Origin of the sequence: Trichococcus paludicola, from assembly GCF_003052295.1 — a bacterium.
In the GTDB taxonomy this organism is placed as follows: Bacteria; Bacillota; Bacilli; order Lactobacillales; family Aerococcaceae; genus Trichococcus; species Trichococcus paludicola.
The window spans coordinates 288,358-346,028 of sequence record NZ_QBLC01000003.1 but is presented as its reverse complement, the minus strand read 5'-3'; the positions used below and the strand labels follow the sequence as shown (position 1 = coordinate 346,028).

The following is a 57,671-nucleotide window of genomic DNA, read 5'->3' as shown; positions in this document are numbered from 1 at the left end:
GAAAGAATAGGATAGGAAAAAATGTTCAAAAGAACGCAAAAAAGCGAAGACGATCAGCATGCGGATGCTGTTCGTCTTCGTTTTTTGCGTGAAATGAATAAATTCCATGTTGTTGTCCAGTTTCCGCGTCTCACCATTGCGCTTTGAACATTTGGATCAAATGTTCGAAGGTTGTCCGATAACGTCGATGAATCGGACAACCGCTGCACGTTCGGTTCGATGGTTGTCCGATAACACCCATTAATCGGACAGCCAAACAACCCAGGCTGCTTTTACCAAAAAAGCAGGAGCTGCTGCCTCGGAATGAGGCAGCAGCTCCTGCTAGTGTTCAACATTCTGTTATTTGGCTATGCCGGCAGTCCATTCTGCGACTAGATCCGGATTGGCTTCAACGAAGGCTGCAGCAGCGTCTTCGGCTGATTCGCCTTCATAGATTTGAAGCATCAAGGCTTCGACATCTTCGATGGTCCAGTGGAATTGATCCAATACTTGATAAGCTTCAGGCATGTCGGTTTCGAGTCCTTCACGTGCCATCGTGTGGATCGTTTCTTCGCTGCCGAAAGTTCCCTTGGGATCATCCAGATATTTCAGGTCATAGGACGAGAACATCCAATGCGGGTTCCAGGCTGTTATAACGATGTCTTCTTTATTTTCGATTGCTTGTTCGAGTGTGACGGTCATTGCGCCGGATGAGGACGTTTCAATTGCCCAATCACTCAGATTCGAGTAATCCGTTATGGCACGCTCAGCAGCTGCCACGATACCTGCGCCTGGCTCGATTCCGGTGATGGATTTGCCGGCTTGATCGGTCAAATCTTCGACAGAGTCGACATCCATATAGGTTGGAACGGCCAGACCGATTTTCGCGCCTTCAAGGTTTCCGCCTAAGTCGACCATCTTATCGCCGTATTCTTCCAATTGCGCACCGTGCGTTCCTGGCAGCCAAGCGCTCAGCATAGCATCCGCTTCGCCTGTGGAGACGGCTTCCCACATGATCGCGTTGTCCAAAGGAGTCAACGTCACATCGTAACCAAGGTCTTCCAACACTTGGGCAACGACATAGTTTGTCGCCACTGCGTCATCCCATTCGACGTAAGCCAGTTCGATTTCCTGGCCTTTGCCGACTGTGTCTTCCATGGATACTTTATCTTCTGTCGCACCGCATCCGGCGGCGATCAGAGTGACTCCTAAGCCCAATCCGGCGGTAAGTCCGAGGTGTTTCCAGTTATGTTTTGTTGATTTTTTCATGGGTATGTTTCTCTCCTTTTTGTTTGGCAATTAGGAACGATTTAGTCTTTATGTTGAACTTTTTTTACTGAATTTCTGGGTCAAGCGGTCGATGATGATGGCAAGCACAACCAAGGCCAACCCGGACACGAAACCGGAACCGATTTTGGCGCGTTGCAAAGCGGAAAGGACATTCCGGCCCAATCCGGGTGCACCAATCATCGAAGCGATGACGACCATCGACAAGGACAGCATAACGGTTTGGTTGATGCCGGCCATAATCGTGGATTTCGCCAGCGGCAATTCGACTTTGAATAACCTTTGCGCGCCGGTGCTGCCGAATGATTCGGCTGCTTCAACCAATTCGATGGAAACTTGTCTGATCCCCAGATTCGTGAAGCGGACGGTCGGCGGGATTGCGAAAATAAGTGACGCAAGCACCCCAGGAACCATGCCGATTCCAAAGAACGCTACGGCCGGGATCAGATAAACGAAAGCCGGCATCGTCTGCATGAAATCCAAGACCGGATTGATAATGTTGTTCGCGATTTTGTTTTTCGCCATCAGGATACCGAAAGGCACTCCGATCAAGACGGACAACAAGCTCGAAAACAGGACCAACGTCAAGGTGAACATCAAGTCTTCCCAGAGCCCTTGGTTATGAACGAACCAGAGTCCGACGACAGAAAAGATGGCCAGCCCGAATTTTTTACCCGAGGCAAAGAACGCCAATAGCGCCACTAATGCGATCAGAATGACTGCCGGGATGGCAGTCAGCGTTGAGGTCATCAGATCGATCAATGTCTGCGAAGACTCTTTGATCGGATCGAACAGGAAACTGAATGTATCGGCGGTCTTGTCTGTGATGTATTCAGCAAAATCGGCAACCGGTAATTCAGGTATGAAATTCAATAGATTATCCATTTACGGACACCTCACTTTCTCCCGCCAAAGCAGCTATGACAGCTCCTCGGACAAGGACACCCACCAATCTGTCGTTTTCGATGACAGCGACCGGCGAGCTTGAATCATGAATGATTGGGAAAATATCGCTCAAGGTAGTATCTTTGGAGACGGTCGGGATATCTTCTCTGAGGATGCCATCCACTCTAGTAGTGTTGGCTTTCAAAGCTTTCGTAGCGTCCTCGGCAGTGATGTACCCTTTCAGTCTGCGGCGATTGTCCACCACAAGGATCGTAGAAATCCCTTCTTGGCGCAATAATTCCAATGCGAAGAGCGGACCATGTTTTTCGATATTCATGACGATTGGACGCTTCATGATGTGTTCGGCAGTCAGTACTTTCGAACGGTCGACATCCTCCACGAATTTTTCAACATAGCGCGTTGCCGGATTGGTCAAAATTTCTTCCGGCGTACCGATTTGGACCAATTCCCCGTCTTTCAGCAGCGCAATTCGGTCACCGATGCGCAAAGCTTCATTCAGGTCATGGGTGATGAAGATGATGGTCTTGCTGACGTTTGCTTGCAAATCCAATAATTCATCCTGCATCTCACGGCGGATCAGCGGATCCAAAGCCGAGAAGGCCTCATCCATCAACAGAATTTCCGGGTCATTCGCCAAGGCACGGGCCAAACCAACCCGCTGCTGCATCCCACCTGATAATTGGTTAGGATACTGATGGCTGTAGTCGCCCAGACCGGAATTTTCCAAAGCCTGTTGCGCTCTTTCCTTGCGCTCCGCTTTTGCGACTCCTTGCACTTCCAGACCGTACTCGGTGTTCTCCAATATGGTGCGGTGCGGGAATAAGCCGAAGTTCTGGAAAACCATACTCATTTTTTCCCTGCGGACTTGGCGCAATTCCTTCTTGTCCATGATTGACAAATTTTCTCCGTCAATCAGGATGTTCCCCTTCGTCGGTTCGATCAGACGATTGAACATCCTCACAAGTGTCGACTTTCCGCTTCCGGAAAGCCCCATGATGACGAAGATTTCACCTTCTTCTATGGAAAGACTGACGTTGTTGACTCCGACCGTCGCCCCAGTGGCACGCAGGATGTCCTGCTTGCTCTTGTTCTGTTCAAGCAGTTCCAGAGCCTTATCTGCTTTTTTACCAAATATTTTCGTTACGTTCTCTATTTTTATTTTCGGCAAGTTCATTTCTCCTCTCAAATTTTCGATGCTGTATGTGTGGATTCTGTTTCGTAATGGGAATGAAATCCCGAATCCGATTGTGCGTCTCCATAATGTACAAATATAGTGTTACATTTTCATTTATTCCGAAAATATAAATTGAAGATAATTTCGTTACATCACAAAGGTATAACCACTATTATCCAGCTATGGCGCGGATATGCAAATCAAAAATGAATTATTTGTGAAATTCCCGTGAAAAAGGATGCGGTTACACATGCTTTCTAAAGGTAACCGTGAGGAATCCAAATTTTTTTTAAAACAGTTGTTTACAGAATCTGTATATTGCTATTTCACACTTTCAACATAAATACAATCTCGCGCTGATAGCTTCTATTTTGCACACGCAAAAAGGATACCCGTCTCTTAAAGAGCAGGAATCCTTTTTCCATCAGTTATTTTTCAGGTGACGTTTTTCACACTACATGCAAGTCGGGCTTCATTTACGATCAGTGCAATTCTGGCCAGTAATCTTTGTTGGCTTCAATCAAGTCATCCAGAATGTCCTTAGCAACTTTTGCGCTCGGGATTGTTTTCGATAACGTCAAGGCTTGCCATAATTTTTGATAGCTCTGTTCGACATAGGCTTCCACTACTAATTTCTCGACCGTCACTTGTTGGAACATCAAGGCTTGTTCAAATGCAGGGATTTTCCCTTGTACCAATGGTTCCGGCCCGTCATTCCCCACAACGCAAGGCACTTCCACCATCGCATCATCAGGGAAATTGGCGATGGCGCCATTGTTTTCCACAATCATCAGCATTCTTTCGTGCGTATTGAACGCAATCGCTCGGGCCAAGTCCACGATGAAGGAGGCATGGCTGTCGATATGGAATGCACCATCTACGGCGGTTCCTTTTTCGATGATAGTGCGTGCAGCAGTGAAGACTTCTTTTTCCCGACCATTCATTACTTCATTGGCACGCGTATAGTTGTGATCGGAATGCGCCACCTCATAATCCGGGTACAAATAATATTTCAAATAGGTATTCGGTAAATAACGCGGATTGACTGCTAATAAATCTTTTGCTTTTTTATGCGTTTCTTGCCAACTCTGATCCATATGTTGCGTGTCGACTTCAACTTGGGTCAAGTACCCGTTCTCTGCCACATAGTCGCGAATCTGATCAAGATACTCGTGACCCTCTTTATCTTTCACGCTAGTCCACCAGCCAAAGTGGTTCAATCCAAAGTAACGGACTTCCAGGTCTTGCGGATCTTTTCCGATGATTTGGGACATTCTGCGCAACGTTCCTACCGGCATATCACAGATATTCAGCACTTTAGAATTTGGGCGCAGGACACGGCAGGCTTCTGCCACAATCGCAGCTGGATTTGAATAATTCAGCATCCAGCAATCAGGCGAGTAGGTTTCCATGTGGTCGATGATTTCCAGCATTCCTGTGATGCTGCGCATACCATAAGCTATCCCACCGGGTCCGCAGGTTTCTTGGCCAATCACGCCATGACGCAACGGAATCTTTTCGTCCTTTTCGCGCATTTCATATTTTCCGACCCGGATGTGCGCCATGCAGAAATCTTTATCTGTGAACGCTTCTTTTGGATCGGTTGTGTAGGAGAACTTCAAATCAGGCGCCTGTTCTTTCAATAAGATTTCCAGGGCCTCACCCAGTACGGCTTGACGTTCTCCATCGTTGTCGTACAACACCAATTCGCGCATCGGGAAACGATCTATATTATCCAGCATCATCATCACGATTCCTGGCGTAAACGTACTGCCACCGCCAGCAATGACTACAGAAAATTTTTTCATAAACAATTCATCCTCACTTTTTGAATTCAATTTATTCTTCTACAATTTCTCTATTTAATACTGTATCAACGGCTCTACGAATACTGTTCACCTGCAAACCATATACGACTTGAACATTTTGGCCTTTCTTGATGATGCCACTGGCCCCGGTCTCATTCTTCAAGATCCCTTCGTTCACTTTTTCAGGATCGGTTAAAGTAAGTCGTAAGCGCGAGTAGCAGTTCGTAACCGTCTCGATATTCGCTTCGCCACCGAGAGCAGCAACGATAGTATGCGCCATTCCCAACTCATTTGCGGGTGCTCCTGCTTTAGCGCTCTTCGATTGATAATCTTTTTTCGAATACAAACGTGTTTCTAATCCCAACTCTTCTCTACCGATCGTTTTGTAATTAAACATCGTGATCAAGAAGCGGAACAGGAAGTAATACACTACAAAGAAGAATAAACCGACGACAATATACATTGGCCACGCTGTTCGTTCTGTTCCCAGCGGCACATTGTATAACAAAAAGTCTATTAATCCGTTTGGCCCTATTGCCCGCACGTTCAGAACATTCAGCAAGACCATGCTCAAACCACTTAAACCAGCATGTACAACAAATAATAAGGGAGCAACAAACATAAAGGAAAATTCGATTGGCTCTGTTACACCAGCAATCAAAGAAGTCGCTGCTGCAGGAATCAGAATGGCACGCGCTTTCGCTTTATTTTCCGGCTTGGCTGTATGGTACATCGCTAGGCAAGCACCAATCAGTCCGAACATTTTAGAAATACCGCGTGCATCCCAGATGACACTAGGCGCTAATAATCCGCCATCCGGATTTGCAATTTCAGCAAAGTAGATGTTCCGTGCTCCTTCAAAAATTTCGCCTCCGACCTCAGCGATACCGCCCAGTTCTGTGTATAAGAACGGCGTGTACACTAAGTGATGCAGTCCGGTCGGGATAAGCAAACGTTCCAACGAACCATAGAGGAAGACACCGAAGTTACCGCTTTGATTGATCAAGGTTCCTAAACTGCTGATTCCTCCTTGGAAGAACGGCCAGATGTAAGTGAACAAAATGCTCAAGGACACAAGGATAGGAATCAAGACGATGAAGACAAACCGCGTGCCGCCATAAATTTGGAATGCATTGTTGAATTCTTTGTTGGCATAGCGATTATGAACAATCGCGGTAACCACTCCTAGGAAGATGCCCAGAAAAACACCCATATCCAACACTTGGACACCTAAGACCATCGTCTGACCGGTCCCCTGCAGATTACCTTCGACAAGCATGCCTTGCAGACCCATGAAACGATTCATGGCATTAATGAAGACAAGATAACCGAGCAGAGCGATAAATCCTGCTTCTGATTTCTTCTTGTTGGCTAATCCAACAGCCAAGCCGACACAGAAAATGACGCCTAAGTTCACTAAAATGGAAACGAGCGATCCGGATAATATCGTTCCGAATCCGGTTGTGACCGGATTGTCTAAAAACGGTAAAACTTCCAACAGGCGTGCATTGGTAAATAGATTTCCGATGGCGATCAAGATACCCGCTATCGGTAAAATTAAAACGGGAATAAACATCGCTTTGGAAAATTTCTGCATCGTATCCATGACTCTCTCTTTCATTTGTTTCCCTCCAATATATGATTTCTTTAAGATGTTTACAGTGTAGCGAGAATCGTCCGGAAATAAAAGGCTTTCATGACGTTAAAAAACGTGTTCCGCAAAGACGAAACACGTTTCACTGACTATTCTGTTTGCTTCTGTTGCCATGCTTTTTAAGCTTTGCCTTCTTCTGTCTGTTCATCAACTTCATTGATTTCTTTCAGGTAACGGCTCAATAGATACTCCATAAGCAGCAACGTAAAGGGAAAGAAAGTATTGGGCAATAGATTCCTGTCATCGAGCTTGTGTTGATCGGTAACCTTAAAATTCAGATCGCTGCATTCACCGAGGCGATTGGGTGTTTCCTTCGTGAAGGCTACTGTAAAAATGCCCGCATTCTTCGCTTTCAGCACTTTGTCGATGACACTTTGCGTTTCTCCCGATTTGGAAATGGCTACGAAAGCCCCGATGTTCTTCAGATTATTCTCCAACACACCAATGGAATCCAATGTGGTGGCAAGGATGACTTGTTTCCCCAACAGCAACAGTTTTTTGTAGAGATATTCTGCTGCGATCGCCGAAAAACCGGCAGCATAGATGAAAATGAATTTCCCGTCCAAACTCAATACTTTTCCGATGAACTCGTCCATATCCTCTATTGAATTATGTTGCAGCACGAGCGCATGATCCAGTTGGAAAAATTCATCTTCCGAGGTTCCTGCAGGCACTGTTTCGGCATTAACAAGCGGCAACAAGTGATAATACAAATCAATGAAGCCTTTATATCCTAGCTTTTTGGACAAGCGGATGACACTTGCCGGTGAGGTGTAATTTTCTTTGGCAATTTGGCGGACACCCATTTGCAAAACGGTATCCATGTTGCTGATGATGTAGGTCAACAGTTGCTGATCTGATTCGCTCAATTCCTTACCTTGAAATAACTTGGAAATATCTACCACGCACGGATCCACTCCTAAAGTTTTTGTCCAATCCAGTATAACAAAAAAACTAGCCTTTTTTTATCCCATCAAAAAGAACCAGATACCTTAAGGCATAAGCTCCTCACCGGTATCTGGTTCATCAATCCATTTTATCCCTTAAAGCATCCGATCTACTCCAGTTTATTCTTCTATGGAAGCATAGCGATAGCTGTCGGGGCCGAATACTGGAATATACAGATCCTTCACATAGTCTTTCAGCAAGTATGCTCCAGCAGATTGATAAGTGGGAATTTGAACATAATGCTCCCCAATCGCAACTTGTTCCGCTTCGACCAGTAAATCCCAACGCGCTTCTTCATCATCATAAGCTGCTTTGGCAGTTTCAATCAGTATATCCACATCTTCAAAATCATAATTTCCGCGGTTGATATCCGAGTGGAACCGCTCGACATAATTCACGGGATCGGCAAAATCAGCAATCCAGTTAGCTGTGCCCATTTGGAAGGACCCATTGCGCAAGCTGTCTTGTTTAACGTTGAAAGGCACTTGGCGAATGGTGATCGTCAAACCAGGCAAGTTCCCTTGCAATTGGCTTTGGAAAAACTCCGCAAACTTTTTGGAATCTTCCGAATCAGTCGTCATCAATTCCAAGGAAATGGTTTCGACCCCCAACTCGCTGAGGCCTTTTTCCCAGGCCGTTTGAGCTTCTTCCAAGTTGTAACTAGTCAAGTCTCCCGCGTCTTCACGGAAATCTGCACCCGTTGCAGGATTCGCTGCCAAACCGTTTGGAACATATCCATAGATAGGAACTGACCCGTTCTTTAAGACATTTTCAGTATAATTGGCAGTATCCAGAGATTTTGTCAAAGCTTCACGAATGTTTTCATTCGCAAGCGCAGGAATTTCCTGATTCATTTCAATGAAGTTTGACGTTGTATTCATTTGAGAATGATAGTCTTCATTCGCTTTATTGGCAGCTACGTACTCCCCACTCAAAGCTGCATAATCCAGTTCATCCGCCTCATACAGATTTATAGCTGTCGAAGTTTCTTTCATGACTTGGACAATGACTTGATTTAAAGCAATCTCTTCCTTGCCCCAATACGAATCGTTTTTAGTGAACGTCCAGCTGCCACCTTTTGCCTGATTCCAGTCGGTCATCATGAACGGGCCATTATAGATAAGCGTGTCCGAACTCGCCCCATAGGCATCGCCTTGTTTTTCCACATATGCTTGATTTTGCGGGAAGAAAAAGGGCATGGACAAAAGATCCAGGAAATAAGGAGCCGGTTGGGCTAAGGTAACTTTCAGCTCTTTTTCACTGATGGCTTCCACCGCTAATTCTGCAGGGTCCATTTCACCGGCCAGAATTTCAGTCGCGTTTTTTATCAAACCGTCATACATGTACGAATAGCCGGCAGCCATTGCTGGATCGACCATTTTTCTCCAGGCATATACATAATCCGCGCTGGTTACTGGTTCCCCATTCGACCACGTGGCGTCGTCCCGGATCGTGAAAGTATAGACCAGCCCGTCCTCACTGACTTCTGGCATATTTTTAGCGGAAGCCGGCACGACTTCTCCGTTTAAATCCAGCGTGTATAGCCCTTCAAAGGCATTGTTCATAGCTGTGAAACTGACTAAATCCGTTGCTGCTATGATATCCATGGTGGGAATATCGGCACTTGCAGTCAATCTCAGAGCATTGGAGGAAGCGTTTTCAATTCCCGTCGAAACTGTGCCCGATTCGGTGCTGTCCATACTGGTGCTCCCATTACTGTTACCGTTACCGCATGCCGCCAGTAATCCTACGGAAAATAAACCCAACATCAACTGTATTTTCTTGTTGATTCTTATCATAAGTTTTCATCTTCCTTTACTATTTTTTTTCAAGCAATTCCCTGGTAAGTTTACTTGATTAAACTAATTATAGCAAGGCAGTCCTCAGTTTACGAATAATAAACAGATGCTTGCGTTTTTTTATATTATTTGCCTAGTAAAACTGTCCGGGGAGCGCCTCCGCCCCCAAACGCAAAAGAACGCACCACCCGTTTAGCTCTGCACTCAGAGCTAAACGGGTGGTGCGTTCAACTATCATATCCTGTTGCTTCAGGCCAATTCCCAAAGTTCGAGGCTGTAATCGATTGTGCTGCCTGCCGCGAGCGACAGGCCGGTTTCTCCCGCTTGCGGGAAGACGCGTGAAGTGAAGGTGCCTTCGCCATCGTTGATGAAGATTTCGATGGAGCTGGTGTCAACGAATATCTGAAGCTTGACTGTATCCATCTGTTCGACCGCCAGCGTGCGGGTCGTGCCGAAAGCTTCGGCGAACGGGATGCCACAGCGGCTGCGGTCGATTGTGATTTTCTTGATTGATGGATCCAAGGTGATGCGGAAACGTTTGCCGTTAGCTGCATCTTCGCAGAGATCCAACGTTACCAGACCGTGGTCAGCTGACACCGGTAAAGCCAGATCCAATTGGAGCTCATAGCAGTTTGCACCAGCACGGTCAATTGTCTTTTCGCCAAATAACAAGCCCGCGTCGGAAACAGTTTTCTCTTTGCGCAAGGTCACCAATTCGCGGACCGGTTGCTGGATCAGTTTTCCTTCTTTGATGGACAGTTCGCGCGGCAACGTCAGGCAGTGCGCCCAGTCTTCGCTGTCGGTCGGATACGCGACATCCGGCAAACCCATCCAAGCCGTCAAGATGCGGCGGCCATCCGGGCTTTCGGCGGTCTGGGTGGCGTAGAAATCGAAGCCGGCATCCAGTTCCTGGAAGCCATCATGCGTCAACTTCAGCTCATCCATCCGGAAATCATCAGCGATGACATAACCGGTCTGGAAAATGTTTTGGTAACGGTCGCCTTCCGGCTCCAGTCCTTGCGGCGAAAACAGCATCACCGTTTTGCCGTCGATTTCGAACAGGTCCGGGCATTCCCACATGAAGCCAAAGTCCGGCAAGCCGGCATCGACTTCACCCATCAATTCCCATTCCAAGGCATCCTTGGAACGGTACATCAGGATTGTGCCGGTTTCGTCGGTGCGTTGGGCACCGATGACGGCGTAATAGATACCGTGCTGCTCCCAGACTTTCGGATCGCGGACATGGTCAGTGTAGCCATCCGGTTTGCCGGCGATGGCAGGCGGAAGGAACTTCGTGAAGCTGCCGTCCTCTTCCATACGGGCAACAATCTGGTTGGGTACCCTTTCCCATTCTTCCGTACGGACATTGCCTGTGTACATGATGTGCAATTGGCCGTCCTTGACGAAACCGCTGCCGGAATAGACACCATGGCTGTCATACGCCGTGTCAGGCAACAACGCGACGCCCTCTTCGTTCCATTGCACGAGGTCCGTCGAAGTCAGATGGAACCAATGCTTCAAGCCGTGGACCGCGCCCATCGGAAACCATTGATAAAAGAGATGCCATTTGCCGTCGAAATAGGTGAAGCCGTTCGGATCGTTCAAAAGGCCTGTGTTCGGTTGGATGTGGTAGTTTTGGCGGAAGGGCGACTGCGCCACCCTTTTCGCCAATTCTTCCAGATAGTTATCGGAATAATCCGAGGTTTGTTTATAGCGCTCCTCGCGCGTCCATACTTTCATCGTTTATTCCTTTCCTTGTCAAATTTGTCCTCTGTCCAGCAGTCCAAGCCTGCCTATCGGAAATTAGACCGATTGGGTCACAGTGTTTCCTTATTCAGAGTTGAATGAACTTGTTCCTCATTTTTTTTTTTCGCTTCGCTTTTTGTCCAGTCGCGTTTGCTGAAGACGTAGGTCATGGATACTGTCGTGAGTGTTGCGATCAGCATGCCCAAAACGTAGATCCACAAGTCTTCTTGTTTGATCGAGATGACGCCCGGCAGGCCGGCTGCGCCCATTGCGATCGCTTTGACTTTGAAGAAGGAGATGAACGCGCTGCTGACGCCGGAACCGATCATCGCTGCGTAGAACGGGTAGCGGTATTTCAGGTTGATACCGAACATCGCAGGCTCAGTGATCCCCAAGTAAGCGGAGATTGCGGAAGCGGAAGCCAAGCTTTTCGCTTTTTGTTCCTTGATAATGAAGAACATCGCCAATGCGGCAGCTCCTTGAGCCACGTTTGACATAGCGGCGATTGGGAAGATGAATGTACCGCCTGTTTTAGCGATATCAGCCAACAATTGCGTTTCAACAGCGATGAAGCTGTGGTGCATACCGGTAACGACCAGTGGAGCGTAGAAGAAACCGATGATGGCTCCGCCGATGGCACCTGTCGTGTCATACAACCATACTAGGCTGTTTGTCATCACGTCGCCGAGTGTGCGCGTCAGAGGTCCCACCAAAGTGAAAGTCAGGAAGCCAGTGCTAATTATAGCGAACAGCGGTGTGACCAGGTTATCCAATGATGTGTGCACGCGTTTGTGCAAGAAAGTTTCGATTTTCGCCAAGATGTAAGATGCGAACAAGATCGGCAGTACTGTTCCTTGGTAACCGACTTTCGCGATTTCGAATCCGAAGATATCCCAGAAAGGCACTTCGCCTGCAGCCAAGACTGCTGGATAGTTGTAGGCATTGACAAGATCCGGGTGGACCATCAACATCCCCAAAACAGCTCCCAAGTATGGGTTGCCGCCGAATTTCTGCGTTGCGCTGAAACCGATCAGGACTGGAAGGAAGACATATGCCGCGTTAGAGAATGTGTTGATCATCGCTGCAAAACCTTCGATGGCCGGATAAGCTTCAATCAGCGATTTTCCGGTAACAAACAAATCCTGTGCCGTGAATACGTTGTTCAATCCCATCATCAAACCACAAGCTACGATGGCCGGGATGATCGGTACGAAGATATCCGAAAGCAACTTGACGCCTTGTTGGATCGGATTCAATTTTTGCGTGCCGGCTGTTTTGACTTCTTCTTTGCTCATGGCGTCGATTCCGGCCATTTTGATGAATTCTTTGTAGACTTCATTGACGATCCCGGATCCCAGGATGATCTGGTATTGACCAGCCGTTGAGAAAGTCCCTTTGACTTCGTCGCGTTCATCCAAGCCCGCTTGATCGACTTTGCTTTCATCTTTCAAAACCAAGCGTAGTCGTGTCGCGCAGTGCGTCGCCGCCTGTACGTTGTCTTTTCCACCGATGTCCGTCAACAATTCTTCTGCAATCTTTTTGTAATCCATTTTTTCTCCCTCTTCCCTTTAATCTGTTCTGCCTAAGAATAAGTGCAATAAAAGCTTTGTTTCATTTCATTTCGGAACCGGTTCCTTTCCGATTTAAAATGATAAGGAGCAGGTTTTTCATGTTGGTGAAACCGGTTCCTCTTGATATGAATAGTAAACCCTTTCAAAGATAAAGTCAAGCGTTTTTATAAAAAAAATCCTGCAAAAAATGAATCAGCAAAATGCACAAGCATCCCGGATGACAGGATACTTGTGCGTTCTCGGATTGCGATAATGATTTGTGGTCTGGTTCACCCTGCTCAATCGTTCCAAGAGATGTCGCAACCCGGCAGTGCGCCCTGCAGCTGTGCCTGATGTTCGACGCTGACGTTTGCTCCGCTGATGTAGAGCTTGCCTAAATTTGCCAAGCCCGTCAAAGGCGCGATATCGCTGATTGGATTCCCCTTCACATCAAGGTACCAAAGCTCCGTCAGGTTAGCTAAGGGCGTGGCGTCGCTGAACTGATTATCGGCCAAATTCAGATGTCTGACTTTGGCCAGATTAGCCAAACTGTCGATGGCGCTGATCCTGTTCTTAGACAGATCGAGGTAGACCAATTCTGTCAGACTTGCCAACAATCCAGAATCGCTCACTTGCGCCCCGCTTATTTCGAGGTGCGTTAGTTCAGTCAAACCCGTCAAACTGCCGATGTCCTCGACCGGGGTATTGTTCAGATCCAGACGGGTGAGCTTCGCCAGGTTGCCTAATGGCATGAGGTCGCTTATGGCGGTATCGCTCAGGTCCAGTGTCAACAGGTTTCCGAGTTCCACCAGTCCGTTGCCGTCGCTGATTTCCGTACCGCTCAAGTCCAGTGTCATCAATTGCGCCATGCTTGCTACGGCCCCCGCGTCGCTGATCGGCGTGTTCTCCAGTTGCAGGATGGTCAACTGCGTCAATCCAGATATGGCTGTGATATCAGTGACTTGCGTGTTGCCAAGGTTCAGGTAGCGCAGCTGCATCAATTCCGCTAAAGCAACGATACCCTCGACTTTTGTGTTGCGAAGGTTAAGCGATTGGAGCCCTTCCATGCCAGCTAAAGGACGGATATCAGCGACGGAGGTGTCGTTCAGATAGAGCGTCGCCATCTGTTTTAAATCAGCCAATGGTTTGATGTCTTCCAAATTGTTGTTGTTGAGGTACAGTGTCTTGAGCTTAGTCAGATTTGTCAATGCGGCAACATCTTCTACACGGGAATGGCTGATATCTAGATATTCTAATTGTGTCAACCCTGCCAGAGCGCTGATGTCACTGACTTCTGTTTGGTTCAAGTGGAGTGTCCGCAGATTCGTAAAGTGTTCGATCCCGTCGATGGCATTTATATCTTTGTTACCCAGATAGAGTGCATCGACCGATTCGACATCGATTGGTGAAAGTTCACCCTCTTCTTTGCCGATCAGCTTGCGGACGTATTGTTCCATATCTTCGTCGGCGAAAATCAGCGCTTTACCGCCTTCCGTAGCCTCATTTCCAGAACCTGTTTCTGCCTCGCTGACGGCTTGGGCGGAGCTCACTTTGCTAGTATTTTCCCCATCCAGGCCCGAAATCGTTGTGTCCGCACAACCCGCGAACATGACTAGAGCAAAGAGGGATAAAATCCTTATTCTTTTTTCCATAAAAAACAGCCTCCTTAGGAAAATTACGGGAGCTGACGACGGGATCCATTCCGATAGGGACCCTCAGACGAAGATTGCTGCATCAGATTGTTTGGATGCGAAAATGATCTGCTACATTCCCATTATAAGACTCCTTTGCTTTAAGCGCTAACATTTTGGGCTTCTTTCCTGAGTTAAACCCTCGACATGCGTGCGACTCTGCCTTTTCATTCAGAAAAATAGCCCGCGTTTTAGAGAACATCACTCCTCAACGCGGGCTATTTTCAATGAAGTTTCTACCGGACAGTTTCCGTAGCAAGCTTGGTTGCGGATTTCCTGAGTGCATAGACGAGGCTCAAGCCCAGTCCCAGCAGGACGACAGCGATAGCGACATAGAAGGCTTTCGTGAAGTCACCATTGTTCGCAGCAGCCAATGATGCCGTCACTTTCGGAGCGACGAAGGCGGCGCTCGAAAAACCGAACATGGACTGCCCGATCAGCGATGCATTCGAAGCGATCATCAGACCGGAAAAGACACCCATCGCGAACATCAGGATCAACAAATAGAAAGCCGGGGTTGCCAACATTTCTTTCCAGTTTTTGCTGGCGGTGATGACTTTTGTTGGAGCTGTAGACTTTCCCTGGAACGCAGCCTCTTCTGGAACAATTTGTTTGGGAGCTGAGCAGAGTGCGCAGCCCCCTGCTCCGGTGAGAGGCCTCTCACCGGAGCACGATGGTAGCTCGCGGTATCCATCTCCTGCGGGCACCTCCTTGTTGGAGGACAAGACTAGTATGTGAGCCGAACTTCGGCGAAGCCTGCGTTCGCCGGAGGAAACAAATTCCGCCCAACAAAAAACCACCCGCTACACAGGAACGGATGGTTTTGATTTTTTTTCATTTAACATTTTTTATCCCATGACCGCCAAAACGAGCGGCAGTGCGAAGATTCCAATCAAGATGGAGACGGAATTCATGAAGGCGGAGGTTTCGACGTCCCCGCCCGCTTCGTCGGTGAATCCAGTCGCCATGGATGCGATCGGCGAAAAGAACAGCATGCAGAGGATCGTCTTCACGACCATTGAGACCGGCAGGAAGAGCACGGTCAGGATGGAGAAAATCAGCGAAAAGCCGTAGCGGATGGCCAAGTATTTGAAAGCCAGCTTAAAGCGGTGCGCATCCAAGCCCAATTCCAAACCGATACCGATCATCAGCATCGCCAGGAAAGTATTGGCGCCGCCCACAGTTGACGTAAAGGTGATGACTGCATCCGGCAATTGCAACCCGAAGAGGCGCATCAGCAACAGGATCAAGTAGGTATCGAACAGCGGCGAAAGGAACATGAGCTTGAGGAAGCCGCCTAAAGTCGTTTTTTGTTTCTCATCCGCCACCGACCGGGACCAACCATAGCCGATTCCGGCAGCGCCGAAAGAATTGCCGACATCGAAAAGGGATGCGAAAATGATCGACTGCGGGCCCATCAATCCGGCAATATATGGCATCGCAAAGGCCCCGACATTGTAGCTGCCGAGGTTGATGATTCCGAAAGCTTGCGCTATGCCGCCTTTCCGCTGATTCACAAGATAGCCGGTGATTTGCAGGACCAAGTTAGCGAGGAGGCCGATTGCGGTCAAAAATAACAAGTTGTAGGTGATGTCGAACGTGTTGAAACTGGTGATCAGTGCGCAGGGCAACGTGATCCGCAGAACGATTTTCGAAAATTTTGGAAAATCATCCGCGCTTACCCACCCAATCCGTTTGATGACGTAGCCGATCACGATGATCAAAATCAGTGATGCGGCTTTTGCTGCTATTTCCCCCATTACGTTCCCCCTGCTCGCGTTTTTCCTTCAATTATAACAAAAAAATGCCATTGCATCCGATCTTTCTGTATTTTGTAATCGCGTTACGGTTTTCTTTGACTCCGGGCTGGGAATTGAAAAAAGTTCCGCCTGCCCCAATACGAATCGGGGAGAGGGAACTTTGAAAAAGGCTTGCTATTCTTCGTACTTCAAAATGGAACGTTCGCCCAATGGTTGGACTTCTCTATTGTTGCCTTCATAATATTCGTTGAAGGCCGCAATCTGTTCCGCGGATACCTCAACAGGATTCGCCATCACATACCACTCGACATTTTCGGTAAGCGGCGGTGTCGTCAAGGAGCCTAGGTAATGGTAATAACTTTTGTTGGCTGGAAGCAATTCAGCAACATTCAGGCTGAGTCCGCTCGCAACAGCAGATTCTTCGTTTGCCTGCACATCATCCAAAATCGCTTGAAAGGCCCCATTTTCTGCGCCTTCTTTAAAGAAGACCGCGATGACCGCCAAGCGTCCGTCCTGTGCCTTGTGGACAAAATGCAGCTCGATCGGGAAATTTTCCCCATTTAGAGTATGCTCACTCGGGGAATGCAGATGGAATTGCTTCAGCTCAAAACTGCGTCCGGCGATCGTCGCTTGGCCGCCGTCTTCAATTTCGATACTGTGCCCGTTGTCGACCACATCGATGATCTCTTCCGCATAATCCAATGTCAGGGAGCCGTCCGTGATCATCGGTTCTGCTGCACTCGTCTCGATATTGATTGGGGATTGCATCTCGCCGGATTCGAAGTCCCATTCATCCTGGTTCTCGTAATCCAACTGTTCCTCAGTGGCTGGTTCGGTTGTTTCTTCAACTACCGCTTCAGAAGTCTGTTCCGTTTTCGTTAGGACGCCGCTTTCCGCTGCCACCGTTTCTTCTTGGCCGCAGCCGCTCAGTCCCAATAGGGTGAATGCCCCCAGAACTGCCAAAACTTTTTTATACCCTCTTGCATCATTCATTTTTTCTTTTCCTCCTCTAACGCAATATCCACTTATTATATAATAATTCACAATTAAATTATTAAATCAATTTGGAAAAACAATAAATCAACAGAGGGTCCCTTTCGTTCCCTGCATTCAAAAGGATATTGCGGTGAGAGGACTGGCGGGGCTATCCCGTCCCATGTGCGGTTTTGGATGCCGTCAACAACTAGCTGCCGAGGACTGCCGCGATGGCCTCGGAGCAGAGGACGACTGCTTCCTCCAGTTCGGCTTCGGTAATCGTCAAAGGCGGATTGAAATAGAGCACATTGCCGAGCGGGCGCAGGATCAGCCCCTTCTCCAAAGCCTTTTTGTAGATCTGATAACCGATTCGCAAATCCGCATCAAAACCGGTCTTCGCCTGCTTATCGGTCACCAGCTCGATGGCATGGATCAGGCCGATATGGCGGATTTCGCCCACGTTCGGGTGATCCAGCAGCGTTTCGTCCAGGCGCTGGGTCAGATAGTGAGCGCGGATCACGGCTTTTTCGAGGATCCGCTCTTCGCGGAGCACCTTCTGGACCGCCAGCGCCGCGGAGCAGCCAAGCGGATTGCCGCTGTAGGTGTGGCTGTGCATAAAAGCCTTGCCTTCGCTGTATTCGGCATAGAAAGCATCATAGATTTTGTCCGTCGTGATCGTGATCGCCATCGGCAGGTAGCCGCCGGTGAGCCCTTTGGAGACGCACATGATGTCGGGGCTGACGCCGGCATGGTCGAAGGCGAACATTTTGCCGGTCCGTCCGAATCCGGTCGCGATTTCGTCGGCAATCAGCAGGACGTCGTAGCGGTCGCAGAGTGCACGCAATTTTTCCAGATACAGCGGCGGATAAATGCGCATGCCCGCACTGCCCTGCACCAAAGGCTCGACGATCATGGCGCAGGTTTCGGCTCCGTACTCCACGAAAGCTTTTTCGGCGTAGTCGAAGCATTCGCAATTGCAGCTCTCCCGATTTTTCTGGAACGGGCAACGATAACAATCCGGCGCCTGGATCTGATTTGTGTCCATCAGCATCGGCTTGTACATTTTGGCATACAGATCCATGCTCCCGACCGCCAACGCACCCAAAGTTTCGCCGTGGTAGCCCTCCGTCAGGCACATGAATTTTGTCCGCTCCTTGTGTCCGGTCTGGTATTGGTACTGGAAACTCATCTTCAGCGCGCATTCCACTGCCGCTGATCCATTATCGGAAAAATTGAACTTCGAGAGCCCGGCCGGGATGATTTCCATCAGTTGTTCGCATAAGGCAATCGCTGGTTCATGGGAAAAGTTTGCGAAAATCACATGCTCCAGCCGCCCGATTTGGTTGATGAGCGCTTCATTGATCGTTGGGTTGCAGTGACCAAGCAAGTTGCACCACCACGAGCTGACGATGTCAAGGTAGGCTTTACCTTCTTTGTCATAAAGATAGACCCCTTCGCCCCGGTCGATGATGATCGGCTTGAGCTCCTCATAATCCTTCATCTGTGAGCAAGGGTGCCAGATGTATTTCAGATCCTTTTCGACTAAATCCATGCGACCGCCCCTATCCATACAATACCGCCAGCGTCGCTGCATCGATGTCGATGGCTGCTTCACCCTTTTTCACGCAAGCGATGACGGGCACGCGGGTGAGGATTTCGACCATTTTCTTGTTGTCGCGCATCATCGCATCGGCCGCGTCATAACGGTTCAGGATGATCCCTTTCACCGGGATGCCGCGCCTTTTCATGTAGTCAATCGTGAGCACGGTCGCATTGATCGTGCCGAGGCCGGCATCCGCGACGACGAGTGCGCCCAGCCCCAAAGCCGTGATGACATCCTCAAGTAAAAGCTGCGCATCGTTGTCGTAGCGGAGCGGGCAGACGATGCCGCCGCTGCCTTCCATCGTCACGTAGTCGTATCTGGCCAGCGCTTGCTCATAGGCGGCCATCACGACCGCCATTTTGACGGGATTGCCCTCCAGCTTCGCAGCCAAGTGCGGCGATACGGCCTTTTCATAGACGTAAGAGACGAAATTCTCGGCTTCATCTTCGGCGATCCCCGCGACATCCGCAACGTATCCCGCATCCCCCGCGCGGAAGCCTGCCGCTGTCTTTTCGACTCCGCTGAGCGCTGCCTTGTAATATCCAGCGGAATGACCGGCTTCGCGCAATTTTTTGACGATTAGCGCCGTGACATAAGTCTTCCCGACATCCGTGCCGGTCGCAGTGACGAACAACCCTTTTCCATCAGTCATCGCTCAGGACCACCTCGTAACCGAGTTCGCTCAGCATGCGCATGTCCTGCTCAATCGTGATGCCGTCCGTCGTCAGCATATCGCCGGAAATAGCCGCATTGGCGCCGGAAAGGAAACACTGTCTGCCTTTATCCCCAAGCAGCCCCCTTCCGCCGGCCAACCGAATATAAGCATCGGGAGCCAGCATCCGGAAAATCGCGATGATGCGGCTCATCTCGTCATCGCTGACGACTTCGTTTTCCTCGAACGGCGTGCCCGGGATGGGATTCAGCAGGTTGACCGGTATCGAGCGGATGCCCATTTCGCGCAGGTCGATGACCATATCGATGCGGTCCTCCATCGTTTCGCCCAAGCCGATGATGCCGCCGCTGCAGACGGTCAGACCGGCCTGTTGCGCGGCACGGATGGCGGCGATCTTGTCGTCGTAGGTGTGGGTCGTGCAGACCTTCGGGAAATTCCTTCGCGAAGTTTCCAGATTATTGTGGACGCGCATCAATCCTGCCTGCTTCAGTTTGGCGAATTCCGTTTCCTCCAAAAGCCCGAACGATCCGCAGAGCGCGATGTCCGATTCCTTTTGGACGGCTTCCAGACTTTCGCAAACCTTGTCCACTTCCTTGCTGGACAAGGCCCTGCCCGAGGTCACGATGGAATAACGCAGCACGCCGCGCTCTTCATTGTATTTGGCTTGTTCGACAATCGTTTCCGATCCGATGAGCGAGTAGGCATCCACTTTCGTGCGGTAATAGCGGGATTGGGCGCAGAACTTGCAGTTTTCCGAGCATTTTCCGCTCTTGCCATTGATGATCGTGCAGACATCGAACACATTTCCACAGAAATGCTCGCGCACCTGATTGGCGGCTGCGCATAGTTCTTCGAGCGGCACTTCCGTCAAAGCCATAGCTTCCTCCTTAGTGAGGCGTCCGCCGGCGTAAAGCTTGTTTTTGAATATTTCCATTGTCGTCATTTCCACTGTCCTCCCTTTTCTAAAGCCCTTTTCTGATGACCGGAATCAGCCGTTTTCCGAGCGACGCGCCTAGGATGCACAACGCAATATCTCCCGGCACGGACAAAAGGAAACCGTACAGGAACAGCGGTCCCATCGCAATCGGGGCACCGATGACATAATTACAGATGATGTAATAATAGATCAGGCCGAACACATACACGATGCCGAGGCCGGTCAAGCTGGCCAGTAACAGTCGCTTGAACGACGGCTGCGTCACCTTATGCGCGATTACACCGGTCACATAGGTGCCGACGCAAAAGCCGATCAGATACCCGAAGCTCGGTTTCAGAATATAGCCGATGCCGCCGCCTTCAGCGAACACAGGCAAACCGGCCAGCCCCATCAGGACATATAGCGACACGCTTATTGCCCCGAGCCTTCCGCCCAGCAATACACCAGCCAGCATCGTGAAAAGGAACTGCAGTGTGAACGGCACAACCGGAACCGGCACGCGGATAAAGGCGCCGACTGCGATCAGTGCAGCGAATAAGGCGCACAGGACCATTTCCTTCGTTGTCAGTCTTCTGCTGGCCCGCTCTTCATTTTTTACGGATAATACAGTCTCTTTTTCGCTCATCATCATTCTCCATTCATTCTGATATTGTACTTGCATCAATAATTACATATGCAAAAAGTTATGTCAACCATATAAATATTAAAGGTTACAATGAAAAAGACTGAGAAAACATGCGAGCTATCCATTTTGGGCGTTTTAGGATCGGTGGTTCGGGATTTGTATTTTTTCTGTGTTATTGCGGACGGCTCAAAAAACGACACCCCAGCATTAGTTTGCTTGGGTGTCGTTTTTTGTTGTTTATTGATTCTTGCATATGCTATGGCTGATCATTTTTTTGGGTCGATTCCCTGATCAACAGCTCATTATCCAATGTTTGGATCTGGGCGACTTCTTTTTTCAAGATCAATTCCATCAGGATTTTCGCCGCCAGTTCGCCGGACTCCTGAAAAGGATAATGGACCGTTGTGATGCGCGGATAGACCGCTTCGGTGATTTCGTAACCACCAAAACCCGCCAAGGAAAGCTGATCCGGTATTTCGATCTGCAGTTCGTGGGCTGCGCGCATGATTCCGATCGCGATGTTGTCGGTCGCGCCGATCACGAAAGTCGCTTTTGATTGCGGCAGGATTTCCAGTGCCTTCTCGTAGGCGTCCTTCATGGCAAAGCTCGTTTTGACGAAGGTATAGTCGATGTCGTGGCCTTCGAAAGCCAGCTCGATGCCGTGGCGACGGGTCACCCCGACCGCTTTATCGGATTCGTCGACCCCGAAGACAAGAATGTTCCGGTGCCCGTTCGCCACCGCGTAGGCCCCGACCGAATGGCCCGCCTTCTCGTCATCATGGATGATGCAGTGGAAATCGGGATGCGATTGCCCGACGATGACGACGGGAACATCAGCATCTTCGAACGCCTTCACATGAGCCGGCGTGATGGCCGCCGCGAAGAAGACGATGCCGTCGACGCGCTGCTTCGCCAAGGTGGAGATGGCTTCAATTTCGCGCTCGCGGCTCTGATCCGCATTCGTGATCAACAGTTGGTTTTTGGAAAGGCGCAGACTGTTCTCCAAGCCCCGCAACGCTTCATTCGTCGCAAAGGAATTCAGACGCGGAATGATCGTCCCGACCATGTGCGTGCGCTTCGCTTTCAGGCTTTGGGCAAATTTATTCGGTTTATAGTCGTTCTCGGCGACGATCTCATCCAGCTTCGCCTTTGTTTTTTCGCTGACCGCCCCGCCGTTCAGATAGCGGGAAACGGTACTCTTCGCCACACCGGCCATTTTGGCGATGTCATTGATGGTGACCATGGATAGCGTCCACCCCTTTCTTGTGCTGCATAGCGGACTTTGTTCCGTATCCGTATACAAAATGATTCTCTGTCTTTGATTATACAGGTGTGAGGGGGGCGCCGCAACGGACCGGGGAGAAAATCTGGCTATTGGGCTCGCGGATTGGCGAGCCGCGTGGACTTGTGGGACTGGGTCGCCCGGCTGGCCGGGGTTACGGCCCCCATTTTGAGTGTCTGCTCCGGCCAGGGGATGCGCCGCAGGAGGAGAGATACGATGTTACCGGGCTCCTCCTGCGGCGACGGCCTCGCCGGAGCTGAGTACAGTTTGCGGGTGCTGTCCTCCGGCGACAGCCGGCTTGGCCGGAGGTCCGGCCGCATTCAAAAAAATGCAAAAATCCGCACGCCGCCGCGGACAGCCTACGCAAGCGCGGTTTGGGGCTGTCCTTCCGGCAGAATGCGGAAAATTCTTCAGTTATTCAGTTGGCTTTTGTTCTGTTGGCTTGCGGCGTGCGCCTTTGTTTTTCAGCGTTTTTGTGCGGACTTTTTTCTTTTTGATTTTCTTGGCTGGTATTGTTGGGGACGCCTCTTCCTCTTTCAAGGCAGCTTTTTTTTGGATTTTGGCTGCTTTGGCTGCGGCCGGTTTCTGCGCATCGCGGATGGCGTCACGTGATTCGCGGCTCGGAAGTTCGTTGACGAGCTCACCTCCGTAGATGAAGAATTCTTTTACTTCATCAGGATGCGGTGCGAAGCGTTTGATATCGCGACTGTTGCGGTCATTCACCAAGGACAGCACGACCCCTTTTTTGCCCATCCGGCCCGTACGCCCGGAGCGGTGCAGGTAAGTTTCCTTCGAAAGCGGCAGATCGTAATGGATGACATACGGCAGATCCAGGATATCGATCCCGCGGGCGGAAACGTCCGTCGTCAGCAGGAACGTCGCGTTGCCTTTGCGGAATTCATCCATGGCGCTCTTACGCTGCGCCTTGCCGTAATCGCTGTGCAGCATGCGGACATTGATGCCCTCGAACTGCAGTTTTCCCGCCAAATAATCAAGTTCCTGCGTGGAATTCACGAAAACGAGCGCCTGCATGCCTTCCAGGTTGCCCAAGCGGCGCAGCATTTCCGCACGCTTCCGCGTCGGCGCCTCGATGAAACCATGGACAGTCTGGTCCATGAATTGACCTTCCTTGGTAGTGTCGAACCAAAGCGGCTCCGTGTTGAACCATTTCTGGATATCCTTCAGGTTTTCGCTATTGGTAGCCGAAAAGAAACCCATCTGGCGGGATCCCGGCGTTTTTTTTATCAACTCGCGCAAGGCACTCAGATGCTCTTCCTGCATCAAGTAATCCGCTTCATCTAAGATGACCGTCTTGATGTTGTGCAGTCTGAGTTTTTTCTGGTTGGCCAATTCCAGCAATCGTCCCGGTGTTCCGACCACGATTTCAGGCTTTTCTTTCAACTTGTCGATTTGACGGCCTACGTTCGCGCCACCGATGATCACTTGCGCGGTCAAGTCTTTCAGGGAACCCCATTCCGCCAAAACGTGCCCTACTTGGTGCGCCAATTCCTGCGAAGGCACGAGCACCAACAATTGCAATTCCTTGCTGGCATCCGTTTTTTGCAGCAACGGGATGGCATAAGCCAAGGTTTTACCGGTACCGGTCGGCGATAGGCCGACGACATCTTTGCCTTCCATCAACGGTTTGAAGACATTCTCTTGGATTGGTGTCGGCAACTGAAAACTCATCTCGTTCCAGTATTTCTCGAATGGCATTGCCATTTCTTCCATCATCATCATTTATTTCCTCATTTCTTATAATGCAGCCTGTTTTTAGGCTGCGGTGCATAGCTCGCGCGGAAGCATCCGACTGACCTACGCCTCATGTCAACAACCCATGACTGAAGTTACGGGCTTGCGAGCCTCTTGCGAGGCTCTGGTTTGTATACAGCGGACTACGCATCAATTGACACGCCCTTTGATCCTAGCGAGAGGAACTGTCAGGTACCAAGCAAACCTGTTTCTATGATTAAGCAACCACCAATGATGGTGCCAATAATACTTCATCAATCCAACGGATACCATAATTGCGTAGATTCAATCCGGCGTTATGGTCTCTATCGTGCCATTCATGACAATTATTACATGTCCATTCACGAGTGGTAATATCGCCTTTCAGGGCTGTGTTTTTCACGCCACAATCAGAACAGATTTGTGTTGAAGCAAAGCTTTTCGGTGCTTTCACAAAATACTTCCCTTGTTGCTCAAGTTTGTACTTGAGATATAGACGAAAGTTGCCGAACCCATTATCTTGTTGGTTTTTCGCCAACTTCAGGGTTTGTCCAATCGCACGAAGGTCAAGGTCTTCAACTACGACCATATCATAACGGTTTGCGAGGGCATAGGCCTTCTTATGCAGCCAGTCTTTCCTTTGGTTCGCAACTTTCATATGGAGTTTCACTACCACCAAACGTTGACGTTTCCATCGTTTAGAACCTTTTACCATGTGGGATAGTTTACGCTGTTCTTTTGCTAAACGTTCTTCCATATCTCGATAGTAGTGTGGGTAATTGGCTTTCTTACCTTCATTATCTACGAAGAAATTGGCTTGTGAATAATCCAGTCCAAGAATACGTTCAACAGCAGGGATACCAATGCTTTCGACTTCCATTTCAAATTCAACATTGATGGATACTTCGAACTTCCCTTGAGCGTTCATTGTTATCGTCACGTTCTTGATACGACTGTTCGTCGGTAAGGGACGATGTATATTCAATTTGATTGTTACTTCCGACAGCTTACTTTTCTGGGCAGTCGGGAGATGAAGAACATTGTTCTCACCAATGAAGATGTTGTCGTTTTGGTTGAATGTGGTATAGCTTAGCTTGCTGTTCTTGCGAGAATGGAATTTCGGCATCCCTTTAAGGTCACGGAAAGTAGGCTCAATACCAAGAGTTTTCTGACGCTTAAGGACAGACTTCTTGAATTGTCCTTTGAAGGCGTTCTTGTTGAATAGGGAAATTGCTTTATTGAAATGTTGCTTTGCTTCGTTCGAAGCGAATGCATCCACTTCATAAAGGTATTTGTTGCCTTCCTCATTCATACGGGTTTGCTTGAATTCTTTGACTGTCGGCATTACCATTTCTTTGAAAGTAGGAAGTTTATCACCGATGGTGTGCCCATTCTTTTCAAGATACTCATACAAATGAGCTACATGAAGGTTGTACATCAAGCGGTCTGCACCAAAGCATTGACGGAAGTAGCTTTCTGTTTCATCAGATGTTGGTGCTCCGCTATACACATAACCGCGATTGACTGTTTCTACTGACATTGGTTTCACCTCCTATCATTTTTGTGGTTGGCTTTGGATGTATTTCCGCACTTGTTCCTCTGTTTTTCCGCTGACTGTCGCAATGAAATAACTAGGATTCCACATGTGACCACCCCATAAGTATTGCTTAATTTCGGGGTATAACTTAAACAGTCGTCTTGCTGATTGTCCTTTGAGCGTTTTAACTACTGACGGTATATAGTGTTGAGGTTTCATTGAAATGAGAAGATGGATATGGTCTTTATCTGTTTCCATTTCTTCCACTTCAATTCCTTGTTCAGCACAGATTTCTCGTACGATTTGTTTGAGCGATTGTTCTATTTGGTTTACTAGAACTTTACGTCTGTACTTCACACACCAAACCAAATGGAACTGTAGGGAATACACATAACCTCGACCGTGTTTGACTTCTACCAAAGCTATCACCTCACAAGAATATTATACAATAAATATGATCTATCCAACAAGTCATATGTTATTGCTTATTCCCCATTAAAACAGGCTTAATAGTTAATTTTATAAAGTCATATGTCGAAATTTAAGGTGCCAAAGGTACCCCTAAACCCGAACGGCGATTCATCTCATGACTAAAGTCACGAGGGTTCTCGCCTAACTACTAAATCCGCTGGGTAAACGATGCCCGCTTTTTTGCGCAAAGCTTCCATTGTTCGGTTGACGTCTCGGCTGATCTGCGTCCAACGTTCATAGTCTTCTATAGTATCAGGATTTTCCGGATCATTCAAGACGCGCGCGAATGCACGGACTTCGTCATCCATGAAATGTCCTGAAGCTTTTTCGGCTAATTGGTAACGTTCGCTAGTGTCGCCGTCCACCAGTTCGACAGATTGGATCAAATTGACGCCATCGAGAATCAACGTTTTTTTGCCGCTGTAGATTTCCGAATCAGCGAAGGAATTATAGATTTTCGACGCGTGCAGGCTGACTGTGAAATATGGATATTTCAACAGCGATGTGCCGGCTCCATCCACGCCCGTCTGGATTTTCTTGGCGGCATAATCGACTTCCTCGGGCACGCCGAACCAAGCGATGGCGGCATACAGCAAGTATACGCCCAAATCGGAGAGCGCCCCGCCGGAAAAAGCGAGCGAGAAGATGTTCGGTTCCTCGCCGGCCAAGACCTGATCATAGCGGGAGGAGTATTTGGCATACGTGAAGCTGGCGCCGTCGATTTCGCCCAATTTGGCGATTTCATTCTTGACTAGCGCGAAGTTCGGTTCATGAAGATGGCGGGCTGCTTCAAATAGGAAGACATTGTTGGCTTTCGCTGCAGAGAAGGCTGCCTCCCATTCTTTCGTGTTCGAGAAGACCGGCTTCTCGACGATAAGATGCTTGCCGTTCGCGATGGCCGACATAGCTTGCTCGAAATGGAGGCTGTTCGGCGATGCGATGTAGATGGCATCCACTTCCTCCAGGGCTGTGAATTTATCCAACTCAGTGACGAATAAATCCGCGCCGTAGCCCTCGCCAAAACTCTGGGCATTAAACTGGGTGCGGCTGTAAACCGCTTTTATTTCAAATTGTCCGGATGCTTTAGCCGCTGTCGCGAATGCATGCGCAATGCTGCTCGTTCCGATGATGCCTAATCTGATCATGGCTTTATCCCCTCACTCACTGTTTTCTTTTGAACATTCTATTCCTATTCTACACTAATCGGGGGTGGATTGCTTAGCGATACCATTTTTTTAAGGCGCAGAATGACCGTTTTTTTTCGGGTGGGTTGGGCTTTCGTCCGGTTACTGCAAACCGCAATAGAAGTAAAACCAGCATCCCGATGCAGATGGGATGCTGGCGTTGTACCATTATAGAAGTTGCTTTTCCGCCCGTTTCAATTGTTGGCGCTGCTTCAGGCGTTTTTTCTTTTCGGCTTCCGTCAGCGGCGCATAGTCCTTCAGATCTGGCAAGACGCCGACGGACACTTCCCACAGATAGAGGCTCGCGATCGAACCGTATGGCGCGTAACGCCGTTTGTATTTCTGGAACAATGGCTTCGTGATTTTGCGGTGATGGTACACCATCCGCAGTCCGCGATGGATGGCGAGGTCGTCCCAGCTCAGCACGTCCTGACGCCCCATCGAAAAGATCAGCAGCATCTCGGCTGTCCATTTGCCGATGCCGCGCAGTTGCGACAGTTCGGCGATGACCTCTTCATCGTTCATGTCCTTCAGCGCCTCCAGGTCGCATTCGCCGGAAAGGACTTTTTCGGCCGCCTCACGGATATAGGTCGCTTTACGGGTCGACAAACCGCACTGCTGGATTTCTTCGATGCTCGCTCGGCAAAGATTCTCCGGCGTGATCGCTCCGAAAGCAGCAAGCATCCTTTTCCAGACGGTCTCTTGGGCCTTCATCGAAATCTGCTGGCCGACGATATTGTTGATGAGCGCTGAAAACAGATCCGCATCGATCGGCCGTTCGATCGGCCCGATCCGGTCGATGATGTCCGCCAAAATCGGATCTTTGGCCTTCAGATAGCGGATTGCTTCTTCGTCATAATAAAAATTCATCCTATCCATCCTTATTCTAAGTATTTACAGCTATTGTACCATTTTTCAGACATTCGCATAGAAATGGGACCTCTAGTTTTCATGAATACATGGTTACAACCTAAAAAAGCCGGAGACTTGGAAGTCCCCAGCTCTATCATTTTTCATTAAACAGTCTTATGCGTATCAGCAGTCTTATGCGTTTTAAGAGCCTTATTTGTATCGAACCCGATGCGTTTACCCAAGTTGTGGTCTTGGTGGCCTTTTTCGAAATTAGTTGGCTTTTGGATGCGCGTGATCATTTCCATTTCCTGATCGGTCAAGGTGAAGTCGAAGATGTCGATATTTTCTTTCATGCGATCGGCATCCTTCGTTTTTGGAATAGGAATGAGGTCACGTTGCACACACCATTTCAATACAACCTGCACCGGCGTCTTGCCATATTTTTCACCGATTTTGATGACTTTGCTTTCCGAGATGACCCGGCCTTTTGCCAATGGGCTGTAAGCCATGGTCACGATATTGTTGTCATAACAGAAGTCATCGACGACTTCCATATTGTTGTAAGGGTTAATTTCAAGTTGGTTTACTGCTGGTTTGATCCGGCAATTTTCCAGTAACTGTGTCAGATCGCCGCGCATGAAATTGGAAACACCGATACTGCGGACGATTCCGGAGTCTGTGGCATCTTCTAAGGCTTTCCAGGTTTCAGCATTGACACTGTCACTTTCGCTAGGCGAATGAATCAGGAATAAGTCGATGTATTTCAGTCCGAGACGGTCGTAGCTTGCTCGAATCGCTTCCGTTGCTTTCTCAAAGCCCATGTCGTCTTTCCAGATTTTGGTGACGACGAAGATATCATCTCTGGAAATGCCACCGTTGATCGCTTTTTGGATACCGCGGCCTACGCCGACTTCATTTCCATACATGCTGGCTGTGTCAATCAGGCGGTACCCACGCATGATGGCCATGAAGACTAATTCTTCCGCTTCATCATCGCTCACATTCCAAGTGCCGTATCCGATTCCGGGGATTGTAAAACCATCATTCAGAGGCATTCTGTCCATTAAGCTCTTCACCATGATAACCCACACTCCTTCTACTTATTACCTTAAGTGTAACGCAATTCCGCCAGAAACACAAAAATTATTAATGCGCTTTCATAACAAACCGGAGGGAACGCTCTTCCCTCGCCGCTTCGGGGATGATTAGAACGAGTGCCCCTAGCGTGCTTTGGAAACCAAGCCATTCGTCAAAGTCACGACGACCATTTCCGGACGGTTGTTGATACGGAACGGGAAAGAAGATCTGCCCAGACCGCGGCTGACGACCAGTTTCTTTTCTTGATCCGTCGGCAAGAGATAGACCCCTTCGGTATGCTGCGGCATCCGCCCTTGTCCCGGCGCATAGAGGCCACCCAATCTCGGGATGCGGACCTGCCCACCATGCGCGTGTCCGGCGAATGTGATATCGGCTGTCTTCTCCGGATCGATGTGATACTTCAGAAAATGTTCGGGCCGGTGCGCCAGCAACAGGCGCGTTTGCCCTTGCCAATCTTTGCGGAGCTTGATTTTTTTCAGGAAGTCCTTCGTAATTTTCTGGATGGCCGAGCCCTTGTCGCTCAAACCCATGATGACGACAGGCTTTCTGCCTTTCGCCAGAACGCTGATTGCTTCATCGTCCAGAAATCGGATCCCTGTTTTCTTGTACAAATCCAACGCAATTTGGAACATAGGCGAATGACGGTCATGGTTGCCGTTGATGGCATAGGTCGGCGCAATCCCCGCCAATTTCCGGAACAGTTTTTCCACAACCGTTGGGTCAAAGGTCTCATCACCTTGGATCTGGTCGCCGGTCAGGAAAATGAAGTCCGGATCCGCGTCTTTGGCCATGTCGATCAGTTTGTTCAAGTCGATTTTCTCTTTCGGCAGATGGAGATCCGAAATCTGAACAATCTTCAGCCCTTCATTTTCCGGTGCCAAGTTTTTGACCGGAATCGTGTACTCGGTCTTTTGGATCCAAGTATTTTGGAGATGCAGATAGGCCGCTGCGCCCGCCAAAACGGCAGTCTTCAGCAGATGTTTGTTTTTTATGCTCATATTAATCATCCTTCATGAAACCCTATAGTTTCCTTTATTCTAATGCTTTGGAGCGCTTCCGTCAAAGTAAAACGTTTGGCTCTTGTAGCCGTCGGAACAACAAGAATTTTCTGAGAACATCGGGATATTGCCCGATGGCCTTCAAACCGGTTTGTTTTACTTCCTATTTCATAGTAGTCATGTTATGTTTAATGTATGAATATTACTCTTCAACATTATAACATCACTAGGAAAGGAATGAATCTATGCGTATATTTACAGAAAAATTAAGGGAAGTCCTGCAGTCCGTACTGCCAATTACGTCGCTTGTCGTCCTGCTCCACTTCACTTTAACGCCGCTCGAGACAATCGACCTGCAGCGGTTCTTGTTCGGCGCGTTATTGATCATCATTGGCCTGTCCATTTTCCTTTTCGGAGTTGATCTCGGCATCACGCCGATCGGGAAATTTCTCGGAAGAGGCTTGGCCCGCAGTAATAGCATGAAATACGTGCTCGGGATGGGGCTTGTGCTCGGTTTCTTCATCTCGATCGCAGAACCGGATCTGCATATTTTAGCGACGCAAGTCTCCGAGGTCACGAACGGCATGTATCCGAAAAATCTGCTCTTGGTCGTCGTTTCTGTCGGCATCGCCGTGATGCTGACGATCGGCCTTTTCCGGATTGTTTACCGTTATCCGCTGAACAAAGCGTTCACTTTCCTCTACCTCGCCATCTTTGGCTTGGCTTACTTCAGCACAAACGACCTGTTCGCCATCGCTTTTGATGCCTCGGGATCGACCACCGGTGCTTTGACCGTACCGTTTATGTTGGCATTGGCGGTTGGGGTTGCATCCCTGAACCGGCGGACGCAATCAGCTGAAGAGGACAGCTTCGGCCTGGTGGGGATCGCATCAGCCGGCGCCATTTTGGCCGTCTTGATACTGGGTTTGTTCGTCCGCTCCGATGAACCGCTCTCGGGCTCGATACCTGCCAGCACGGCTACTGTAACCCCCTGGCTTGCGCCTTTCCTGTATGAGTTGCCGAAGATCGCAGGCGAAATTTTGTTGGCCGTTTCGCCGATATTGATCATTTTCCTACTCAACCATGTTTTCTTTGCGGATGAAAAACTCTCGAAGCATGCTTTCCGTCGTATTTTCTTAGGTATGGCTTATCTGTTTGTCGGGTTGGTGCTTTTCCTGACCGGAGTGAATGCCGGTTTCATGGAAGTCGGACGCAAACTTGGCATGCTGATCGCCGGGATGGACAGCTCCATTCCGGTTCTGGTCGTCGGATTTGTACTGGGGGTATTGGTCATTTTGGCGGAACCTGCAGTATATGTATTGACGCATCAAATAGAAGATGTTACAACTGGATATGTTAAGCGCGGTATCGTGCTGGGTTTCCTATCCATTGGAGTCGGGCTGGCCGTCCTGTTGTCGGTCGTGCGTGTACTCGTCCCTTGGCTGCAACTGTGGCACTATCTCGTCCCCGGCTATCTGATCATCCTTGCACTCTCCTATAAAGTTCCGAAGCTGTTCGTCGGGATCGCTTTTGATGCGGGAGGCGTTGCTTCAGGACCGATGACGGCCACTTTCATTCTGGCGTTCATCCAAGGGGTCGCGGAAATCACACCGGATGCTAATGTACTCTTGGAAGGTTTTGGGATGATTGCGATGGTGGCAATGATGCCGATCATCTCGCTGCAATTGTTAGGCGCCATTTACCAGCGCAACAGTGTAAAGGAGGGTCTTTGATTGACCAAACAAGTTGAAAATACACGATTCTACGATATCATTTTTGTCGTCGTCAACATCGGAAAAGCCAGCCGAGTGCTTGAAGAAGCGAAAAAATGCGGCATTACTGGTGGGACCATCATGCATGGTTCCGGAACGGTTTCCAGCGCTTTATTGCGCACCATCGGTTTTTATGAAGTTAAAAAAGAGATCCTCTTTATGGTCTGCGCGCGAGAAAAGACGCAGCCCACAATCGAACACATCAGCTCACTCTTCCATTTCGAGTTGCCGAATCGCGGCATCCTCTTCACAAGTCCGGTTTCGCACTTGATGGGTACGCACGGTGAACGCTTGCATCTGGACGAAAAGGACGCCCATCCGTTTGCCGATCATGAGGCTTTCTTTACCATTGTTCCCGCCGGTTTGGGAGACGAAGTCGTCGAAGCAGCGGCAGCGGCAGGTGCACGCGGTGGAACCCTTTTCCACGGAACTGGTGCTTTTGCGGAAAAATGTCGGAAAGTGTTCGGAATCGAACTGGACACCGGCAAGGATATCATCATGAACCTCGTCACTTCCACTGTTGCTCCTGCTGTTGAAGCTGCCATTGTCGAGCGGATGCAGCTGGATGTGCCCGGAAACGGCTTCCTGTTCAGCTTTGATGCCGAGAACATCCGCGGCGTGCGTTAAAAGTACTACTATTGATAGTCAGACATGAAAAACCCAGATTGGTAATTGATACCGATCCGGGTCTTTTTGTTTTTCCTACGGGGGGCTTGGGAGGTTGTCCGATTCTTGCTGCTTATCGGACAACTTACAGGCTTTTCTTTTTTCAGTAACTTTCGTTGCATATTGCGGGAGCTGTTCCCCACTTCACAAACTGTTTTGCGAACTGTACCAACATCTCAAGCGAATGTTCGGAACCACGCAACAAGACATGCTCATTTTGTTCAATCTTTCCGTTGAAAATTATTTATAACAGCATGTGAAACTGTATTATTTTTATGAATAAAACGGTTGCTTTCAGCCCGGATACATGCTATCTTATGTCTAGTTCTTATTCGAGGAAAAAGGAGAGGTTTCACGGATGGTTAAGAAAAAGAGAGTATTATTTGGCGGTTTGACAGCATTACTAGGTTTGACTTTGGCGGCCTGCGGGAGCGGCGAAACAACCGACAGCAGCGTTACTGATACAGCGGTGTTAACTGATTCAGAAACAGCATGGGACAAGATCGAGGAAGCCGGCGTTTTGAAGGCAGCCACTTCTGGAACGCTTTACCCTAATTCTTATCACGACAAGGAAACCGACGAATTGACCGGTTACGAGGTGGAAATCCTCCGTGAAATCGCTGAGCGCATCGGCGTGGAAGTGGAATTCACAGAAATGGGCGTGGACGGCATGCTTACTTCCGTCAACAGCGGCGCAGTGGATGTTGCAGCATTCGGGATCGACCGCAATGGTGAAAATGCCGACAAATACAATTACACGACCCCTTACAAATATTCATTCGGAGCCATGGTCGTCCGCGAATCCGATAATTCCGGCATCGCAACGCTGGAAGATTTGAAAGGCAAAATCGCTGCCGGTGCGGCAACGACAACTTACATGAAAGTCGCGCGTTACTTCGGAGCGGAAGAAAAAATCTACGACAACGCGACAAACGATATGTATCTTTCTGACGTAGCGAACGGACGGACAGACGTTATCCTGAACGACTATTACGCACAAAAATTGGCGACTGCCGCTTTACCGGATATTCCTGTAAAAGTGCATGACATTTTCTACAACCCATCCGAAACCAATTTCTCCATCAAAAAAGGCAATGACGAATTGACCGATAAATTCAACGAAGCCTTGGACGAAATGCGTGCGGACGGCACTTTGGCGGAATTGTCGAAACAATTCTACGACGGTGCGGATGTGACCGTACAGATCGAATATGATTTCCCTGTGATCGACGTAAGCGAAGTAGAATAGAAACCGTAAAATAGAAAGGTGGGCAAGACATGTCAGGCATCCAATGGCAGTATATCTTCAATCCGGAATTGGCTCTCGACAGCCTCCCGTACGTCCTGAAAGGGATGGGCTATACACTTGGAATCGCGTTGACCAGCATGGTGAATGGCACGCTGCTTGGCTTTTTCCTTGCCCTCCTGCAGCTGGCCAAGTTGAAACCACTGCGCTGGCTGGCGCGGCTCTACATCTCCTTCATGAGGGGAACCCCCACTTTGGTCATTTTGTTCCTGCTCTACTTCGGCTTTCCGTTCATCGGCATCCAATTCACTGCCGTCACGGCGGCCATCATCGGCTTCAGTATGAGCTCGGCTGCCTACAGTGCGGAAATTATCCGCTCATCGTTGAATTCCGTCAACCACGGACAATGGGAAGCGGCCTATGCGCTGGGGCTGAAATGGTCATTCATTATGCGGAAAGTGATCGTGCCGCAAGCATTGCGGATTGCCATTCCGCCGATGAGCAATGTGCTGTTGGACCTGATCAAAGGATCATCTTTGGCGGCGATGATCACCGTTCCGGAAATGTTCCAGAACGCCAAAATCGTCGGCGGCCGCGAGTTCGACTATATGACGATGTACATCCTAGTCGCGCTCATCTACTGGGCGGTCTGCAGCGTCTTCGCTGCTTTCCAGACACGCATCGAGAAGAAATTATCTTTATATGTGGAATGACAAAAGAGGCAACCTCAAAAATTGAGGTTGCCTCTTTTTCAGTTTAATTCCTTGACTATTTCAGAGACTTTTTCCAAATTTTGTATTGTATTAGATTTTGAGCGGTTTATTTTTCTTCCGCCTTTGATTCTGACTATAGCTTTCCCTCTTGGACTTCGAATGGTCCCTTCAAATACCCTTACTTCAGCAGAAGGCCTACAGTTTTCTGCTTTTTTATTGACTTCCAACTCTTTCTTGACCTCTTCAGGCAACGCCATATAGATCAACATTTGTGAAGAACCCGAAGCAGCAGACTTCCCTTGCTCCCACGACCTGATGGTGGATATGTTCATATTAACAATCTCCGAAAACTCTTTCTGAGTAATCCCTAATACGGTCCTGAATAATTTATAAAAAATCTTTTTCTCAAATGCTTTGCCGGAATTCAATAGTTTTATCAAGGCTTTCTTATTGCTGGCTTGCTTCTGTTCATCTACTTTGTTCTTTAAATCATAATAGATGTAAAAAAATTTACCTTCAGCTGATTTTTCGGGTGTCCCAAATAGAAATTCTTTTAATTGCAATTCATCAATCGCGTAGTCTTTCATCAACTCTTCTCTGGAAACATCCAATGCCGCCATGAAATGTTGCATTTCCAAAGATTGTTTTCCAAAAGGAGCGTCGTACCTGCTCTTCTCGTCTTTAAAAGGCTTCAACTCAGTATATTGCTCAGAAGTAAGATGTTCCTTACCCATCAGTATCATCCCTTTCCAGTTGTTCGATCATATCTTGTATCTCTACGGAACCATCCAGAGCCAATGCCATTATATCCGTCTTATCAACATTTCTTTGTCCAGAGTAGCTCGACGGCGTAAACGAAGAGTTAGAATACGCCTTGTCAAATACGCCAACAACATATTTATTGTATGAATATGTTTCGCCAATCTCAACCATTTCCTGACCTAGCTGAAAAACGCCCCTTAAGATGATATCAGTCTCTCCAAAAATCTCTTGCTTAGCTCCCTTTAAACGTGAATTCAAATCCAGACGAAATTCATAGATACGATTGCCTGTTGAGAGTTGCTTATTGTTCAACTTTTGGATGATCCTTAGACTCATCTCCACCTCATGTCCCCTAACCCGAATAGCGATTGACTTATCTTTAGGAACTGTAAAGTTATCCCACCAATCAAAATCATAGCCATTAATCTGTTCCAAAACAGCGATAATAAAGTTGTATAGTGCTAGCGATTTGATGTCGTCTTGAGCGTCTAAATCGGCTAAATAGTGATGCAATAACTCATCTGGCTGAACCTGGTTGCTGTCGATGCTGTACCAGCCATCAACTTCACCGAGTCGGTTTATCCTTACCATGATTTCCCACAACTCCTCAGTGCGCAGTATAGCAGCAACCTCGTAACACGTAATATTTATTATTACATAATATTATAAGGTACCCATTCTTATTAGTCAATCAAACCAACCTCAAACTCCGGTAGAGTTGAAATTGCCATCGTCCTCCAAAAATGGTCTGCTAAAGGTAAAATACGCAAAAAGCAGGCTGTTACGGGCCTGCTTTTTGCGTATTCTGGAAACCGGAGTCGGGGCCGGCTTCTTCTATTTATAGTTTTACTCGAAGTAGCAAGTTAAGAAAAGCCTATTTGATCTTGTTTCTGAGCACCATCGGCAAAATCCCTTTGTTGCGGTAGTAGTCGATCTCGATCTCAGAATCCAGTCTTGCGATAGCTTGGAATGTTTTTTCCGTTCCATCCGCAGCTTGTGCTGTCACAGTGATCACTTCATTCGGTTTTACCTCATCCGTGATCGCGATCGCGTACTCTTCCAATCCAGTCAATCCTAACGTTTCCGCATCTTCACCTTTCAGGAATTCCAGCGGGAGCGCACCCACCATGATCAGGTTGGAGCGGTGGATCCGTTCGAAACTTTTCGCGATGACCGCATCGACGCCCAACAGTCTGGCGCCTTTTGCCGCCCAGTCACGGGAAGATCCCATCCCATAGTCGTCGCCGGCCAGGATGACCAATCCCGTGCCATCTTCTTTGTATTTCACGCTGGCATCGAAAATCGGCATGATTTCGTTGGTCGGGATATATTTGGTGAATCCACCCTCCAGTCCGTCAGCCAAAGCGTTTCTCAGGCGAATATTCGAGAAGGTACCGCGCACCATCACTTCATGGTGTCCTCTGCGGCTGCCATACGAATTGAAGTCCTTCGGTTTCACGCCATGCTCCATCAGATATTTTCCAGCCGGAGACTTCATTGCGATGGCTCCAACCGGTGAAATGTGGTCGGTTGTGATCGAATCCTGGAATTTCCCTAAAACACGCAATCCTTTCAGAGTCGTAATCGGCTCTGTTTCCAATTGGAAGTTTTCGAAGTATGGCGGATTTGCGATATAGGTCGAATCGGCATCCCAATCGTAGACTGGTTTATCTGCAGATTCAATTTTGTTCCACAAGTCGTTTGAATCGAATACGGAACGATATTCTTCTTTGAACATATCCGCCAGAACCGATTCATTCACAACTTTTTGGACTTCTTCGTTGCTCGGTAAAATGTCCTTGAAATAGACAGGCTGGCCTTCTTTGTCTGTACCGATCGGGTCAGTGGCCAGATTCACTTTGACATTTCCTGCTAAAGCATAGGCGATGACCAAGTGCGGCGCTGCCAGGTAGCCAGCTTTCACTTCCGCATGGATGCGTCCTTCGAAGTTGCGGTTACCGCTCAATACAGCCGAAAGCAGGATGTTGCCCTCTTTGGCCGCTTCGCTGACTTCCGGTCTCAGCGGTCCGGAGTTGCCCACGCACGTCATGCAGCCGTAGCCGATGATGTTGAAGCCCAATGCTTCCAGGTAAGGCAATAAGCCCGATTTTTCATAATAGCGCGCCGTCACTTTCGACCCCGGCGACATGGATGTTTTGACATAGCGTTTGACGGTCAATCCTTTTTCGACTGCATTTTTGGCCAATAAAGCGGCGCTGAGCATCAGGTACGGGTTGCTTGTATTCGTGCAGCTGGTGATGGCTGCGATGGATACCGCTCCATTTTCCATCTCTTCTTGATAGCCGTCTTCATAGGTGATCGTCACTTTATTGTCGATATCGGCTGCCTCCAACCCAAAGCCTTGATTCCCCATCGGTGCGGCATATGCCTCTTTAAATTCTTTGCTGACATCGGATAGCTTCACTAAGTCCTGCGGTCTTTTCGGACCTGCCAAGCTTGGTTCCACTATTGAAAGTTCGATTTCGATCAGCTCTGAATACTCTGGTTCGATTGCATCATTGTAGAACAGGTTGTTCGCTTTGACATAGGTTTCGATCCTGTCCACTTTCGCATCTTCTCTGCCGGTGAAGCGCAGATAGCCCAATGTTTCGTCATCGACCGGGAAGAAGCCGCAGGTCGCACCGTATTCCGGTGCCATATTGGCAATGACCGATCTGTCGGCGATCGTCAGGTTTTTCAAACCTTCACCGAAATATTCGACAAACTTTCCGACTACCTTCCGTTCACGCAGTACTTGGGTCATTTTTAAAGCCAAGTCAGTTGCCGTTGCCCCGTTTTGGAGTTTGCCTGTGAAGCGAACTCCCACGACATCCGGCAGTTGCAGGTAGCACGGTTGCCCCAACATGCCTGCCTCGGCTTCGATGCCGCCGACGCCCCAACCAAGGACACCCAAAGCGTTGATCATCGTGGTGTGCGAATCGGTTCCGACCAAAGTATCCGGGTAGAGGATGGTTTCCCCATCGGCTTCGGCTTCCTTCACGACATCCGCCAGGTATTCCAAGTTCACCTGATGGACAATCCCTGTCGCTGGCGGCACCACACTGAAGGAATCAAACGATTTTTCCGCCCAACTGAAGAATTCGTAACGCTCACGATTCCGATCGAACTCAATTTCCGCGTTCATTCTGAAAGCATCATTGAATCCTGAGTAGTCGACTTGAACGGAATGGTCAATGACCAAATCCACCGGTATGTCCGGATTGATGATTGCGGAATCTTTACCCAATTTATCGGTCACATAACGCAATGCTGCCAAGTCCACGATCGCCGCTCCGCCTGTCAAATCCTGCAGAATGACACGGGATGGTTTGAATGGGATCTCTGTTTTCACTTCGTTTACAGGTTTCCAGTTGGCTAAGGACAGGACGTGTTGTTCGGTGATGACGTTGCCGTCCTCTTGTCGCAACAAGTTTTCCAGCAAAACACGGATGGAATATGGCAATTTGGCGATCGTCACTTTTTCATTTTCCAGTGATTTCAGATCGTAGTACTTATACTCCTTCCCATTTGTATTGATGGTTTTAATTGATTTCTGCTTGCTGTTCATAGTATAGTACCTCTCCAATTTCTATATTCTTGTATTTACTTAGTGTGATTGTATCCCTATAATAAACATAAATGAAATATATATTTTTTATGTATATCATAATCAAAACTTATGATAAGGGGATGATTCTATGGAAATGAAAGATATCGAATACGTGAAGGCGATCAACGACTGCGGCAGTTTGACAAGGGCAGCTGAGTCTCTATACATCTCACAACCCTCATTGAGCATGTACATCAAAAATATGCAGGCCCGCTTGGGATTCCCAGTCTTCAATCAAATCGGAAAGAAATATGAACTGACTTTCCTTGGTGAACGTTTTTTAGCTGCCGGAATCGAGATTCTGCGCATGCGCGAAAATTTTTACGATGAAGCTTCCCACATACTGGACAACAAAATCGGCCGTCTGCGCGTTTCCATTCCCTTTATGCGGGGTTCTTATCTGGCTCCTGATATCTTGCCGAAATTCAATGAAATCTACCCGAATATCGAAGTCGAGTTGCTTGAAGAGTCTTCCAAAGTTGTAGAAGAAAAAATCAACAACGGAGAAGCGGATATCGCAATCATGAACATGCCGCATCACGCTTTAAATCTGGACTACGAAATCATCAAGTCGGAAGAGATCCTGTTGGCTGTGCCGTCAGGGCATCCTTGCATCGACCAAGGGAAGCCTAATCCGAACAGCAGCTACCCTTCCATTGATCTGCATTTGTTCAAAAAGGATCGGTTCATTCTGCATTTCCCCGATCAGCGTACCGGCCAGATCGCCGAAGCGATTTTTGCGGAACATCATTTCGTCCCCAATAAAGTGACGCATACACGGAATATCGAGACAGCCGTCAATCTGACGATGACGGGATATGGCATCTCTTTTTTGAATGAAACCCATATCCGTCACTTGAAATTCGGCAATGCTCCGCGCTTCTTCTCTTTCGAGGGTAAGCCACATTATGCCGATATGATTGTGGCTTACCGAAAAGGGCGAAAACTGCCTCCTTACATCAGAACCTTGATTGACCTTTGCCGAGAAGTCGTTTGATGCTTAATTGAACAAGAAAGGCAGCGGAATCGCACCGATCAGAATGGCGATAACCGTTTGGATCACAAAGCTTGGAAGACCCCATTTCAGGTATTCTTTTGAGTAATCACCAAAGCTGACCTCTGTTCTGTCAACCAAAACATAAAGAAATGCCACTAATGGACTTGCAAAGCGGATGGCTTGACCCATCATGGAAGCGACACCGATTTCAGTCGGTGTTGCACCGTATTGATAAGCAATTGGTGCCAATACCGGCAGGATCCCAAAGTAGAAAGCGTCATTTGGCAAGAAGAACAACCCTGGTAAAGAAATCAAAGCCAGGAAGAATGGAATGTAGGCACCCATGTTTTCCGGAATCATGCCAGCCATTTGTTGTGCGATGGCTGCACTCATGCCGCTGCCGTTCAGGACACCCATGATGATACCAGCACCATAAACTAAGCTCACTGGTCCTAATGCTTCTCCACCATTTGCGATCAGACGGGAAGACTGCAGATTCAACTGTCTGTAGTTGACCAGCAACGCGATAGCTGTACCAAGCACGAAGAGGATACCGCCATTGATGATGTCCATGATCAACATTGTCATGATTGCCGCGGTAAGCAAAAAGTTGAACCAAATCAATTTAGGGCGTTTCAAATACGCATCTTTTTCGTTGATTTCTTTAATGATGTGTTCCAAGTCGCTGTCATGGATGATGCCGCTGCCTTTTTCATAGCCCAGACGAGCGCGCTCTTTTTTACCATAGTAGTAGCACATATACAATGCCAGGAATGTTGCACCGATCATACCTGGGATAACGGGTACGAAGAATTCTTTCGGTGTCAAGTTCAGCACCGGCATCGCACGCGCCATCGGTCCACTCCAAGGGACTAAGTTCATTACCGAGTTGCAGAATCCGATGATTACCGCCAAGTAAAGCTGGTTCATCCTCATCTTCTTGAAAAGCGTCAGAACCGCTGTCGTTACGATCAGCACAGTTGTTGTCCCGTCACCATCCAGTGACACGATTAAAGAGATAACACCAGTAGCGACACAAATCTTCATTGGATCGCCTTTTGCCCATTTGATCATCTTCGTAGCCAATGGGTCGAATAGACCTACGTCCAACATAACCGAGAAGTAAAGAATGGCGAACAGCAATAAGGTAATCGTTGGGGCTACACCTTTACCGATAAGTTTCCCATCCCCATCAAGTGAGTAATACAACCCTCCAAAAATCCAATCAAATACTTCCAAAAGTGGTGTTCCACTTATAAATGCTGCAGCTAAACCAAAAACGACGGGAACTAAAATTAATGCTGCAAAAGGTGACATTTTCTTGGTTAATAACAAAACCATGAAGGTAATGATCATTCCATAGCCTAACAATGCTAACATTTCAACACTTCCTATTCTTTGTGTTATTTCTATCCTTGATAGTAGACTTTACCGACCATGATTTTTCTCGCGGTCCTGTGGCTCGATACGGATTCAATTTTGATTTTTCCATCTTCGTTCTTGTACTTCATGGCTACGGAAATGAGGCCGTCGCTGTGCCCAAGCACGAGCTCATTTTTCACATTTTCGTTCCCCAACACTTCATTCGGGATGGTACCCGGGATTGCGCAGGCTGCGGCTGTGCACAAAGCACCCGTCAAAGCGATGGTTTTGTGGGCTTTCTGCATGCTCATCATCCGGATAGAAAGGTCATATTCGGATGCCTTTATTTCTTTCCCGCTGTCGGTAATGAAATCCTGCGCTGCTGACACGATCGTCATTTTGGGCACTCCCGGCGTCACCGTAGCGGCTTCTTCCCATTTATCAGCCAAGCCCATTTTGACGGCTGCTTCTCCCCTGATTTTTTCCAACAGTTCAAGATTCGCTGGATCAGCATCGATCACGGCTGCCGTTTCGGATCCGATAAAGCCGATATCTCCCGCTCTCACATACACCAACGGGTTTGCCGCATCGACGATCGATACTTCGACATCTCCGTAATCTTCGATTTCAAGCACGTCTTTGGTTTGCCCTGTCGGCAACAATTTGCCGGTGAAGGAACCTTCCGGATTCAAAAATTCCAGTTCGATCTTCGAGCCAGTTCCGGGAACACCTGAGATACTGAAGTCGCCTTCATAGGTGATCTCTCCGTTAGGAGTAGGGATATGCTCGTGAATGATTTTCTTTGTGTTTGTATTATATACCCTGACAGTCGTGATTGGGGAGGTAATATCCACCAGATTATTTTCAAGTGCGAAGACTCCTACAGCAGATGAAATGTTCCCGCAGTTCCCTGCATAGGAGACAAAAGGTTTATCGATCTGAACCTGCGCAAATGTATAGTTGATGTCCCAATCTTCTGCAGTCTCTTTTGAAATGATGGCGACTTTACTGGTCGTGGAGACTGCCCCACCCAAACCATCAATTTGGCGTTGATCAGGGCTGCCCATGATTTTTAACAGGATCTGATCACGTTCCTCTTTGTTTTCCGGTAAATCTTCTTCCATTACGAATGCACCTTTGCTTGTGCCGCCTCGAAAGATGCTGCATTGTAGCTCTCTTAACATATCGTCCCTCCAAATGTTTGCGTTTTCAATTATCCATGGATTTGTGGTTATCCAGTTGAATCCTTTTTAGTAACAAGTTCATATAGACTGCAGTTCTATTGATTGCTCATTACTCAACTTGATATCTGAAGTATAAATTCTGGTTAACCAAATATCCAATCAATCATTTTTATCTAAATCATAGGTTTAACTTATGATGATAACGATTACAAACAAACCTCTAATTAGTTAGTCAGAAGTTTATTTTATTTATCCTCAATATTTCATTGCTTCATTTGCGTATCGCGTAAGTCTATTCAAATAAAAGAGCCCGGAACGTGTTGTCCCGGACTCTTTTTGCATTTCTAATTTGATTTTTCATTGTTCGCAACCTGAAGCTGTTTCTTCAGGTACTGTTTCCTCATGATCTTACGAAAGCACATATGTACGTTTATTTTCATCTTATTGAGAATCAGCTGTTTAATTGAGAATCGTTTCTCCCAATCATTCAGAACTCAACTTAGACAGTGGCATTTTCGATTGCAACCTTTGTCTCATGATTCAGCAAATATTCCTTCAAATGCAACCCACCGGCATACCCAATTAGTTTCCCGTTCGTGCCGATGACGCGGTGGCAAGGGGTGATGACCGATATCGGGTTACGGTTGTTGGCCATGCCGATTGCGCGGACGCCTTTCGGGTTTTCGACAGCGATGGCTATTTCCTTGTAGCTGCGCGTCTCGCCGTAAGGGATTTGGCGCAAGGCTTCCCACACTTTCAATTGGAAAGGCGTACCGGCTGCATCCAAAGGCAGCTCGAACTCCTGACGCTCACCATTGAAATACTCCTGCAGCTGACGCTCCCCTTCCATCAATAACGGCGTGTCCGCCTCAACCATTTCTCCAGCCGCGATTTCCTTCTCGATCCGCGGATCCAATTCCAATGCAACATGCTCCAGAAACGTGATGCCCTTGCCGTTTTCAGCCAGCAAGTATTTCCCCAGCGGCGTTTGGATATATTTATATGCTTTCATACTGATCATCAGTCCTTTTTTCGTAATCACAAGATTTCTCTCTTTCATTATACACAGCGGCGGCGGCAACAGGAAGCATTCGCACGGTAGCTATGCTATGAATGGTCTTTTGAAATGACTTTACAAACAGAAAAAGTAATATATATTTTACATATACGGAAGATATATATTACACGACAAGGAGACTGCCCGGTGGAAAATCATGTGAAAAAATTCAGAATAGAGAAAAATCTTTCACAAAAAGAACTTGCAGACTATGCGGGGATTACAAGGCAAACCTTAAGTCTTATAGAAAAATCCGAGTACAACCCCTCGCTCAAACTCTGTCTTCAACTCTGCTATGCACTCAACAAAACATTGGATGACGTTTTTTGGATCGAACAATTGGAAGGAGCAACTGAAAATGAAAAAAATTAAAGATGAACGGCTTATCCTGAGGAATCTGATGAACATACGCATTGCTTGGATAGTTCAAAACTTAGCGATCCTGATTTTTCTGGTTTATCAAATTATCAAGTCACAAGATACAAGCGGCGTCTTTACATATGGCAACCCGCTCTGGGCCGTCTTTGCGATAGGTACATACACGCTGGTTGTTCTGTCTGTGAATGTAAGTGGTCCTATGGAGGACAAGGAAAAAATGACCCACAAAAAAATTGCTTTCATTAGTTTGGGCGTTTTTCTTATCACGACTATTTTTTTCTATTTTGCTTTCCTGCAAGTCCATCCGATATTGGCTTTGATCAGTGGGACAGTAGTTGCAATTATTATTTACGGACTGCTTAGATACGCGAATCGCTTCAGAGATTAATAAGCTTTTATTTTGTACCAAATAAATATCCACTAGAATGTTTTGTCGCACGCAAGCGCGCGGGGGCTGCCCCGCTGAATCGCTTGCGTGCGTTTTTTTGTTTCCTCCGGTGAACGCAGGCTTCGCCGGAGTTCGCCCCGCATTCCGGGTGCTCACCTCCGGGGAGACGGGCTTCCTCGGAGCTGGGGCAATTTTTTTGAGCGTTCCTCCGACGAGGGCGCTCTCGTCGGAGCTGAAGCCCCTTCCGGCTACTCTCCTCCGAAGAGCGGCGCACGCCGCAAACATTTCTTATGAAATTATTTCAAGCATCTTCACGATTTCTTCACACACTAGCTCTATAGTAGGTTCACATCATTCCTGCTGAGGATGAACCTTTAGGATTTGCTTAAGAACAAGTTGAACCGCTTGCACAAATAATAGTTTTGATTTAAAATATTTTTACATCACAACTATTATCCGGAAAAGGAGCGGATTTCAAAATGAAAATTGATTTTTTAAAAAAAGAGATCTGGGATTTGATGCGGACCATCCAAGTTTCCAAGGATACCGTGATGTGCCCGGTCGCTAAAGACTATTGCATCACCCCGCTGCAATTGCGGATTTTGATGGAAATCAAGCTGAGCGAAGATCTGTCACTCAACCGTTTGGCGAAGGTGATGGACATGAACAACGGCAACGTCTCCACAATCTGCAAAAAGCTGGAACAGCAAGGCTATCTGACGCGGGAACGGCGCGCGGACGACGAACGTTTCATCACACTGAAACTCACCCCGAATGGCCAAGCGATCCTTCAGAAAATGGAGCAGGATATTGAAAGCAAATACTGCTTGCTGATGGAAGGCGTGTCCGAGGAGCGGCTTGAAAAAATTGCAGTCGGCATCAAGGAACTGCAGCTTTTAATACAGGAAATGAACGAACACCAAAGAGAGGATTGAACTGACATAAATGGCAGATGACAAAAATAAAAACAATCGAAAATGGAATGTGAATTTGAACAACGAAAACCCCGATAAACGCAGAACGACAGCCTATTACTTGTTGATGGCATTGAGCGTCCTGATGTTCCTGAACTATTTTGTATTGCCTAGCTATATGAACCGAAGCGTGGAGGAAGTGACTTACAGCACGTTCCTGAACCAGGTATCGACGGGTGACGTTTCCGAAGTCAAACTGGAGGAAACCCAGATCACCTTCGTCGCGACCGATGACGCGGGCGACAAACAAGTCTACATCACTGGCCTGATCGATGATCCGACACTCGTCACCCGTCTGGAGGAAGCCGACGTGACCTTCAGCAAGGATATCCCGACTGAAGCCTCCCCGATCCTTTCCATCTTGGTTTCTTGGGTCTTACCGCTCCTGCTGTTCTGGGGATTGGGTAGCCTGTTAGGGAAACAGATGGCGAAACGGATGGGCGGCGGAGCCGGTGGCGCATTGTCATTCGGCAAGTCGAATGCCAAAGTCTACGTGAAGGCAGGCGATTCGAAAACATTTAAGGATGTAGCCGGACAGGACGAAGCCAAAGAAGCGCTTAGCGAAGTCGTCGATTACCTGCATCAACCGAAAAAATACCAAGATATCGGTGCCAAGAATCCGAAAGGTATCCTGCTGGTCGGACCTCCCGGAACCGGTAAAACCTTGTTGGCCCGCGCTGTCGCAGGCGAAGCCGATGTGCCGTTCTTCAGCATTTCAGGTTCCGAATTCGTCGAAATGTTCGTCGGACGCGGTGCCGCCAAAGTCCGCGACCTGTTCAAGGAAGCCAACGAGAAAGCCCCCTGCATCGTCTTCATCGATGAGATCGATACGATCGGTAAGAAACGCGATAATGGTAGCTTCGGCGGGGGTAATGATGAGCGTGAGCAGACCTTGAACCAACTGCTGGCGGAAATGGACGGCTTCGAAGCCAACAAAGGCATCATTCTTCTTGCCGCCACCAACCGTCCGGAATCCCTTGATGCTGCCCTACTGCGCCCGGGTCGTTTTGACCGTCGCGTACCGGTCGAACTACCGGACTTGGCAGGACGCGAAGCCATCCTGAAAGTGCATGCAACGAACTACAAGATGGATCCTTCCATCAATTACAATACGATTGCCCGCGCCACATCCGGTGCTTCCGGTGCCGAATTGGCGAACATCATCAACGAGGGTGGCCTGAGGGCAGTCCGTGAGGGCCGCAACGCCGTCACCCAAAGTGATTTGGAAGAATCAGTGGAAACCGTCATCGCCGGTTACCAACGCAAAAATGCGGTCATTTCTCCGAAAGAAAAGGAAATCGTTTCTTACCATGAAATCGGCCATGCGCTGGTAGCGGCCAAACAGACGGAATCCGCGCCGGTCCACAAGATCACAATCATTCCGCGTACTTCCGGTGCTTTGGGCTACACGATGCAGATCGAGGAAGGCGAAAAATCGCTGATGACGAAACAGGAATTGTTCAATAAAATCGTGACGCTGGCAGGCGGTCGCGCCGCAGAAGAGATCGTCTTCGGGAGCATCACGACCGGGGCGTCAAACGATATCGAGCAGATGACCCGGATGGCGCGCGCCATGATCACGCGCTACGGGATGAGCGACACGTTCGACATGATGCAGATTGAAACCCAGACCAACAAATATTTGGGCGGCGACACTTCCATGAATGTGTCCGCCGGGATGGCCGAGCAGGTTGACCGCGAAGTGCTGGACATCATCAAGCAGGCCCACGAAAAAGCCATTGCCATATTGAACGAAAATAGCGAGAAGCTGCATGAGCTGTCCCACCACCTGCTGGTCGAAGAGACCATCACCGGTGCGGAGTTCATGAAGATATTAGGGGAATAATGTCTTCAACTGATACTCAACCACAAGAAACCGGGTTGCCTCGTTTGAGGCAACCCGGTTTCTTGTGGTTTGATGATCTGAGTGTCTAATTGTTTGTTTTTGGGTTCGAGTTCGTCTCGAGATTCCCCGTGAAGGTGATTTTGATGGGAAATATTGAGGTTACTGTGGACAATTTCCCCATCAAGTCAGTTTTTGGCGGGTTTTCTGACTGTGATTCGAACTGATTTCCCCGCTAACATGGTTTTTGCAGGTTATTTCTGAGCATAAATTCAGTGCTGCATTTATTATACTTCTAACCCTAACACTTGCTGCATGGTCGGGATGGATTGCATGCCGCCTGGTCGCGTCGTCACCAACGCTGCCACACGATTGGCGAACGTGCCCATCTCGCGGATTTCATCCAAACTGCAGTCTTCCCAAGCATCCTTGCCGGCGATCTGATAGAGGAAAGCACCGATGAACGAGTCACCTGCTCCTGTCGTATCAACCGCTTTGACGCTGATTCCTTCAACACTGGCCTTCTCACCTTTGAAGTACAGGTCCGCTCCCTTGCCACCTTTTGTATAGATCAACAATTTCGGCTCCGTCTTCAGCAATGCCGCTAGCCCATCAGCTTCTGAATCTTTGCCTGTTATGAAGGCCAATTCATCATTACTGATTTTCAGGATGTCCGCATATGGCAGGAATTCCTGGATCGTTTGCTTCAGCATTTCCGGATCCGGCCAGAGATTCAAGCGGACATTCGGATCAAAAACGATTGTCCCGCCTGCCTGCTGCATTTTTTCCAGAGCCGCAAGATGCGCATACTTTACGGGTGCTTCGATCAGATCGACCGAGCAAAAATGCAGAATATCTTCGGCGCTGAAAACAAGCTCATTCAGCTCTTCCTTGTCCAACAGCATATCCGCGCTGGGATTGCGGTAGAAACTAAATTCGCGTTCCCCATTTTCCTGGAGCGACACAAACGCCAACGCCGTGTTTGCCTCAGCGGTCCTGAAAAGGTGACGGATATCCACCTGATTCTGTTTGAGGACATCGGTTAGATAATCACCGAAGGCATCTTGGCCCACTTTGCCGATGAAACTCGCATTTCCACCCAAGCGGCTGACCGTTACAGCCACATTCGCCGGCGCACCTCCCGGCTGCTTGGTAAAGCTTTGGACCTCTTTCAAGGGTACGCCGATTTCACTCGGGAAAAAATCAATCAGTATTTCTCCAATCGTATAAACTCTCCGCATAACGTCTCCTTCATTCCTAAAATATTTGTCCGGCACAGCTAACTGCACACCCGATTAAATGAAGGGCGTAAAAGTTGCTTCCTCAAATACCGCTTTGCCGCTGCACTCAAAGGAAATGCCTGTCGCTTTTTCGGTAGGATAAACATTCGCGGTCATGACCGCTTCGCCGTTTTTCTCAAACACTTCAACCGACGAACGGTCTAAGTAAATGGCGAGTTCAAGATGATCGCTCTTTCCGGGCAATGCTACTTTCCGGCTGACAGGAGGGTGTGCTTCCTCCCCCTTCAGTTCGATGCCGCTTGCGGATCGATCGATTCCCAATTCATTCTTTGCTTTGTCATAGTAGACTATGGTTCTTTCGTTCTCGTTCTCACGGAGATGGATGGACAGTTTTTCCAATCCGGACGTGTCCACTTTCAGCGTCAGCAATCCGCAATCCCCTGCGATACCAGGGATTGTTTCTTTGGCATCTGCCATCGTGATCACCGGGCTGATTTCTCCCTGATTGCCGCTGTTCGCTACGATGCCGATCGGATATTGCTTCAACTTGCCATCTTCCCATTTCAGCTCTCTCGGGATCGTCATCGATCCTGTCCAGCCGTGGCCCAGCTCATCTGTCGGGAAATTTCTTCCCCACATCTGCATCCAACCGATGCAGATCCTTCTGCCTTTGTCGTCCTCAAGGCTTTGGGGAGCATAGTAATCCAAACCGTGATCCAATTCTTGATAACTTTCCGGGTGGAACTGTTTCGTCGCCCAATCCACCTCGCCGACAGCCAGTACCGACGCATTCAGATTCTGATAGTCGTCCCCATCCTGCGGCCATTGCATCGGCGAGAAGATCAGGCAATCTTTCCCATCCAAGTGGAAGAAATCCGGGCATTCCCACATGATCCCTTGCTCTTTGTTCCCCTTCAGGAAGACGGAGGCAAACTCCCATTCCACCAAGTCAGCAGATTGGTAAAGCAAAATCTGCCCTGTCTCGTCGCCAGCCTTGGAGGCGACTACCGTATAGTACATGCCTTCGTGTTCGAAAACTTTAGGATCCCGGAAATCGATCTGGGAAGCATCTGCCGGTAAAGCCGCAACCGGGATGACCGGATTTTGCTGCACTTTCTCGAAGTGCAGACCATCCTCCGACACCGCCAGGCACTGCACCTGGTGATGGACGCCTTCTTCATTGGCTTCGGTCACACCTGTATAAAGCAGATACAGTTTTCCGTCCCGCTCAATGGCGCTTCCTGAGAAACAACCGGACCGGTCATACGCTTGATCCGGCGCCAAGGCGACAGGCAAGTCTTCCCAATTGATCAAGTCCGTCGACTTCATGTGGCCCCAATGCATCGGGCCCCATTTCGCATCATAGGGATGGAATTGATAAAACAGGTGGTACGCCCCTTGGTACTGGACGAAGCCGTTCGGATCGTTCATCCAGCCCACTGGCGGTGATGCATGGTAGTGATTCCGGTAAAGTGGATTCACCGCCCCTTTATTTTCTGCTATGTATCGGTTGGCCCGCTCTGTTGAATAGGCCACTTGACTTTGAATGCTCACGCTACCCCTCATTTCTTGGATTTGTTTTATTTTCTTTATGGTTATTTATTGTTTGATAGGTATGTATCATAAGCATCTTGTTTGATCTGCATCCATTCTTCCAATCCCAAACGGTTCAGCTCTTCTACATAGGCATCCCATTCTTCGGCAATTTTGCCGTTAGCGATCCATTCTGCACGTTTTCTGTTGACGAACGGCATCAAATCCGCTTCGATTTGAGCAATCCGGTCTGCCTGTTCCAATGACAAGAATACGCGTGGATAATTGAATTGATTATGAACATCAGCCAAGTACGTGTCTTTGAAGATGTCCAAACGCCATTGCGCATCATCCGGCATCGTCGTCACAGTTCCGTAGTATTCATCCAAGATTGCCAAAGGTCCGCCAGCTTCTGTTTTTTGGCGCAATTCGCCCGGTGCAGTGCCTTCCAGCGGCAGGTGTTTCAATGATTTGGTTGCTTCAACGTATTCAAAGATATTTTGCTGCGTCTCATCTCCGTAAGTACCCCAGTTGTTCTGCACAGATTGGATCGGCACGTACATTTGATCTGCCCATTTGGCAGTCAATTCCAGATTTTTGTTGGCGCTTGTGATGACGAAACGGTCACGGCTGAATCCGAAGCCGTTCGTACGCGTAACGTGTTTTTCTCCGCTCGGACCAGCCAGCGCAGGAAGCGGCTCGTAGGAATCGTTCGCTCCGGAAACGTTGGCTTTATCCCATGAGAAATACACGCCGAACAGTTGCTCTTTCCCTTTCGCCACGTAGGCATTCCAATCCTGTTCAAAAGCTTCCACATCGATCAGGTTTTTATTATACAGTTCGTTGAAATAAGTGACGCCATTTTTGAATTCTTCGTTGTCGGCAGTAAAGTCGATTGTGCCGTCATCATTGACTACCAAGTGATCATCGTTGTCGCCGATGCCAAATGCGCCGAAGAGGAACTTCATGTCTTCATTTCCGCCATCATTGATGAAGGACATCGGGATTTCATCCGCTTTGCCATTGCCGTTGGGGTCTTGGGTTTTGAATGCTTCCAATACAACCATCAATTCTTCCGTTGTTTGCGGCATCTCCAAGCCCAATGCTTCCAACCAATCCACATTGATCCACGGAATATCATTTACGGTATGGATGGACTCTTTATCCTGGCCCAATTCTTCGATCCATGGCAGCGAGTAGATATGGCCGTCCGGCGCTGTGATCATGGCCAGGTATTCCGGGTTTTCGTCCAATACCTTTTTGAAGTTCGGCATATGTTCATTGATCAGGTCTTCCAAGGGAATGATGATGCCGTCTTCCGCCCAAGAAAGTAGATCGTAGTCGCTGGCGCCGGCATTCCACATGGCATCAGGCAAGTCGCCGCTGGAAATGTCCAGATTTCTTTTTTCAATGTAATCCGAAGAATAGTTTTTCCATTCGACTTGCACGCCCGATTGCTCCTGCAAACGCTGGAAGATCAACTTCTCATTCGGATCAGCCGGTGCCAACGGAGAACTGGAAGTGGACATCTTCAAGGTCACTTCTTCCTCCAAAGGGAACGAGACATTGGTCAATTCGTAATCGGGGGAAGAGGCCCCGCCGGAAGAACCGCATGCTGCTAAAGTCAGGACTGTTGCTGTGGATAATAGTGCTGTGCCAAGGTATTTTACTCTCATTTTGTATTTCTCCTTTATAGTGTATTTATTTTGTGTTGCGTATTGCCTAACCTTTGAGTGAACCTGCCATCATCCCTTTATCGAAGTACTTCTGGAAGAATGGATACATGATCAGAAGCGGTAAGCTGGAGATGACGATTGTTGAGTATTTAATCAGTTCGGCCAACTGGGCCATTTCCGCCATTTGAGTCGCCGATCCGATCATATCTTGTTGTGGTTGATTTTGAATCAGTATTTTTCGCAGCACAATTTGGAGTGGCTGCAGGTCCGCATCATTCAGGTAAATCATGGCATCGAAGTAAGAATTCCACTGACCCACGAAAGCGTAGAGGAACAATACGAAGATGATTGGTTTCGCCAATGGCAGCATGATCTTAAAGAATATCTGCAGTTCATTCGCGCCATCAATGATGGCTGCCTCCTCCAACTCGGCGGGCAATTGTTGAAAGTACGTCCGAGCCAAGATAATGTTCCAAACATTGATTGAGCCTGGAAGGACAATTGCCCAGACGGTGTTCAACATGCCCAGGTTTTTCACTAATAAATAAGTAGGAACCAACCCGCCACCTACGAACATCGTGATTATAAAAAAGATTGTTAGCGGTCGTTTGCCTACCAGTTTTTTTCTTGATAAAGGATAGGCAGTCAAGATCGATACCCCCACGGTCAATGCACTGTAAGTGAACGAATAGAAAATCGAATTCACAAAACCTCTTATGATTGCCGGGTCCTTCAGCACCCGATTATAGCCATCCAAACTCCAATTCGCAGGATTCAGACTCAGGCCTTGCGAGCGGAGAATGAAGGGATCCATGAAGGAAGCAATCAATACATACAGCAACGGCGATAGAGTGATCAATACCAGAAGCCCTATCAGAATGCGGTTCAGCAGCAGGACGCTGCGGTCAAATTTTGTCAACGTTATCATTTTGTTCTCCTCTCTCTATAAAGCCGCGTCATCATTGTTTACTTTGTTCGCTATCATGTTTACGGCCAACAGCAAGATGACATTGATGACTGTATTGAATAACCCGACTGCCGTTGAATATCCGTAATCCCCCATTTGCAACCCGACTTTGTAGACGTAGGTCGAGATGATCTCCGAAACAGGTAGGTTCATAGATGTTTGCATCAGGAAAGCTTTCTCATAACCAACGTTCATGATCCCCCCGACAGAAAGGATGAACTGGATGACCATGATCGGGCGTAGCGCCGGAAGATCGATGTACCAGATCCGGTACAAGATATTGGCGCCGTCCATGTGAGCTGCATCGATCAGATCTTGGCTGACGTTTGCCAGTGTGGCTGTGTAGAGGACCGATGCCCAGCCCATTCCTTGCCAAATGCCGGATAGGATGTACAAAGTCCGGAAATAATTCGGGTCGGTCATGAACGTGATCCGCGAACCGGTGATGGTTTCAATAAATCCGTTGATGGGGCCATCTGCGGCCAGGAACATGAACAGCATCCCCACAACAATCACCAAGGAAATAAAGTTCGGTGCATACAGAATCAGTTGGAATCGCTTCTTCCATTTTGTGCTGATCAGATGATTCAAGGATAATGCCAAGAGGATCGGCGGGAAGAACCCCAAGACCAGTCCGTAAATACTTATTTTGAGCGTATTCTCCAATAACACTGAGAAGTTCGGTGAGTCGATGAACTGTACGAAGTTTTCCACTCCCACCCATTCGCTTCCCATGATCCCACGCAGCGGGTTGTAATCCTTGAAAGCCAAGAGAATGCCGTACATCGGGAAATATTTAAATACCAGTGTGAGTAACAGTCCCGGCAACAGCATATAGTAGAGCATTCGGTGCTGTTTGATGAATTCCCATTTTGTTTGTGTGCCCTTTGGTTTGATGCTTGTCTGGCTTTTTTTCATGACTGATCTAACTCCTCCTTTTGGAAATTGAAACGTTTCCACTTTGCTTCAAAAAAATGTGGAAAGATTCATGCTCGATAATTGAAACGTTTCCACTTTAGTTCAAAAAAATAAATTTTGAAGAATCGGCATGCTACTTTTGAAATCGGTGCGGTTGATCAATCATCAGCCTGCCCGCGATTTCAAAAATAGGGAAACGTTTAATGGGTAATTGAAACGTTTCCACTTTGCTTCAAAAAAATATGTTTTTGCTTTAAACATATAATAATTCAGTAACCGTTTTCTGTCAATACCAAAAACATATTATTTTAAAATTTCATTTTTTGTTGTCGGTCCTTCTACGTAATGGACTGGCAAAGTGATCTTCGTTTTGACGGGTTCGCCATCGATCACTTGGATGATTTTTTCGACTGCGGCTTTGGCCATCAAGTCAACGGGCTGACGGATTGTCGATACGATCTGTCTGCGACCGGCTTCCATCTTGATGCCATCGCATCCGATAATCTGCACTTCCTCCGGCACTTTGCGATTCATTTCTTCCAAAACTTCCAGAATATCCAAAGCAATAAAATCTGTGTGGGCAAATACGCCATCCACATCCGGATTTTCTTCGAGAAAGGTTCGTATCTCCTGCTTGAATTCCATAACTGGGTCTTCCCCATCGTAGATGGCATAAGGAATTTCCATAAGCTCAGCTTGCGCTACAAAGCCTTCTCTTCTCTTTGTCGTCTCGCTCGGAAAGCGTGAATGGGTTCCGATATACCCGAGTTTTTTACAACCCTTCTCAACCAACTTTGCTACAGCCAACTGGCCTGCATGAAAGTTGTCCGAAGTGACACAGACCGTTTCTTCCTTGAAATGACGGTCAATGGTGACGAAAGGCAAATGCGACGAGACAAAATTATCCAAATCCGAATAGGTGATGCCGATGATGCCGTCCACTTTATTTTCTTGAACCATCTGAATATATTCCAGTTCCTTGTCATTGCTGACATCAGAGTTGCACAACAGCATCTTGTACTTATGTTCAGACAAATTCCGCTCCACATAATAGGCAAATTCGGCAAAAAACGGATGCCAGATTGTCGGAATGATCAATGCGATCGTGTGCGTCTTGTTCATCTTCAGGCCGCGTGCATAGGCATTAGGAATATAATTCAACTCTTTCATCGCCGCTTCCACTTTTCTGCGGGTCGATTCTTTTACAGCTCCAGAATTGTTCAGCACACGCGATACGGTACCGACGCCAACCTTCGCTAGAGCAGCTACATCTTTCATTGTTCCCAATTGAAACACCTCCTTTCCTGTATACACTTACAATCTAATTATTATGATAGCAGAGTCAACAAAATAAGTATAGCTGTTCTTTGGGAGCATTCCTTTCTCAAAGATCGTGCCATGCTTGATTCGGTTCTATTGTTTCAGCGAATTTTTGGGAGAACGGGTTAACTTTATTCGATTGCTGCCGACTATTATACAGGTATTTCTAATTTTGGTTTATAAGTTATTACATTGGCATTGTGCAAACAGTTTGTTTGCACTGTATAAATACATCACTACTCGAAGGAGGCTAATTATGCGGAAACGAACGCTTTTCAAAAGAGGGTTGCTGATAATTATTATCGTCAGTACATTATCCATCCGGCTTGCACCCCCAGAAAGTGCATCTGTTTTGGATAACCAGGCAGCTGTAGTAGAAGCTCCAAAAGAAGTATTATTGGATGTCCCTCTATTGAACCAAATGGATCATCCTGTTTTATATAATGGTTGCGAGGTGACATCGCTTACAATGATACTGCAGTACAACAACGTTGATGTATCGAAAAATGATGTCGCTGCTTGGCTCCCTTCTGTTCCGATCATTTATGAAAACGGCTTGCGCGGCAACCCAAACGATGCTTTCGTAGGGGACATTACCGGTTATAATTCTGGTTTCAGTGTCTACCATGGACCGATAGCTATCTTAGCTTCTAATTTCGTGTCATCAGATCGCATAAAGGATATCACCGGCAGCCCATTTGAGGCTGTGATTGATGCCTTGAATCAAGGATACCCAGTCTGGACAATCACCAGCACAAGCTATGCCCCAGTAGCTGATATGGAAGTGTGGCAAACGCCAACCGGGGAAGTCAGCATCAGTTATAATGAGCACAGTGTCGTTGTAGTTGGCTATGATGATACCTTTTTTTACGTAAATGATCCTTATGGCAAAAAAAACCAACCTGTTGAAAAAAGTGCATTCATTGCCTCTTGGGAGCAATTCGGCAGCCAGGCTATCTATATTGAATAAGTGAATGAACCCTTCACAATTGATGAAGATAAAAACTCTCCAGTAAGCTTGAGCGGCTTACTGGAGAGTTTTCTGTTTTTTGGATTAAAATTTAAATTCTTTGACCAACAGATTCAGCAGATCTGCAAGGCCTGCGATTCTTTCTGAATTCATCGAAACTTCTTCCATGGAACTGCTGATTTCCTGGCTGGCAGCCGATGTCTCTTCGACTCCAGCAGCGGATTCTTCCGAGATTGAAGCAATCTCTTCGATGGACGTACTCATGTTATTTGTATTCTCAGCCAACAGCGCCAAATTATTGGTTACGCCGGAAATATTCGTCACCATACTGTCCAATTGCATTTTCATCGTATTGAATGTATTGCTCGTCTTATCAATCTGGGCAGCACCCGACTTCACTTCGGTATAGCCCGATTGTAAGGATGAACTTACGTTTTTTGATTCTTTTTGGATAGTGTCAACAAAACCTGTAATGTCCATGACGGAAGTGGCGACTTGTTCAGACAGCTTTCTGACTTCATCGGCTACAACCGCAAAGCCGCGGCCATGTTCTCCAGCTCGTGCGGCTTCTATTGCTGCATTCAAAGCCAGTAAATTCGTTTGATCCGCTACATTTTGGATAAGTCCGACCAATTTGTTGATTTCTTGGGTCTGATTTTCCAAAATATTCATCTTATCGACAGCCTCTTGCATGATGTCCTGAATTATGTTCATTTGCAGACTTGATTTTTGCATCAGTTCTTCGCCTTGATTTGTATTTGCAAGGATTTCTTTAGAACCTTCTGCAATTTGAATGGTGTTCCGATTAACAGCTTGGAACTCATCATTGAAGACGTCGATGACAGTCGCCAAGTTGCTGGCGCTGCTTGCTTGGGTTTCAGATCCTGTCGCCAATTCCTGCATTGTGATAGCCACTTGTTCAGTGCCTATCTTCACTTCTTTTGAAGCTTGATGGAGGTCCCTACTGTTCTCCTCAAGTGTATGTGATGCTTCTGAAATGCTTACAATAATGGCTTTCAACTGTTGCTGCATTTGATTGATCGCATCACCCAGTTTGCCTAATTCGTCAAAATGTTTGATGTCGATAGGTTCTCCATTCAGTTTTCCTTGTGTCAGTTCGGTTGTTTTGTCCATCAATAGCTTGATACGCTTCATCAAATCGGAAGAAATCAATAATGCGATAGCGATACTCAGCAATAATGCAAATATGGATACGATGAAGGTCACTCTCATTGCTCGATCTCCATGGGCAACAACAGCTTCCCCCTCTTCATGAATAGAAGCAATTCTGGCATCAAGAGCTCCTTCCATGGCACCAATATTTTCAATCGCAAGTGGCTCTGCTTTCTCAAACATTGTATTTATGGCTTGTTCCTGATTGCCTGCTTGATACACGTTGATGACTTCTTCTCGCGTGATCCGGGTCCATTCATCGATTCCTTCGAATAATTCCACAATCACCTGTTTGTTGCCGTTGGCCTCCAAAATACTGACTTGGATAGCTTCACTTTGTTGGGTATAGTTTTCAAACAATTCCAAATAGATCGGATCTCCTGATAAAAGATAGCTGTTTACAACTGACATACGGCTTGCAACTAAATAACTGACTTCAGCAGCCTGTTCCAAAATTGGAACACTGACATTCACGATACGGTCAGTATCCTCATTTATTTGTTTGGATGTATTGTAACTATTGTATCCAAGCAAAAAGATAGCCACGACAATGATTGAGAATCCTACAAGTAGATTTGTACGGATGCTTTTAAACTGCAATAATTGGATCTTAAATTTTCTTTTCGTTTTTGACTTTGCGCTTGTTGCTGCTG

47 protein-coding genes and 1 pseudogene (2 of these 48 only partly in view) are annotated in these 57,671 nt (G+C 47.8%); 11 read left to right on the top strand and 37 right to left on the bottom strand.

From position 1 onward, the window contains the following. A protein-coding gene (locus C7R56_RS06500; RefSeq protein ID WP_107995745.1) for a Fic family protein crosses the window boundary here: on the top strand, positions 1–10 show its 3' end. The gene continues 806 nt to the left of window position 1, outside the view; the window shows 10 of its 816 coding nt (coding positions 807–816); its start codon lies off the left edge, out of view; its stop codon occupies positions 8–10. 329 nt (positions 11–339) lie between these two features. Here the strand turns inward: C7R56_RS06500 and C7R56_RS09095 are convergent. From C7R56_RS09095 to C7R56_RS06375, 24 genes and pseudogenes are all read right to left on the bottom strand, one after another. After that, positions 340–2,151 (bottom strand): annotated as a pseudogene (locus tag C7R56_RS09095) (ABC transporter permease/substrate binding protein). Continuing rightward, positions 2,144–3,346, bottom strand: coding sequence for a quaternary amine ABC transporter ATP-binding protein (locus C7R56_RS06485; RefSeq protein WP_407701479.1), 1,203 nt, complete (start codon positions 3,344–3,346; stop codon positions 2,144–2,146). Before C7R56_RS06485 ends, C7R56_RS09095 begins: the two are co-directional and overlap by 8 nt. A 482-nt stretch (positions 3,347–3,828) precedes the next feature. After that, positions 3,829–5,154 (bottom strand): 6-phospho-alpha-glucosidase, encoded by a 1,326-nt coding sequence (locus C7R56_RS06480; RefSeq protein ID WP_107995742.1) that lies wholly within the window; start codon positions 5,152–5,154, stop codon positions 3,829–3,831. A gap of 31 nt (positions 5,155–5,185) precedes the next feature. Then, entirely contained in the window at positions 5,186–6,775 is a 1,590-nt protein-coding gene (locus tag C7R56_RS06475; RefSeq protein ID WP_107995741.1) for a PTS transporter subunit EIIC, read from the bottom strand. 152 nt (positions 6,776–6,927) lie between these two features. Then, entirely contained in the window at positions 6,928–7,713 is a 786-nt protein-coding gene (locus C7R56_RS06470; RefSeq protein ID WP_107995740.1) for a MurR/RpiR family transcriptional regulator, read from the bottom strand. Positions 7,714–7,875: 162 nt separating this feature from the next. Further along, a complete protein-coding gene (locus C7R56_RS06465) occupies positions 7,876–9,555 on the bottom strand; it encodes a peptide ABC transporter substrate-binding protein (protein ID WP_107995739.1) in 1,680 nt (559 codons plus the stop codon). Between the two features lie 249 nt (positions 9,556–9,804). After that, positions 9,805–11,295 carry a glycoside hydrolase family 32 protein gene (locus tag C7R56_RS06460; protein WP_107995738.1) on the bottom strand — a complete coding sequence of 497 codons (1,491 nt, stop codon included), beginning with the start codon at positions 11,293–11,295 and terminating at the stop codon, positions 9,805–9,807. A gap of 77 nt (positions 11,296–11,372) precedes the next feature. Next, entirely contained in the window at positions 11,373–12,851 is a 1,479-nt protein-coding gene (locus tag C7R56_RS06455; protein WP_107995737.1) for a sucrose-specific PTS transporter subunit IIBC, read from the bottom strand. Positions 12,852–13,150: 299 nt separating this feature from the next. After that, positions 13,151–14,503 (bottom strand): leucine-rich repeat domain-containing protein, encoded by a 1,353-nt coding sequence (locus C7R56_RS06450; RefSeq protein ID WP_107995736.1) that lies wholly within the window; start codon positions 14,501–14,503, stop codon positions 13,151–13,153. A gap of 275 nt (positions 14,504–14,778) precedes the next feature. After that, the gene (locus tag C7R56_RS06445) at positions 14,779–15,069 is read right to left on the bottom strand and encodes a hypothetical protein (RefSeq protein WP_107995735.1); all 291 of its coding nucleotides are present in this window, start codon (positions 15,067–15,069) and stop codon (positions 14,779–14,781) included. A 321-nt stretch (positions 15,070–15,390) separates the two neighbouring features. Continuing rightward, positions 15,391–16,302, bottom strand: a complete 912-nt coding sequence (locus C7R56_RS06440; RefSeq protein WP_107995734.1) for an AEC family transporter — start codon at positions 16,300–16,302, stop codon at positions 15,391–15,393. Positions 16,303–16,476: 174 nt separating this feature from the next. Then, positions 16,477–17,295, bottom strand: coding sequence for a carbonic anhydrase (locus tag C7R56_RS06435; protein ID WP_107995733.1), 819 nt, complete (start codon positions 17,293–17,295; stop codon positions 16,477–16,479). Positions 17,296–17,485: 190 nt separating this feature from the next. Then, the gene (gene bioA, locus C7R56_RS06430; protein WP_107995732.1) at positions 17,486–18,829 is read right to left on the bottom strand and encodes an adenosylmethionine--8-amino-7-oxononanoate transaminase; all 1,344 of its coding nucleotides are present in this window, start codon (positions 18,827–18,829) and stop codon (positions 17,486–17,488) included. Between the two features lie 10 nt (positions 18,830–18,839). Continuing rightward, complete coding sequence (gene bioD, locus C7R56_RS06425; protein ID WP_107995731.1) at positions 18,840–19,532, bottom strand: dethiobiotin synthase; 693 nt, start codon at positions 19,530–19,532, stop codon at positions 18,840–18,842. Further along, entirely contained in the window at positions 19,525–20,496 is a 972-nt protein-coding gene (gene bioB / locus C7R56_RS06420) for a biotin synthase BioB (RefSeq protein WP_107995730.1), read from the bottom strand. Before bioB ends, bioD begins: the two co-directional genes overlap by 8 nt. A gap of 19 nt (positions 20,497–20,515) precedes the next feature. Continuing rightward, positions 20,516–21,115, bottom strand: coding sequence for a biotin transporter BioY (locus tag C7R56_RS06415; protein WP_107995729.1), 600 nt, complete (start codon positions 21,113–21,115; stop codon positions 20,516–20,518). Positions 21,116–21,371: 256 nt separating this feature from the next. Then, positions 21,372–22,358 (bottom strand): LacI family DNA-binding transcriptional regulator, encoded by a 987-nt coding sequence (locus C7R56_RS06410; RefSeq protein ID WP_107995728.1) that lies wholly within the window; start codon positions 22,356–22,358, stop codon positions 21,372–21,374. 453 nt (positions 22,359–22,811) lie between these two features. Next, positions 22,812–24,137 (bottom strand): DEAD/DEAH box helicase, encoded by a 1,326-nt coding sequence (locus C7R56_RS06405; protein WP_234402594.1) that lies wholly within the window; start codon positions 24,135–24,137, stop codon positions 22,812–22,814. Between the two features lie 229 nt (positions 24,138–24,366). Continuing rightward, the gene (locus C7R56_RS06400; protein ID WP_107995727.1) at positions 24,367–25,668 is read right to left on the bottom strand and encodes an RNA-guided endonuclease InsQ/TnpB family protein; all 1,302 of its coding nucleotides are present in this window, start codon (positions 25,666–25,668) and stop codon (positions 24,367–24,369) included. Positions 25,669–25,683: 15 nt separating this feature from the next. After that, entirely contained in the window at positions 25,684–26,085 is a 402-nt protein-coding gene (gene tnpA / locus C7R56_RS06395; RefSeq protein ID WP_107995726.1) for an IS200/IS605 family transposase, read from the bottom strand. Between the two features lie 176 nt (positions 26,086–26,261). Further along, positions 26,262–27,281, bottom strand: coding sequence for a Gfo/Idh/MocA family protein (locus C7R56_RS06390; protein WP_107995725.1), 1,020 nt, complete (start codon positions 27,279–27,281; stop codon positions 26,262–26,264). A gap of 207 nt (positions 27,282–27,488) precedes the next feature. Then, positions 27,489–28,190 (bottom strand): DNA-3-methyladenine glycosylase family protein, encoded by a 702-nt coding sequence (locus C7R56_RS06385; RefSeq protein WP_107995724.1) that lies wholly within the window; start codon positions 28,188–28,190, stop codon positions 27,489–27,491. Between the two features lie 146 nt (positions 28,191–28,336). Then, entirely contained in the window at positions 28,337–29,251 is a 915-nt protein-coding gene (locus C7R56_RS06380; RefSeq protein WP_107995723.1) for an aldo/keto reductase, read from the bottom strand. A 141-nt stretch (positions 29,252–29,392) separates the two neighbouring features. Next, a complete protein-coding gene (locus C7R56_RS06375; RefSeq protein WP_159072181.1) occupies positions 29,393–30,268 on the bottom strand; it encodes a metallophosphoesterase in 876 nt (291 codons plus the stop codon). Between the two features lie 245 nt (positions 30,269–30,513). Between C7R56_RS06375 and C7R56_RS06370 the strand changes: the two genes are divergently transcribed. From C7R56_RS06370 to C7R56_RS06355, 4 genes are all read left to right on the top strand, one after another. Continuing rightward, on the top strand, positions 30,514–32,001 hold the full coding sequence (locus tag C7R56_RS06370; RefSeq protein WP_107995721.1) for a DUF1538 domain-containing protein: 1,488 nt from the start codon (positions 30,514–30,516) through the stop codon (positions 31,999–32,001). Next, entirely contained in the window at positions 32,002–32,667 is a 666-nt protein-coding gene (locus tag C7R56_RS06365; RefSeq protein ID WP_107995720.1) for a hypothetical protein, read from the top strand. It abuts the gene before it with no gap. Between the two features lie 397 nt (positions 32,668–33,064). After that, a complete protein-coding gene (locus tag C7R56_RS06360) occupies positions 33,065–33,955 on the top strand; it encodes a transporter substrate-binding domain-containing protein (RefSeq protein ID WP_107995719.1) in 891 nt (296 codons plus the stop codon). A gap of 29 nt (positions 33,956–33,984) precedes the next feature. After that, on the top strand, positions 33,985–34,665 hold the full coding sequence (locus C7R56_RS06355; protein WP_107995718.1) for an amino acid ABC transporter permease: 681 nt from the start codon (positions 33,985–33,987) through the stop codon (positions 34,663–34,665). A gap of 38 nt (positions 34,666–34,703) precedes the next feature. Here C7R56_RS06355 and C7R56_RS06350 read toward each other — a convergent pair whose 3' ends face one another. From C7R56_RS06350 to acnA, 3 genes are all read right to left on the bottom strand, one after another. Beyond that, on the bottom strand, positions 34,704–35,399 hold the full coding sequence (locus C7R56_RS06350) for a helix-turn-helix domain-containing protein (RefSeq protein ID WP_107995717.1): 696 nt from the start codon (positions 35,397–35,399) through the stop codon (positions 34,704–34,706). Then, positions 35,392–36,018 (bottom strand): hypothetical protein, encoded by a 627-nt coding sequence (locus tag C7R56_RS06345; RefSeq protein WP_107995716.1) that lies wholly within the window; start codon positions 36,016–36,018, stop codon positions 35,392–35,394. Before C7R56_RS06345 ends, C7R56_RS06350 begins: the two co-directional genes overlap by 8 nt. Positions 36,019–36,301: 283 nt before the next feature. Next, positions 36,302–38,995, bottom strand: coding sequence for an aconitate hydratase AcnA (acnA, locus tag C7R56_RS06340; RefSeq protein WP_107995715.1), 2,694 nt, complete (start codon positions 38,993–38,995; stop codon positions 36,302–36,304). Between the two features lie 130 nt (positions 38,996–39,125). On the opposite strand from acnA, the gene C7R56_RS06335 reads away from it, so the two are divergent. Continuing rightward, on the top strand, positions 39,126–40,034 hold the full coding sequence (locus C7R56_RS06335; RefSeq protein WP_107995714.1) for a LysR family transcriptional regulator: 909 nt from the start codon (positions 39,126–39,128) through the stop codon (positions 40,032–40,034). A gap of 3 nt (positions 40,035–40,037) precedes the next feature. Here C7R56_RS06335 and C7R56_RS06330 read toward each other — a convergent pair whose 3' ends face one another. The 3 genes from C7R56_RS06330 to C7R56_RS06320 form a co-directional block, all read right to left on the bottom strand. Then, positions 40,038–41,414, bottom strand: coding sequence for a CitMHS family transporter (locus tag C7R56_RS06330; protein WP_107995713.1), 1,377 nt, complete (start codon positions 41,412–41,414; stop codon positions 40,038–40,040). 29 nt (positions 41,415–41,443) lie between these two features. Beyond that, positions 41,444–42,580 carry a 2-methylaconitate cis-trans isomerase PrpF family protein gene (locus C7R56_RS06325; RefSeq protein ID WP_107995712.1) on the bottom strand — a complete coding sequence of 379 codons (1,137 nt, stop codon included), beginning with the start codon at positions 42,578–42,580 and terminating at the stop codon, positions 41,444–41,446. 499 nt (positions 42,581–43,079) lie between these two features. Further along, on the bottom strand, positions 43,080–43,622 hold the full coding sequence (locus C7R56_RS06320) for a methylated-DNA--[protein]-cysteine S-methyltransferase (protein ID WP_327229079.1): 543 nt from the start codon (positions 43,620–43,622) through the stop codon (positions 43,080–43,082). Positions 43,623–43,784: 162 nt separating this feature from the next. On the opposite strand from C7R56_RS06320, the gene C7R56_RS06315 reads away from it, so the two are divergent. The 4 genes from C7R56_RS06315 (at position 43,785) to ftsH (ending at position 47,223) form a co-directional block, all read left to right on the top strand. Then, positions 43,785–44,009, top strand: a complete 225-nt coding sequence (locus C7R56_RS06315; RefSeq protein ID WP_107995711.1) for a helix-turn-helix transcriptional regulator — start codon at positions 43,785–43,787, stop codon at positions 44,007–44,009. Beyond that, positions 43,996–44,403: a hypothetical protein gene (locus tag C7R56_RS06310; RefSeq protein ID WP_107995710.1), complete on the top strand. Its 408-nt coding sequence runs from the start codon at positions 43,996–43,998 to the stop codon at positions 44,401–44,403. The genes C7R56_RS06315 and C7R56_RS06310 overlap by 14 nt, the downstream gene beginning before the upstream one ends. A 479-nt stretch (positions 44,404–44,882) precedes the next feature. Continuing rightward, positions 44,883–45,338, top strand: a complete 456-nt coding sequence (locus C7R56_RS06305; protein WP_107995709.1) for a MarR family winged helix-turn-helix transcriptional regulator — start codon at positions 44,883–44,885, stop codon at positions 45,336–45,338. Between the two features lie 10 nt (positions 45,339–45,348). After that, the gene (gene ftsH / locus C7R56_RS06300; RefSeq protein WP_107995708.1) at positions 45,349–47,223 is read left to right on the top strand and encodes an ATP-dependent zinc metalloprotease FtsH; all 1,875 of its coding nucleotides are present in this window, start codon (positions 45,349–45,351) and stop codon (positions 47,221–47,223) included. 284 nt (positions 47,224–47,507) lie between these two features. On the opposite strand, the gene C7R56_RS06295 is transcribed toward ftsH, so the two are convergent. The 6 genes from C7R56_RS06295 to C7R56_RS06270 all read right to left on the bottom strand — a co-directional run bounded on the left by C7R56_RS06295 (position 47,508) and on the right by C7R56_RS06270 (position 54,833). Further along, positions 47,508–48,461, bottom strand: coding sequence for a carbohydrate kinase family protein (locus C7R56_RS06295; RefSeq protein ID WP_107995707.1), 954 nt, complete (start codon positions 48,459–48,461; stop codon positions 47,508–47,510). A 54-nt stretch (positions 48,462–48,515) separates the two neighbouring features. Then, on the bottom strand, positions 48,516–50,009 hold the full coding sequence (locus C7R56_RS06290) for a glycoside hydrolase family 32 protein (RefSeq protein ID WP_407701481.1): 1,494 nt from the start codon (positions 50,007–50,009) through the stop codon (positions 48,516–48,518). Between the two features lie 47 nt (positions 50,010–50,056). Continuing rightward, positions 50,057–51,670, bottom strand: a complete 1,614-nt coding sequence (locus C7R56_RS06285) for a type 2 periplasmic-binding domain-containing protein (protein WP_107995705.1) — start codon at positions 51,668–51,670, stop codon at positions 50,057–50,059. Positions 51,671–51,716: 46 nt separating this feature from the next. Further along, the gene (locus C7R56_RS06280; RefSeq protein ID WP_086985774.1) at positions 51,717–52,598 is read right to left on the bottom strand and encodes a carbohydrate ABC transporter permease; all 882 of its coding nucleotides are present in this window, start codon (positions 52,596–52,598) and stop codon (positions 51,717–51,719) included. A 15-nt stretch (positions 52,599–52,613) separates the two neighbouring features. Then, positions 52,614–53,534, bottom strand: coding sequence for an ABC transporter permease (locus C7R56_RS06275; RefSeq protein ID WP_407701480.1), 921 nt, complete (start codon positions 53,532–53,534; stop codon positions 52,614–52,616). 324 nt (positions 53,535–53,858) lie between these two features. Further along, the gene (locus tag C7R56_RS06270) at positions 53,859–54,833 is read right to left on the bottom strand and encodes a LacI family DNA-binding transcriptional regulator (protein ID WP_107995790.1); all 975 of its coding nucleotides are present in this window, start codon (positions 54,831–54,833) and stop codon (positions 53,859–53,861) included. 298 nt (positions 54,834–55,131) lie between these two features. Here C7R56_RS06270 and C7R56_RS06265 point away from each other — a divergent pair, with 298 nt between their 5' ends. Further along, positions 55,132–55,845, top strand: coding sequence for a C39 family peptidase (locus tag C7R56_RS06265; RefSeq protein WP_107995703.1), 714 nt, complete (start codon positions 55,132–55,134; stop codon positions 55,843–55,845). Between the two features lie 84 nt (positions 55,846–55,929). On the opposite strand, the gene C7R56_RS06260 is transcribed toward C7R56_RS06265, so the two are convergent. Next, positions 55,930–57,671: the 3' portion of a methyl-accepting chemotaxis protein gene (locus C7R56_RS06260; protein WP_107995702.1), read on the bottom strand. Its footprint extends 16 nt past the window's final position; the window shows 1,742 of its 1,758 coding nt (coding positions 17–1,758); the start codon falls outside the window, past its right edge; its stop codon occupies positions 55,930–55,932.

Bases quoted from the DNA above. Each gene is read 5' to 3' on its own strand.
- C7R56_RS06485 (WP_407701479.1), bottom strand. From the start codon at position 3,346: ATGAACTTGCCGAAAATAAAAATAGAGAACGTAACGAAAATATTTGGT.
- C7R56_RS06480 (WP_107995742.1), bottom strand. From the start codon at position 5,154: ATGAAAAAATTTTCTGTAGTCATTGCTGGCGGTGGCAGTACGTTTACG.
- C7R56_RS06475 (WP_107995741.1), bottom strand. From the start codon at position 6,775: ATGAAAGAGAGAGTCATGGATACGATGCAGAAATTTTCCAAAGCGATG.
- C7R56_RS06465 (WP_107995739.1), bottom strand. From the start codon at position 9,555: ATGATAAGAATCAACAAGAAAATACAGTTGATGTTGGGTTTATTTTCC.
- C7R56_RS06460 (WP_107995738.1), bottom strand. From the start codon at position 11,295: ATGAAAGTATGGACGCGCGAGGAGCGCTATAAACAAACCTCGGATTAT.
- C7R56_RS06455 (WP_107995737.1), bottom strand. From the start codon at position 12,851: ATGGATTACAAAAAGATTGCAGAAGAATTGTTGACGGACATCGGTGGA.
- C7R56_RS06450 (WP_107995736.1), bottom strand. From the start codon at position 14,503: ATGGAAAAAAGAATAAGGATTTTATCCCTCTTTGCTCTAGTCATGTTC.
- C7R56_RS06445 (WP_107995735.1), bottom strand. From the start codon at position 15,069: ATGTTGGCAACCCCGGCTTTCTATTTGTTGATCCTGATGTTCGCGATG.
- C7R56_RS06440 (WP_107995734.1), bottom strand. From the start codon at position 16,302: ATGGGGGAAATAGCAGCAAAAGCCGCATCACTGATTTTGATCATCGTG.
- C7R56_RS06435 (WP_107995733.1), bottom strand. From the start codon at position 17,295: ATGAATGATGCAAGAGGGTATAAAAAAGTTTTGGCAGTTCTGGGGGCA.
- bioA (WP_107995732.1), bottom strand. From the start codon at position 18,829: ATGGATTTAGTCGAAAAGGATCTGAAATACATCTGGCACCCTTGCTCA.
- bioD (WP_107995731.1), bottom strand. From the start codon at position 19,532: ATGACTGATGGAAAAGGGTTGTTCGTCACTGCGACCGGCACGGATGTC.
- bioB (WP_107995730.1), bottom strand. From the start codon at position 20,496: ATGACGACAATGGAAATATTCAAAAACAAGCTTTACGCCGGCGGACGC.
- C7R56_RS06415 (WP_107995729.1), bottom strand. From the start codon at position 21,115: ATGAGCGAAAAAGAGACTGTATTATCCGTAAAAAATGAAGAGCGGGCC.
- C7R56_RS06410 (WP_107995728.1), bottom strand. From the start codon at position 22,358: ATGGTCACCATCAATGACATCGCCAAAATGGCCGGTGTGGCGAAGAGT.
- C7R56_RS06405 (WP_234402594.1), bottom strand. From the start codon at position 24,137: ATGATGATGATGGAAGAAATGGCAATGCCATTCGAGAAATACTGGAAC.
- C7R56_RS06400 (WP_107995727.1), bottom strand. From the start codon at position 25,668: ATGTCAGTAGAAACAGTCAATCGCGGTTATGTGTATAGCGGAGCACCA.
- C7R56_RS06390 (WP_107995725.1), bottom strand. From the start codon at position 27,281: ATGATCAGATTAGGCATCATCGGAACGAGCAGCATTGCGCATGCATTC.
- C7R56_RS06385 (WP_107995724.1), bottom strand. From the start codon at position 28,190: ATGAATTTTTATTATGACGAAGAAGCAATCCGCTATCTGAAGGCCAAA.
- C7R56_RS06380 (WP_107995723.1), bottom strand. From the start codon at position 29,251: ATGGTGAAGAGCTTAATGGACAGAATGCCTCTGAATGATGGTTTTACA.
- C7R56_RS06375 (WP_159072181.1), bottom strand. From the start codon at position 30,268: ATGAGCATAAAAAACAAACATCTGCTGAAGACTGCCGTTTTGGCGGGC.
- C7R56_RS06370 (WP_107995721.1), top strand. From the start codon at position 30,514: ATGCGTATATTTACAGAAAAATTAAGGGAAGTCCTGCAGTCCGTACTG.
- C7R56_RS06360 (WP_107995719.1), top strand. From the start codon at position 33,065: ATGGTTAAGAAAAAGAGAGTATTATTTGGCGGTTTGACAGCATTACTA.
- C7R56_RS06355 (WP_107995718.1), top strand. From the start codon at position 33,985: ATGTCAGGCATCCAATGGCAGTATATCTTCAATCCGGAATTGGCTCTC.
- C7R56_RS06350 (WP_107995717.1), bottom strand. From the start codon at position 35,399: ATGGGTAAGGAACATCTTACTTCTGAGCAATATACTGAGTTGAAGCCT.
- C7R56_RS06345 (WP_107995716.1), bottom strand. From the start codon at position 36,018: ATGGTAAGGATAAACCGACTCGGTGAAGTTGATGGCTGGTACAGCATC.
- acnA (WP_107995715.1), bottom strand. From the start codon at position 38,995: ATGAACAGCAAGCAGAAATCAATTAAAACCATCAATACAAATGGGAAG.
- C7R56_RS06335 (WP_107995714.1), top strand. From the start codon at position 39,126: ATGGAAATGAAAGATATCGAATACGTGAAGGCGATCAACGACTGCGGC.
- C7R56_RS06330 (WP_107995713.1), bottom strand. From the start codon at position 41,414: ATGTTAGCATTGTTAGGCTATGGAATGATCATTACCTTCATGGTTTTG.
- C7R56_RS06325 (WP_107995712.1), bottom strand. From the start codon at position 42,580: ATGTTAAGAGAGCTACAATGCAGCATCTTTCGAGGCGGCACAAGCAAA.
- C7R56_RS06310 (WP_107995710.1), top strand. From the start codon at position 43,996: ATGAAAAAAATTAAAGATGAACGGCTTATCCTGAGGAATCTGATGAAC.
- C7R56_RS06305 (WP_107995709.1), top strand. From the start codon at position 44,883: ATGAAAATTGATTTTTTAAAAAAAGAGATCTGGGATTTGATGCGGACC.
- ftsH (WP_107995708.1), top strand. From the start codon at position 45,349: ATGGCAGATGACAAAAATAAAAACAATCGAAAATGGAATGTGAATTTG.
- C7R56_RS06295 (WP_107995707.1), bottom strand. From the start codon at position 48,461: ATGCGGAGAGTTTATACGATTGGAGAAATACTGATTGATTTTTTCCCG.
- C7R56_RS06285 (WP_107995705.1), bottom strand. From the start codon at position 51,670: ATGAGAGTAAAATACCTTGGCACAGCACTATTATCCACAGCAACAGTC.
- C7R56_RS06280 (WP_086985774.1), bottom strand. From the start codon at position 52,598: ATGATAACGTTGACAAAATTTGACCGCAGCGTCCTGCTGCTGAACCGC.
- C7R56_RS06270 (WP_107995790.1), bottom strand. From the start codon at position 54,833: ATGAAAGATGTAGCTGCTCTAGCGAAGGTTGGCGTCGGTACCGTATCG.
- C7R56_RS06265 (WP_107995703.1), top strand. From the start codon at position 55,132: ATGCGGAAACGAACGCTTTTCAAAAGAGGGTTGCTGATAATTATTATC.